Here is a 57,671-nt window from a genome sequence, read left to right as displayed (position 1 = left end):
TCAATTAATTCTAGTTCCTGAACAACAATATTATTCAATTCGTTCTCGACAGTATCAGATATCAAAGCGATCGCTTTAGATTTTGAATCCAAACTAGTTTTAATTTCCTGGGCAGTATCTTTAAAGTTTTCCATAACCTTAAAATTTTAAAAAGTCACTTTTTAAATATAACAAAAAATCCCTGGATATTTTCCGGGGATTTATAAAACTGTAAGTTAAGTGGATTATCAGTAGATGCATTTTTATAATATCATAATTACACAGGTTTTTGATTCTTCTTAATCTGATAACCAATACCAGCAGCCACTAAACTTCCTAAAATTGTTACTGGTTCAGGAACGTCTTGAGGTTGTTTTTGCACTTGCTGAACTTGTTGTTTTTGTACTTGATTTGGTTGGTTGTCGCTAGGACAAGCTAAACCTAATGTGAAAATACAGAGAATGATATCCATATATAGATGATAAGTTTACATCTATATTATATCGTTTATGTATATGAAAAATATAAAGCTATTATAAATGTTCTGTAAAATAAAAATTCTTCGGATAGTTTCAATTTATCCGAAGAATTTAAAAAGTGACTTTTTGATTTAGATTAAATCTTTGAATTCATCCAGGGTAATTTGCTTGATGTATCTACGGTTTGCTTGTGCCGCTAAACGCTTCATTTGTCTTTTGGTTGTTCCCGTAACACAAGCGTTTTTAAATCGTGTAATATCCCAATAAAAACGAACGTGTATGGAACCTAAGTTAGCAAATTTATTGAAAGATTTGTTCATGTTTTAGCTCTTTGGTAACTGAGCTAATGAAAAGAACCTCTAGTTTTGATTAACATATTAAGATTTCCTTAAACTACTTGACAAAATTAACTGTTTGTGTTAATGAGCGTAAATTCCATAAACTTCTAGAGTATCTTGCCGATAACGATGGTTTTCTGGAAGCTTTTCTACAATTTCAATGTGATGTGAAATTATACAAGATTTCCAATCATAAACATCATCATCATCAAGCCATTCTAGCTGAAGTTGTAAAGCTTCCTCTGGTGTTTGAGCTTCGATGTAATTAATCTGGATTTCACCACCTTTATCTAGGTCTAGAGTGCTTTTGTAAATCATGATTGTTTTTTAGGTTGTCTTACATCACAAGGTTCAAAATCGGATTGTGTGTCTCGTAAGACTGCACATTTAGCATAATCTCTGGGGTTGTCATAGTGATAATCACATGTTTGGCATTGTTTAGGGATGTTGTCTTTTTCTGATTGTTTCGACATTGTTTTGAATCCTTTAGAGTTAGTGGTTGTCTAGATAGAAATTGATTGACCAAGGAACTGATTATGATTCCCACCATTGCCCATTATCTTCTTCATTTGATTCTTCAGCCATTACTTCAAGAATTTGTTCGTTTTCCCAAGCTTTATAAACAGCTTGGCTAATATTTTCAGAAAGTTCTACTTCAATAGAACCTTCAACTTTTTCAAATGAAACGATGCCATTAAATAGATAAGCCTTGTAAATCTTCATGATTTTGAATCCTTTAGAGTTAGTGGTTGTCTAGATAGAACCGGATTGCGTCAAGAATGACCTGAGTTAAGGTTTTTTCTTTGTTTTTACAGAATTCCTCAAGCTCTTGTCTGAGTTTTGGTGGAATTCGTAAACCAAACTGGGGTATTAAGTTCTTAGCCATATTTATAATATAACTGCTAGTTAGATACTTGTCATGAGTATTTATTACTAATTTAGATAAACGATCGCTATAATATTGTACGTACTCAGGTAAGTTACAACAGACACGATTATTTCAGACCAGGGAACGGTTATTACCCTGGACATAAATTACAGATATAGTCAGATTACTGAAAGCCTTACACAAAGCCGATCGCTTCTATAATCGCAGGGTAGCGATTGAGACTACACACTGGCTGGAACGCTTACACGGCTTATGTTACGGGTACATAATGATGATGCATATGTAAGGAAGCGATTTTTCAAGATACTAGGGAAATATGGGCACTTTTCGAGGGTTAAAAAAATTAGCGATTTTCAAAGTTCAGTAAGCGATTATCCTTACACAGCAAGGCTTTAAACCACTTATTTTTTAAAAGTGTTCAGTGACCATAAAGAGTGTTAGTTCAGATTAAATTATCTTGTAACACTGAACTATTTTTAGAAAGCTTTATATAGCAACAATTACAGCCAGCGATTCAACATAATCGCTGAATCGCTCTTAACAATTCTTAACTAAAAAATAAGTAAAAGTACTCTTGTAATCAGTTAAAAAATGTGTTAGTGTTCAGACTGAATTCAACGATTTTCAGAACTGAATCAATTAGCGATTAAAAAAGATGCTACGATAGTGAAAACGTTAAAAAGTTCTTTGAACTCTACTGAACTATGCTAAAAGGTGGTTTACATGCCTATAACCTTCCGTAAAAAGACCAATACAGGTGTAAAAAAGAATACACCATTAAAACTTAAATTAGAATCGCTATTCGGTAAAAAGCTAAATAGCACCCAAGTTAACCGGATACAATCCGAGATTCTGAAAAGTGGTTTTGTAACTTCTGAAAACAACATTACAGACAAAGCATTGCAGGATTATGCTAAGTTCAAAACCTGTTTTCCTAAATACATTTACAAAAAAGATGAACTAGAAAAAGCAAAGGAAATCACAAAGACTATTGAGCATGATGATTACATTTACAGTGCAGAAAATATTTTCTACAAAATTAAAGAACTTTTACCAGGGTTAGCAGATAGCACTATCTATTACTGGTTTGAAAAAGCTGGTAGTAAATTTAGCACCGTTAAAAGTTATGGATTAGATATAACCGTTTTGGTTATGTATCAGGCTGTAAGACGTAAAGAAACTTTATTCACAGGAAAATAAATCAAATGGCTTATCCAAAAACACACAAATCTCTAGAATAATTTCAAAACAAATTAAGCATTAAAAAACCTCTAGATTATTCAAAATTCTAGAGGTTTTTTAATGTTTCAAAAGCTAATTAGTACATCGTGTTAATAGCAAAATTATATAGATAACCCGCTAACCTTTCCCGTAATATTTGCCAGACAACATTATCACCAGTCTCGACAGTATTGTATAAGGTCACAAAAATTTTCTTGATGTTCTGGTCAGTGATGCTATCGATGATTTCTTTGGTTATTTCTAAATCAGTAATTTTGTTCAGATACCAGTTAAAATCTTTCATGCTGTTTAAAGTTTCCGTAGTTTCAACTAAAATCGTTCTTTCACCACCGCAATGATCACAAACATTATCATAACCAGTACCTTTACCATCAAATCCTGAACCACCACAAAAACAACAATCAATTTCCATAATTTTGCATTTTGTTGATGAATTCATCAACGAAGAGATCTAACTCTCGCTTTGCTAAATCCCGATCTCGGAAAGTCTTGCTATTACTTCCTGATCCAATAGTAGTTAGTGCAGCCATAAATTTTTTGCCATGTGGGAAAGTTAATACATGATGTATATAGGCTTTTGGTTTAAGGTGATGGTATCTTTGCATCTGTTCATATTCGATTTCCTCAGAATGGCGAATATCAACAGTACCAACGGTTGAGGTATCAGGTCTTTTTGGTGTGTCGTCTATCCACATAATTTTAAATCCTTTCAATTTTCTAAGTTGATTGTGTTACTTGACTAACACCCTGGATTATCTAAATTATTTTGATAAAATTTTCAATTAATTTAGATAATCCAAAATGTTGTCCAAATACTACTAATCAACTAATCGACACATTCTTCAACTTCAATTTTATTTAAAACACCATAAAAAACATTACCTTTAACAATTTGTCCATGATATTGAATTTTATCAGCATCATTAACATCTATATCACTTTCAAGAGCATTTCTAATAGCATCTTGTTCATTGTCAGCTTCGATTTTTACAGAAACATAACCAGTAAAAGGAACTCTAACAATATATGTAGCCATGATTTTAAATCCTCTAAATTTTCTAAGTTAATTGTGTTACTTGACTAACACCCTAGAACATCTAAATAATTTAGATGTTCTAAAGTAATATTCAAATTTTAAACTTTAAACAATTCTAGGATATCATCGGCTGCTTGTTGCCATTGCCGTTGATTGTGTTGAACAGCTTCAGAAATTTCTTGAAGTTTTTGAACAGCCAAGCTATCAGTACGATTTTGAATTTCTATAATCTCTGAAGCTGTTTCAGCGATCGCTTGAGCTTCCAAATTGGCTTGGTATTCAACATACTTTTTAATAGCACCGATAACTTGACTAGCTAATGACTGTCTGGACTTAAAGTTGTTGCTGATATTCTGAGACACTTCAGTGACTTCTTGACTAGTCAAAGTTATTTGCAACTTTTCTGAATGTTTTTGAATAAGCTGATGTTTTTCAGATTCAGAAATTTGTATTTGGTTTTTACCAGGGATAGACAAAGCTGATTGCTCTTTGTCCTTGACTGTTCCCTGGTCTGTAACGATTGCTTGGCTGATCATTTGTTTTTGTTCTGTTGTTGCTGTTTCTAAGTTGATATTTAACAAAAATGCTTTATCTCTGATCTGTTGACTGGTTGCATTAAACCCAGAATCTTTTACCTGATTTCTAATCGTGTCGATAACATTTTTAGTCATGTTTTCCTGTCATGTTTTCGATTTTTACAATGAACTCTAGAGCAATAAACCCGTGAAATTCTTTAGGCTTGTTTTGATATAAAGTTGCTTGTTTAACATCTTTAGTTAGTTGTCTGGAACCAACAAAAAGTTGATTCTCTGGATGATAAAGCATGTAAATTTTCAAGTTATCTAAATTGTTAAGCATAATTACCAAGCACTAAAAAGTAAGGAAGGTTTTTTGCTGGTTTCGTAATGACCTTTTAAAATCAAAGCTGCTTGCAAAGCGTTATTACACGGTTTAGATTGTCCCAAGCTTATAAAGCTATATGACCAACGTTTCCAAATATCGTTAAATCTGATAACACCAACAAAATCCTTGTTGCAATAAATCAAAAACTTTGTGTCTGTAACATCAGATTTAAGGTTGTAGTGTAAACCTTGATTTTTACAAGCATCGGAAACATCATCAACTATGGTACGTTCTCGGTCATTTAGAATTTGGTTAAGTTTGTCGGCTAAGTTAAACCAGTGAACTTTTTGATTAGCCTTAAATGCTGGATATAATTGCTTAATCCGATAAACTGTAACAATTCCTGAAAGATTGTGAACTTTAGCAACCAAAAATTTAATTCGATTTTTTAAAGATTGTGTAAGTTTAGAATCAATTAAGCTATTCATAACGTTTAAGGTAATCTGAAAAGTGACTTTTTGTTTTGTCCGACAAATCTATAATATGTCGGACAAAATTTTATAACATCCGTAAATATACTGAAATTATAATAAAACTTACAAGTATCCTATTAAACAAAAAATCTCTAGTGTTAGACTAGAGATAAAATTTTAAAAAGTGACTTTTTGATTTTTATCGATTTTTAGCTTTTAACACTTTTGGATAATATAAAAGGTTGTGGTAAATCTATCAACACTCGTAATATTTCGGATATAGTTGATTCTGTGGCACTAGAGATAGTTTCTAGCTTAGTAAATTGCTCATCAGTAACCCTTACCGATATTTTAACCAATTTATTATTTTTCACGATTTCACCTTATATAATAATGTCCTACATTAAATTTAGCATAAAAAATTCCCTGGACAATAGTAATTTTATCCAGGGAATAAACGCTTAACCGATTTGAAAATTAAGCAGCTTCTTGTTGTTCAGACAATTCAGAGGGTTTTTGTTTGCTTTGAATTTTTAAAACCTGTTCCTGAATTTTCTTAACTTTGTCAGCAATTTTAACAATTTGTTCAGGCATCAAATCAGGGTATTCTTGTACAGCCAGATTACTTAAGAACAAAGCAAAATCAGCTAAGTTATCTTTGGCTTGTCCTAACGCTTCAAAGGTAATAGCTTGTCTTTGAATGGTTTCAGAATCTTGTTCAGAATCTTGTTCAGAATCTTGTTCAGAATCTTGTTCAGAATCATCATCGTTATCATTAATCAAATTCTCAACACTAGCGGTTAAGAATTCTTTGGCATGTTCTAACGCTTCAACAGTTAAAGCATTATTAGAACCATCTTGTAAACCAACAAAATCTAAAGCTTCATTAATGACTTTTTCAAAATCAGCTTCAGTTTCTTTGGTAATTTTTTCAACTTCATCGACTAAAGCGAAAGGTAGAACACCAGATTCAACAAGTTCTAGGACTTGTTCACCTTTTTCTAAAATTTCCTCAACACGATCAACGTCTTTAATTGTGACTTTGTTTTTACCCCTTTCATTAGCTGATTTAACAGCCAAGTCTAAATAGTTTTTGGATTCAATACCAGCTTTGCTAGATTTAGCTAACACTGTATCAGCTATTGCTAAATCTATGGTTCCATCATTTAAAGCGGACTTTATAAATTCATCCTCTGTTGTGGATACTCTTAAAATCTGCTGTATCCAAGTTTCTGATTTACCCTGAATTGCTGCTATAAAAGTTGTAACCTTTTTACGTAATTTTTTAACAGCTTTTTCATCCGGTTCCGTACCATTTTCTTTGATATATTCATCTAAAACTTGTTGATATTTAATATCAAAGATTTCCTGAATGCCTTTAGAATATTCAAACGGTTTTAGTTGATTATTGGTTGTTCCTAAAGAAAGCATCCAACTTTTGCGCTTGATAGGATCTTCAGCATCCTCAACGGGCATGATAATATACGGAAAATCTAAAGATCCTTTGTATTCGGGATCTGTTGCAAGATTTTGTAGAGCTGCTAATCTGGAATTACCATCCCAGACAACCCTTTTACCATCAACATTATATACAGATGGTAAAACAACACCAGGAATTTTAACACCACCATCAGCCTTGATAGCGGCTGTTAACTCTGGTCTATCGATTATTTCACGATAATTTTCGTCAGTTACAACAAATTCGGAATAATTTGCAGTATAATAGGTCTTTTTAGTTGCTGCCATATCAGTTACGTTATCCTCTAAAATGTCCGACATATTTTTTATAGCACCTATCGGCTTAAACTGTCTAGTGTTTACTAAATAATTTTACCACGATTCAAAAAGTCACTTTTTAAACTTTTATCTATAATAATAAGTCAAAAAGCATAAAAAATCTAGTTTATATAAGTAATTTTTATATAATCTGTAAAATAAATATTATAAAAAGAAAAATAATTAAGTAATTTTAGCAATTGAAATTGCTTGTTTAAACTGTAATCATTTAAATAGTGTTGATACTTCGCTTGAACTCTAGGATTATGTTAAAGAAACCAAAGAAAATTTCCGACAAATTAATGGGGTTTTTTGTTACTCCAGAGGAAAAAATATTAATCATCCAAGCTAAACCTGATGATGTAAGTATGTCAGAATTTTTAAAATCAATAGTGATGCCAATTGTTACGAAAATGGTGATTTTAAAAAGAGCAAAATCACCTTAAAGTTTTACAAAAGGTTTAAAGCCTTTTGTAAAACGCTTTAACAATTTGTCAAAGTTTTAACAATCCATTAACCTGATCAAACTCTGCTAAACCATGTTTAGCAACGTCTAGAAAAAGCTCAAGTATTTCTGGTTTTCTCAAATATTTCTTGTCTTTATTCCCATATTCTCTCAATACCTGAGCTTTTCTACAAAATGCATCTTTATAAAAATCTGATGCTTCGATAAATTGTTTTTGTTTATTTTCAAGAATTTTTTTACATTTTTTGATAAATTCTTGAAAAAGAAAGAGTTTTGATTGATCTATGTTTTCTAACTTATCCGTTAGGCTATGTTTGTAAACTAAACTAGCTTTTTCAATCAACCACATCCCAATTGCACAAGCTCTTAACATTGTTTCGTCACTCATGTGTTGTAAATCTTTATCAACACCTTCAGCAATTCTTAAGCAATGTAATGTTAATGCAATTCTGGCAACTTGTTCTGGTATACGGTTAAGCCATTGCCCAAAAGCTTCATTAGTGTCAATGACATTTCTAGATTTCTCTAAAGTCTGATTTCTGAATGCTGCCCAGATAGCGTGGCTTGTCTTGGTGTTTTTGACCAGGGTATTAACTGGTTCACCCTTAACAGGATCTACAACGTGTGAAGCGTTTTGTATCTTTTTGTAAAGATTCAGACAGATTTCAGGAAAATCGAAATTAGTCTGAATATCTTCTAGAAACTTGTTGGGAACCACAATCGGTTCGGCAATCGGGACATAAAGGAATCTTCCACAGATACCTGACCCAACATTATTATCGATATCAAAAGTATTATAGAAGCGTTTGGTTTGAATCGTACTGAGCATTGAGCATCTAAAAAAGTCGGCTTCTTCTTCAGATGTGCTGACACGATTTCTTAAGGTTGTGTCACCATTCCAAATACGGATGAACTGATCTAGCGCATTCCCTTTCTTGTTGTTGTTAATGGTATCAATGCCACTTAAAAAGTCTGTTACTTCATCAGGACTAATTAGCAAGCCATAATTTTTATGTTCCCCAGACATTGTGCTAATAGCTTGTAAGCTCGAATCAGTCACGATGTATGGGTGGGCTTTTGTAGGTGTTGGACACATAACTTCCCGAATCTTTACCATATCCATATCATCGGGAATGCTAGATTGATATGTTTGTTGTAAGTACTGGGCTTCTTTTTCATCTTTCTTTAAGGTTTTCCAATACTCTGAAAAAGCGTTATAAGCTTTGTTATCTTGAATATATGTGTTATTGGCTTCGACAGCCAAACGCTTAAAAGACTTTTTGAAAGGATCAACGGCTAAAGATTTACCATCCGTAGAACCACCTAGAAAAATAGTAAATATATTACTCGAACAAATACCAGTACTATTAAAATTAAAATTTGTGAACTTGCTTATTACACTACTAGAACAAGTCAGTAGTGACATAATTAAGTATTCTTCAGGTATATTATTTTCTACACCATATCTTTTTAAATCTTTTAAAATTGATGTACCGGATAATACATAGTCAGCACTTAATTTAGATGTCTGTGCTTTCTGTATATCAGACAATCCAGATTGGAAAGTGACTTTTTGATCCTCTGAATAATCTACCTCAGACAACATATTTTCAATTGTCTGGATCATTTCCTGATCTCTATACCCTGGTTCACGATCAAAAGTCTGTCTAAAAGCTAAACCAGCGATTATAGGTAGTTCGGCTGAAGTGAAATTTTTGACTTTTAAGCGGTTAACGTTTTCCTGTAACTCTTGGAATTTATCTAGATTTTTCCTTTCTTGGTGTTTTTGTAAATTCTGATCAAGATTAAAAGCTGAATTCCATTCTTGAGCTAGTTCTTTAAGTTCTTGATCATCCAGGGTAGGCTCAGGCTTACTGTTAAAAGCACTATTCCATATTGTTTCTGATTCGCTTCTATCTATAGAAGGATTACAAGCTTGGCAATACTGCTCAAAAAGTTCATCAGCAGCACCCTGGTATTTAATACCTAGCTGATTTAATCTGTTTTCAGTACCAACTAAATTCACAGCTAATTTGTAGCCTGAGTTGTTTCTAGAACCTTGTTCAGCACCATTAATAATCAATTGTCTATCGGAACCAGTCAGAAAAAATTCGAGTATTGGAATATCTTGTCTAAAATCTGGTAAAGCTGATGATACTTGCTTTTCCGGTTTAGCTTCAGATTTACCGTTAGATTCTAGATAACTATATATAGGGTGATTTTTAGATATCGTTGCCACTGGTAAATGATTTGAATAATAAGGTTGATTAGTTTTCGGATGGATGCCAGCAATAACTTGATAATGTTTACCCGTTCTAAATTCCAGTTGTTCTTGATCACCTGTAGCGATCGTGAAATGTTCAAAAGGTTTTTCGATTTTGTAAATTAAAGCTTCTCTTTGTCCAGGGTTAGAACTAATCGTTAGTGTCTCTGGTAGTTCAAAACCTAGCAAATCAAAGAATTCTATAGCTGTAATACCATCCTTATCGATCGCTATGTATTCATTACCCAGAACTATAGAAAGCATAGTCATATCAGGGTAATCCGAAAGCTTATCTAGAGTTATAGTTCCGTTTTGCCAACCTTTAGCACCTTTACAAGGAATTTTCTTATCGTTTAAACCTTTCTTGCAAGGCACAAAAGCTGTAAAAACTAAGCTGGCTATTTGATTTAGGTCAATTACTGTAGCAGTAAACTTTGTAGCGGTTGTTGTTTTCATATATTTATTACTTCAGACCTGAATCTATTATACTATGTTTGTAAAAATCATATAATACTGATGTAAAAGCTTTACTTATACCACAATCTCTATAATATCATTAAAATTTATAATGCTTCTGAACAGTATTATCTGTGTTATAGTTAAATCAACATAAAATATTACTTCAAACCTAATTTTCAGCCAGCCCTAAAAGTTGGCTGATTTTTTTATCTAAAATTTGTCGGACAAATCAAAAAGTGACTTTTTGATTTTTAAATTTAAAGTTTGTAAATACCTATATGAAAATTGTGTAAATACCTATAGACGTTAGTAACAGCACTAAGTATTATATATAGTTACACAAATCTCACAGGTTAGATATATGGCTGTCAAGTCTTTAGTCAGACCAACCAATCACCAGCTATCACAATCACAAATAGAGTTTTACCAAAATCTGAGACTCCAGAAAGCTTACAAAGAAGCCGAAATGTATAAGAGAAACTGCTTGAGAATAAAATCAGAACATTGTATATTTTGCAACTCTCAGAAGTTAGTTTTAACACCTCTATCAAAGGAAAGGACTTTTAAATGTTCAAGTTGCAACAGAAGTTTCTAGTATATTTTGTATATTTTGAATAAAATCAGATATATTACATCATTAATCATCAGCTTGGGCATCTATAAGTATCAACACTAATAACCCTGTCAGAATTCTGGCAGGTTTTTTAGTAAATTTTGTTCTATAACACATTCTTGTAAAATTGTCAATTAAATATTGAATAACAGTGTGTTTGACCAGGGTAAACGCTGATTATAGTATTTTTGTAGTTTTCATTGATTTTCATTGATAAGTTTAGCTTATACACATGTTATTTTAAGCATTTATACTTACTTGTACTACTGTAATAGTACAGATATTCTCAATAAGCTCAATATTCTCAATAAGACTACAAAAAATTTTGTAGTTTTTTGTAATAGTTTTTGTAGAAATTACAAACTACAAAAACCTTATGTAGCAAGGATTTTGTAATAGTTTTTGTAGATTTTGTAGTTTTGAGCCGGATATAAATCTCTAGAGCTTTGTAGTATGTCTGTAATATAAAAACAGGTAGTTTTGTAGTACAAGAAAATCTTATATATCAAGGCTTATATGAATATCTAGTTTTCTATGGTCAGAGAAAAATAATCAAAAAATTATGTAGCCCAGGGTAGTTGTACTAACAAAAACCTAAATAGTTATAAATACTTAAACTAGTACAAATAATCTATTTAATTTGTATTACATATATAAAACATAAAGAAGTATAAGAAAAACTTATATTAATTTATCCTTTATATAACTAGTACAAATTTATAAGTAAAAATACTTATTTAGATTTTTTATGATTTACTCAGGTTTTTGTTAGTACAACTACCCTGGACTACAAAAATTTATGATTATTTTTCTCTAGCCAGATTAAATCATAGATTTCTATAAGCCTTTGATAGTACTAGTTTGTATAAATTTTACTAGTACACTTTGATAGTACACCTGTACTAGTACACCTGTAGAGATTTATATCCGGCTCAAAACTACAAAATCTACAAAAACTATTACAAAATCCTTGCTGTGTAAGGTTTTTGTAGTTTGTAATTTCTACAAAAACCATTACAAAAAACTACAAAATTTTTTGTAGTCTTATTGAGAATATCGAGCTTATTGAGAATATCTGTACTATTACAGTAGTACTTAATAAGTAAAAATACTCTAGTACAGTTATTGTCATTAACATGTTTTATTGACAATAGATAGTTAAAAGGTTTTAGATTATCTAAGTACCCTAGAATCCATATATGCTTTTACCCTGGTCTAGAATGCCCTAGGACTTACCAAAGTTATTTGAACGGCTTCTGATAGCTTTTATATAGATATAAGGTTTTTGTGTCCAGATTGAAAAACTACAAAAATTTTTTGTAACTCTGCGATAAATTACAAAATCCAAAAATTGTTAAAGAATTATTATAAAATACTCTTGACAAATTTAAACTTTTGTGCTATAGCAAATAAATTCTATATTTTTAAAATTGAAAAGTGACTTTTTGAATTGCCGGACAAAACACTATAATATTAGTAGTGTTTTCAAAATTATTATGCTTTTACAAGAATCCAAAACAGTTATTATTCCTGATAGCTTTATTCCTGATTTAGTTATCTATCATAATGTTGTAGAAGATTTTGCTTGTCCTGATGGTTTTGCAGCTTCTTGGGTGTGTTATAGAAAGTACTCAGAGATTAACCCTGATTTAGAATATGTTGGCTGGACTTACGATAAAGCGAACCAGGGAATAATACCAGACTTGACAAATTACAAAAATATTTTGGTGGTTGATTTTAGTTTCAAACCAGCTTTTTTAAATTATTGGAAAGAAAGAGGAAAAGCTATTTACGTTATTGATCATCATGAAGGCTTTTTAGAAACTGTTAAAAAATCTAGTTATACCCTAGACAACTTGATTTTTGATGATCAAGAGTGTGGTGCTACGTTAACTTGGAAAACTCTTTACCCTGGACAACCAATACCTAAGCTTCTGCAATATGTACGTGATCGCGATTTATTCATCAAACAATTACAATATTGTGATGAAGTATTTTCAGGACTTTCAAAGTTACGTAGAAGTTTCAATTTGTTTGATCAATTGCTGGAACTAGAAAATATAGATTTTCAATTAGTTTTAGATTTTCTAGTTCCTTATGGTGAGCCATCGGTACTCAAGAAACGTGAAAAGATTCAAATATATTTAAATCGCGTAGAATTTTATGGTGATATTCCGGTTGTTAAGCTTAATAAATCTGATATAGCACTTAAAAGCGATCTTGGTGAAGTACTCAGTAGCTACTATCCATTTAGTAAATTTGTGGTAATCATAAACAAAGGACAACCCGAACATATAAGAATTAGAAGTAGTATTTATACTTATAACACTAATTTGATTGAATTGTTTTCGGATATAGAGTCTATAAGTGGTTTGAAAAATGCTGCCAACTTTAAATGGTATGGATCAGACCAGGGATTAAAAGACTTAATAGTTCAAAAGAGTGTATAACTGTTATAATTAATATAGTCAGCCAATCTACAATACTTATATAACCCGTTTATCTTTTATTGATACACGGGTTTTTATTTTAAAAAGTGACTTTTTGAATAGTTTTTATTTTATATTATAAAAACTTATATATTATACCATGATATTATAAATTATATTTATCTAAATTATATTCAAAATTGGTTGACACTCTTTAAAAGTTTGCTATTATAGATTTGTCGGACAAAATAAAAAGTCACTTTTCAAATTGTCTGACATAAAGTGAAGACATCGGGAAAGACTGAAGATGTGAAGACTTTTAGGAAAGACTAAAAATGTTCTTATTTAGGTAGGTATTTAGAAATGGAAAACAAATCTATTCAATCTCAGTTATTTGACTATAAAGATTGGGATCAGGCTGATACAATGTGTTTTCAATTTTACGATGTAATTTTGAAAATTGATATAGCTGAATTTAAAGTTGGCACAAAATTTCATTGTGTTTACATAGATTTTTCAAAATCTAAGTTAGTTTTAATGTTACCTGATGGTAATTACAAACAATTTCAGTTAAATGTTTCGGTAGGTTCTGAACTAATTAAATAGTTCTTTAACTATTTAAAATTGTCCCGAGCATGACATAAAAGGCTTACAAATTAACTCAAGTAATCTCAATTAACCCAAATTAACTCTAAAGGATTCAAACAATGGCAATTATCAAATTAAGTCTAGAAAATTTCGAGTCTTTACGCAATTTAACTTTTGGAGCAGATGGATATTATCCTGTAACATTTGAACAAATTGAGGAACATTCGTTTTATCCAGAACTAACTAAAATTCTGAAAGCTGTTAAGCCTGATTTTAATGAGAATAACGTTTTTAGTATTCGAGTAAATAATGGATACGCAGATGCTGTTTATGGTTTTTCATTAGTTAAGAAAAACGGGAAAGCGGTTTTACAATTTGGAACAGGTGATGATTTAAATGAAGTTGAAATTGCTTACAAAATTGATCAGGATGATGATTCTGGTGAAGATGTTGTTAAGTTTAAAGCTGGTTTGGCAACTTTAGAATTTAAAGAAAACCAAGGTAATATTATCACATTCTTGAGATTTGGTAAAAATCAGATCTCTATATTTGCCAAATGGCTTTCTAATGTTAAATATGAGGATCTAGAAAATTTAGAAAATGTTAATGATTTAACTTCTGTTTTAGATTCTTTTGGTGTGTTTGGTGTTAAATTGACGGATTTAGTTAGACCTTATGTACGTGCTAATAAACCGTTGAAACCAGCTTTAGTTGCAGATGTTAAGTATTGGGAAATTCAAGAAACACACCCGGAATATGGAGCATCTGTTAAATTTTATATTTCCGGGATTGATCAGGCATTAACTAAAGATGGTGTTTTAATTAAAAATCCTGAAGCTGTTTATGTACCTGCTAATCAAATGTCAGCAATATTAATTAAACAGGAAGGAACCCCCGATAAACCCAGTCTTGCTCAAAGAGCATTAGAGGCAATGGCTAATGGTGGTAAGTTACAGCTTATTATCACCAGTATTGCTAAAAAAGATCCTGAGAAATATAATCCAGGGAATTTGTTAAAAATTGTTCCCGGAAATCAACAACCAGCTAAACCAGCCTTAGCACCAGCAACAACTAAAGTTGTTGAAGCTGTTCAAATTGATGAAAAAGAACTAGCTGTTCTAGAAAAATTCTAGTTCTTTGATTAACCTAAGTATCCCTATTAATTTAGGGATACTTTTTAAAAATCCCGTAATGTTAAGAATTATAACAATATGTTGACACTAATTTATTTCTATGATTTTTGCTTGTTAACTAACATTTTTCTTTACACAACCATATTTCTTTATAGTTATCTGAAAGATTTTGATTGTTTGAAAAATGTTCGGATTCATCTAGTAATTTTATATCTGTTTTTGGTTGTTCCATCATTGCCGATAAACATAATCACTTTTGTTTCTCTGGTTATCCAAGAAATTGAAAGCGATCGCTAATTAACCCGATTAACCTAAAAATGAAAAATACACCAGAATACTTGAAAAATCTTGAACAACAACTCGCTTCAAAATTACGTTGTTACCAAGCTGAAGGAATCCAAGAAATCGACACATTAATAGACCAGGGTGTAAAGTCTATATTACGTCAGAATTTTACAGGAACGGGCAAGAGTGTTGAGCAAAATTATCTAGCTATCAGACACTTAACACAGTCTGAAGATAATATAGTTTTGATGCTTGTTCACAGGGAAGAATTACTCGATAATTTGGCTGATTATTTTCATCAGAATAAAGTCTATATCAGCTTTATTAAATCCGGTTTAAAAACTCTTAGTTCCAGGGTTTATATTGCCAGTGTTGACACTCTTAAAAACAAACTGGATAAATTAGATTTGAAACCTACAATGATAATTGCTGATGAATGTTTTCCGGCAGGAACTTTAGTGGATGGAAAACCAATCGAACAGTATAAGGTTGGTGATTATGTATGGTCTGTTGATGAAAATAATCCTTTTGGTAGCCGTTTAATTAAGAAAAAAGTTACTAAAATTTTTAAAAGTGTTTCTAATGAATTTAGTACTATTAGATTATCAAATGGCAGGATGATAACTTCTACACTCAATCACCCTTATTATGTTTGTGGTAAAGGATGGGTAAAATCAGAAAAGTTAAAAACTGGTGATGAAGTTTTTAAACTTTATAAAGGACGTTGGGAAATTTTAGAAGTTAAAGACACTTATTTACATTTTGAAGATGACACTATTGTTTACAATTTAGAAGTCGAAGATTATCACACGTATTTTGTAGATGATATTTTGGTTCACAATTGTCATCATAGCCCGGCTAAATCCTGGAAAAAGATTTTAGATTATTACCCTGATGCAGTTAAACTAGGATTTTCGGCAACACCAGAACGTTTAGATGGTAAAAGCTTTACAGATATCTACCAAGCTTTAGTAGTTGGTAAATCATATCAATGGTACATTGACAATAATTTTTTAGCACCGTTCCGCTTTGTTAACCCTGGTCACTTTGTATCTTTTGACTTTAAAAAAACTCGTGGTGAATTTGATTTACAACAACAATCAGAAATACTTAATAATGATGTGATTAATGCTGATGCTGTTGAAACTTGGCACAAATTTACACCAGGGTTAAAGACTGTTGTATTTTGTTCAAGCGTTGAGCATTCCAAACAAGTCGTTAACGCTTACAATGAATTTGGACTACAACAGTATGGAAAAGAGATTGCTGTACATTTGGATGGAACAACGGATAAAACCTACCGTAGAGAGTCTCTAAAACGTTTCAAATTGCCTGTAGAACATCCAGACAGTTTGTTAATAATTTCTAATTTTAATATCTTGAGCGAAGGTTTTAATTGTCCAGATGCTTCTGTTACACAATGGCTACGCAAAACAGCATCAGAAATTGTGTACGACCAGGGAAACGGTAGATCTAACCGTTATCAACAAGGAAAGATTCAACACATCATTGACCATGTTGGTAACAAATTAATTCACGGTTATCCAAACAGAATCCGTAGCTTTGATTTAAAAGGTAAAAAGCAACGAGAACTAGAAGCTAAATATAATCTAATTTGTCCTAATTGTTCAGAAATTCTACACAATGATTACAGGATACTTGCAAAAGCGGTAGAAACCATAGAGTGTGATAACTGTGGTGTAACCGTTCTAGTACCTCAACCAAAAATTAGAAAACCTAGACAAGAAAAAGAAATCGATTTGAACGCAGAGATGATTTTAGACACTTGTGACGATTCATACAGTGTCAATATGTCTGCATTATTCAGAAAGTATGAAAACCTAAACAACAAAAAATTTTTTGACGCTTTGATAAATAAGCATCAACATTTAACCCTTGATGATTTTAAATCAGCTTGTGTTTATCGAAACGTGCATGAAAGTTATGCTTACTCGGCTTGGTCTAGAAAGCTACAAAGTGTGCTAAATGTTAAATAGCTTACTAAGTATATTACATGTTTGACAAATCTATAAAGACTAAACTATTATAGATTTGTCGGACAAAATAAAAAGTCACTTTTTGAAATTACAAATATGATACCTAGACTTAAGCTTTTTGACTATTACATCCAGAGAAAACCGTTATTATACAAAAATTGTCTAGTGTATATAACAGAACTCAGTAATTTAACGGATTCTGAACAATGGGCAAAGATTGATAGACCTTTTTCAACAGCCAGACATGAATTTGTATTAATTAATGAATTGAAGGAAATCTAGAATTATGAAAAACACCGAGTTGTCATCAGAATCTAAAAGAATTATTAATAATTATCCAATAATTTTAATAGGGTATGGAATTTCAGGAAAAGTTCCTAAGCAAATTAATTTGTATAGAATTTTAAATTTAGTCACTGAACACAAAAACGATTTACCGGATTATTACCCAGATTTAGCAGATCAAGTTTGTTTTTATAAAGGTGATGATTACAGTTTATTGGAAGATGTTTTAAATGAATATAGCAGCTTAGATTTTTTAAAAGTTTGGGAAAACGGACAAGAAATTAAGGTTAGATAACATGACTATATCCCTGGATAAACCAAAACAATTTAGCGCTAGAAAGGTTGTAGAAATTATCGGTAATCGTATTCATATAGATGAGTCTAGATTAGATTTGTTTCATTATCCTGAATACGATTTACCAGAATGGAAACCAACGATAAATTTAAAACCTTACGCAGAATTAAGTCAATTTTATGTTGATATTGAAACCTCTGGATTGAACCCTGATGTTGATAAGGTTGAATTAATTGGACTTTATAACGAAAAAAATGTAGCGGTTATTATCAATTGTTTGGCTAAACCTATTAACAAACAATTGTTGATAGATAAATTGAATCAAGCTGACACAGAAAATGTTAAATATTCTGGTAATAATTTAGTTGTCATTAATTCAGGTTCAGAAAAACTAGGGCTACAAAAATTTGTTGAAATATTAACTAAAAAGAATCCCGATTTATTTGTAACTTTTAATGGTTTTAAATTTGATTTACCGTTCATTATTAAACGTTGTCTAGTTAATAATGTTAAACATTATTTTTATGTAAATGACAAGCGTGAAACTTGTCATAAAACGGCTCAAAAATGGGGTAAACCACAAACTTATAATGGTATCTGGTTAACTACATATCCTAAAGACAAATGTGCCATTATAGACCTCTATAATCAGGTTCTAGCATGGGATTTTGTAGCTAGGAAGTTAACTAGTCATAGCCTAAAACAATCAGTGTTACAGACTGGCTTAAGGTCAGAAGCTAGACTCGAACTGAGTTATGAAGAAATGAGGGTTGTTGTTAATCAGGGAAAAATAGAGGAGTTTGCGCAATACCTTGTTTATGATTTAGAAGATACTAAATTATTAGGTGATTTTTTAATTCCGGCAATTTACTATCAGAAATTATTTTTACCTGATTGGAAATTGCAAAGCATAAGCCATTCTGGTAACGGTTCAAAACACAATGATATTCTGAAAAAACATTACTCTATTAAAGGTCAAAGTTTACCAGGGACAGACCAAAAATTACTTTTTGAAGGTGGTTTAACTGGTGCTAATGCTGGATATTACAAGTATGTTTCAAAGATTGACGTAGCATCACTTTATCCCAGTATCATGCTAACTTATTGTATTTGTAGTATTAAAGATGTTGATAAGTTTCAGCTTATATTATTGAAATATTTATTAAACTTTAGGCTTGAATTAAAGGCTAAAAAGAAAGCTAAAACAGCCACTAATGAAGAAATACAAACCGAAGGATCATTCAAAATAATGATCAATTCTATGTATGGTTCTCTTGGTACAACAGGAATTGAATTTAATGATTATGTAGCAGCAGCTTTAGTCACAGCTTATGGCAGAGCTATTCTAAAACTGATGGTTAAATTAATACAAGAAAATGGTGGAACCGTTGCGAGCATTGATACTGACGGTGTTTATTATAGTACTAATGATTCTACGTATGAATTGAATAAACAGATTCATAAAATTGTACAGTCACAGATGCCCAAGGGTATCAATTTAGATTATGAACTAGAGGCACAAGCATTTTTTGTACCACCAAATGATATTTACAACGGTATTAAAAGTTCTGTTGTTACAGGAACCGATGAAGATGAAGACGGTATCCGAAACGATGGACTAAAGAAAAACTATATCATCGTTGATTTAAAAGGAAAGCTTAAATCTAAAGGTAAATATGTTAAGCGCGATCGCTGCAAACTAGAGAAAGAGTTTCAGCCTACCCTGGTGCTTAAGCTATTAGAAAGTGTTGAGGCTGCAACAAACTATTATCAAGACATAATTAATCAGATGAAACTTGGTATTTATCCGGTTGAAAACTTAAAAATTACCCGAACTATTAGAAAGGGTGAAATCAAAATGTTATCTCTAGGTTCTGAAGGTGAACAAGTCAGTTACTATTTTGCAGAACCGCAAATAGTTATCGGTAAACGTGGTAAACCTTTAAAAAACAAACAAGAGATCCGTATTACTGAAGGTGTACCAGGTTGGAACTTTTACCAAGACTTGGTAACTAAGATGTTCGATGAAGTTATGCAATTTGTAAAGTAAAAGGTTAAAAAATATGGAATTAACATTTAAAATCCCTGGTTCAATCCCTGGTAAAGCCAGACCAAGAGTAACTCGTAACGGTACTTATATGCCTCCAAAATATGTTGAATTTAAGGTAAGTTCAAGAAAATTTTTACCTAAAGTTTCACAACCGTTAACACCACCTATATCAATTAAAATAGCTTTGATAGGTAGTCATAAATCAGATTTAGATAACATAGCGGGAACTATCCTAGATATTTTAGTTGACCAAGGAATACTTGATAATGATTCTAGTAAACAAGTGCCTGATATTCACATTACTAGGTTTGAAAGTTCTAAAGAAAAATTTGCTCAAGTAACATTAAGTGAAATTTCTAAATTCACTTATAAAGATTATTTAAAAGCTGTTTAAATTAAAAAGTCACTTTTTGACCATGCCAATTTATGACAACACTTGCCAAGCTTTGCTATAATATGTCAAGTGTTGTCAATTTTATTATGTATGCCTAAAACCAAAATGCTACAGTGCATCTATGATAAATCTATTAAGGATATTGCAACTATCCAGGGTAAAGGATTTAGCGATCGCACTTTAAGACGCTTGATAGCTAACAACGAGTTAAGGCAAGGCTATCACTATATTAGAACGGGAACGGGTATCTTAAAATTTAACCTTGACCGATTTAACGAATACTTATCAGGAATTCAGTAACATGTTTGATTTTAATAAGGGTTTTACGTATCCGGTAGACAGATGTTATTATTTCATAATCAATGAAGATGAAGAAAAACCGGGAAATTATATTTGCCAAACATCTGTAAAGTTTTACAACCCTAAAGTTTTAGGAATGTATGAACAAAAATCTTTTAAACGTTCATTTTATTGGAAAGAAATACAAACTTATCAAAATTTGTAGATTCAAACCAATTTCAACAAAATGTTTGATTTAACGAATACTTATCAGGAATTTAGTAACATGTTTTCAAGAATGATAAAAACTAAACTTTTTCATTTTGGCAACGGAACCGTTTTAGATGTCTCTAAAATAGTTTATGTAACTGGTGTGTGTTCAAATGAATTTTTTTCTTTAAAAAGTGGTGAAGTTTCAACTAGTTATGATTTTACCGTAAGTTTAATAAACGGTAAGGAAATTAAATATTCAAACGAAAATTTTGAACACGTTGAAAATTTAAAAATACAATTATTACATGCTTGGTCAAAGTATTCAGAAAGATTTTCTGAGTAATTACTAATGTTTTGGAAAATAATAAACCCTGGTCAGTTTTGATATTGACCAGGGTTTATTTTATTGGCTATCTATTACAAGTCTAGTAACTTTCTAAATTGTCGCTTCATGTTTTCTGTACCTACTTTTAAACCATTGTGATATTCGTTATACATGGCGTTTACAATCTGTTTAATCAAGCTTAAATCAGTTGTTTGAAAAATGATACAAGTATCGTAATCTTCATCATATATTTCGCAGTAATCATCGTGAATTAAAATGTGATGGTCATCAATAAACAATTCTTGTTTTTGTGAATTAAATTTCATTTTACTGTTACCAATACCCATGATTCTTTTCCTTTTGTGTTAGCGAGTGAATTGATTTTTTAACGTTTAGTAACCGTTGTTATCTAGCCAATTGACAATGATAAACTTGAGCAACTCAGAACGATTTTTAGAGTTTGTTGACTTTACTGTGTTGTCTATTCTAGAGAGAATTTCTTCAGGGATATAAAAGCCGATGTTTTTTCCTAAAGGTTTACCACCCATTATTTTTTACTCACTTTTTATTTACTTGTTGTTTAGCTTTTTTGATGTTTGCAGCCGTAACTGCTTCAATAGGTTTGATGTTATCTTCATCAATGAACTCAGCAACTCTAGCTTCAGCGCGTTCTAAAGTTCTCAGACTATTAGCATCGATATGATCACGGCTTTCATTTCTAGAACATCCTAAGAACTGTTCTAAATTCTTAGCGTCAACATTCCATAATGCTTGGTAAATTGCGTTAGTTGTCACAGCATACATTGCATGAATAGGTCTAGATGTTGCACCAGGGTTACGCTGATACCAATCTCTGATCGCGTCTGTTAAAGGTAATCTACCGTTATCAATTCCTGAACGTCTGACTTTATCCCAGATTAAAAGTAATTGTTTTTGAGCTTCTTCCGCTTCATTTGTTAGAGCTTGAAAATTACCATTAATTACGTGCCATAGAGTTTTATTAGCCCAAAATTTGAAATCAACAGATGACCAAGCTGCTAAATCTAAAGCTATTAAATGGTGTATCCAAGTTCCTCTTAGATTAATATCTCCGTGTAGTATCTGTATAATTAAGTCCGTCCCTGAGAAGGACTCACTTAGTTTAACTAAGTATTCCTGTGTTTTACTATACTCTAAATACTTAGCCCATCTTTTTCCACTCGCTTTACACATTTCTGTGGCGTTAACATATCCTTTAGGAATTAACACACCACTAATTAATGTTTCTTCAGATGTTTGGCTAATCACTTGATTAGCGTATTGATGAGATGCTAAATTAATCTCAGCCATTACTTATCACTGTAAGTTATTGGTTAGTGGCAGGTTTGAATTAACGGTTCTTGCCTGCCATGTCTTTATACTACATCAGCTTTGAAAGCAAGTCAATGAGTATTTATTACTTATTGAAATAACTTTTAGCAAATTCACCAGAAATTTTTACACAAAAAGCATTCTCATTTGTAAATGCTTTTTGTTCTTTTGTTGGAAAATATTTAACTAAATTTTCAGACACTTTAAGAATTATTTGGCTAGTGTTTGTTGCAAAATATTCTCCAACTTTTATATTTTGAAAAGTTGTTTTTTCGTTTTTAGAAACTAAATCATTTAATTCTTTAAAAAACAAAGCTTGTTTTTCTGACTCTGCAAAAATACTGAAATGTTTCAAAGGGTAGGAATCCTGTGTAATTACTGTAACGTTTTTTTCGTTGTCAACTTGGTAATAATTCATGTTTTCTCTCGGTTGGTTGTGTTTGTTTCTATGTCTCTATATTAGACAAGCTTTCAAAGCAAGTCAATAAGTATTTATTACTAATTTAAATAAAACAATAATTCTATAATTCGATGATATCGAACAATCAAATTACAACCGATATCTATAATTCAGGAACCTTAAGATCCTTGTTAAACCCTGCATAGTGCTTGTAAATTATCTCTGGGCTATTGCCTACCCAGTTTGCAACGTCTTTGGCATCTATACCAGAGTCTAGACATAGCGTGATAAATGTGTGTCGAGTCTGGTATGGATTCTTGTAACTTGATAGCTTACCCTGGTCAATCAAGTCTTTAATTATCCCGTTTTTCCATACATTGTATTGCCAGTACTTGAAATCTATCAGTTGCTTGTTGTACTTGTTAGTAAAAATAAATTGTTCAGGCTTATGGCTAGACAATTTAAAATCTAGAATGATCTGGTGTAACTGGTCATTAATTGGAAATTTTCTTTTACGCTGAGTCTTTAAACTGTTCTGAATATGCTTTTGACTTTGAACTAAAATCTGTTCAAAAATTATAAATTTTTCATTCAGATTTATATGTTTCCATTGCAAGGCTAGTGCTTCACTCGGTCTAGCACCAGTAAAAAATAAAAACTGGACAAGGAACGAATAGCAACCATATTTTTTACTGTGTTCAAAAGCATCAATAATTAAGTCTCGCTCAGTTCTCGTAAACGGATTTATGTCTAGTTCTTGCTTTTTGGGTTTTGGTAACGCTTTAATCACATCAATGAACGGATTGCTTTCTATAATTTTTTCATTGACTGCCCAGCTACAACAGCGTGAAATTTCTGATAAATATTTACGGACAGAGTAAAGCGTTTTAGTTTCAAGTAAAATATTTTTGATTTTTAGAGCGTCTGTGACCAGGGTGAACTGTTGTGATTGTATCCAATTGTTAACCTGTTCTAGCCTAGATTTAATTGTATTCAGGCTGTAAACGTTTCTCTTTACATCAATATATCTAGGGAACAGAATTTTCAAGTCACTAGAGTTAATGACACGAGTCTCGTTAACTATCCAATCATCCCAGTTAAATTTACCAGCTTCTAGCTGACCATTAACTATCTTGATTTTTTGCAAAACATACTTTAACCCGTTTTCAGTTAAAGTACCGTGTTTACCCATGCTTATGAATTGCTGGTAAGGTTTTGCAGAGTCTTTTTTCAACCAGGGTTTAACGGGTAGTGTGCCACGTAACCATAATTTATTATTCTTAATGACAATTGATACATAACTTTTGGTTATCTTTAATTTCTCGTTTTCTTGTGCAACCCTGGACTGAATATCCATAAATTAGTACCAGATCTAAAAACGTATCTAAAATTATGGCATTTCTTGGCTATTTTTGGCATAATTTGGCATAAGCTAAAATATTTTTAAAACGGTTGAAAGCCTTGTAATAACGTTGTTTCAAGCTATTAAATAGAAATTCTACCCAGCATTCTACAGCTTGCTTGTGTTTAGCTTCCGCGATCGCTCTTTTATTAACTAGCTGTTCTACCGAGGCAAATGCTGCACTAAACTTCTCATATAATACCCACGTAAAGGCATTGAGTAAACTGGTTTTTCCTGAGCCATTATTACCATGAATTATCGTGGTGTTAAGAACATCTCCTCCGGAAAGCACTATCTCTGGTGTTGTACCATAAAAGGAGCGAAAGTTGCACAGCTTAATTGAAGTCAGCTTCATCGCACCTCTTCCTTAATTATCACCAAAATTTCATCGTTAATGTGGCTGTTAATTCGCTTATCTAGTCTGCCTTTTTCCAGCTTCCATACCCGTTCAATAATCTGCCTTACTGCCGGTGGGGCGCTGGTAATTGGCTCCTGCACATCATCAATATTTTGATCTGGTGACATTGCGGATGGTAGATACTTTTTTCTTTATTTTACTGCGCTTTGCGTGTCATTGGTCATTGGTCATTGGTCATTTGTTTTATAGGTTGTAAATTGGCGAATTTTTTGAGAGGAAAGGCTTTATTTACAACTAATATGCTGGTATACTATATAATATAATGGGATATAAGCTTTCATAAAAATTTTGCTTACATCCCATTATATTAGAATCCATAAAATTATTATTTCACACTTCTGCCCCCATCATCCACTATTACGAAAATTTTTACAAAAATCAATACAAATTGTTGGCAAGCTATCAAAAATCTATGTTTCATATATCTAATAGACCATAGCGCTTTTGTAAAGCAAGTAACTTCATCCTTGCCTCACCGGCGTTATCAGCTAAATCGGCAAACTCCACAAAGCGCCGCAATTCTTTCTTTAACAAATTGCGCTCAACTTCTATAGTTTCCCTGTCTAAATCTGGCGGTAAAACAATCATGTCGTAAATAATGGCGCGTTCTTTTCCAGGATGAGGACGTAAAACGCGCCCGCGTCTTTGGATAAACTGACGGGGATTCCCAGAACTTGATAAAATCACCGCAGTTTGAATTGCTGGGATATCAACTCCTTCATCTAAACAGCGAATGGCAACCAAACCTTGCAATTCTCCGCTTTCAAATTGACACCGTAAAAGTTCTCTTTCTTGTAAAGAAGTTTGAGCAGTGTAGGTACTAACTTTATACCCCAATTCTACACCAAGAATTTTGGCAACGGCTTTGAGTTGACGCAACGATGAACGTTGTCCCGCCTCCTGTGAACCATCACTGCAATAAAATAAGGTGTGGGTAGTATCTTTGCGAGTCGCCATTAATTCCCGCAAAGCAGTTAACTTGTTTTCTGCTGCACCAATTAACCTAGCGCGTTGCATTAACAATGGTTTCAAATCTTCGTTCGCTTCAAAATCCCCCGCTTCTCCATTTTCTCTTTCCCGATACAGAAGCGATCGCCCAATTCTGCGGGTTAATTTTAAATAGGCAATACTTTCTGCCTCTGTTAACTCCACCAAAATCGGATAATACAGATAATGTACCAAAGCACCTTGAGCGATCGCATCCCTTAAGGTAAATTCTGGCTGAAGCACAGCACCGAAATAATCAAACAAAGATTGAGTACCATCATCATCAAAGTACCTTTCCGGTGTGGCAGACAAAGCCAGCCGCAACCCAACGCGGCGTGGTAAACTTTCTTCTAACTTCGGTGCGCCTAAGTTATGGGCTTCATCACCAATAATCAAAGTTCTGTCGGGAAAATATTTCACCTGTGACTGAAAACCATCGCCAATTAAAGTGGAGTTGGTAGTAATCACCGTGACAAACCTTTGGGAACCAGAACGCAGATTATAGATTTGGGTAGAGAGTTGACTTTGCCAATTGCGGACATCAAGGAATGCTAAAATCGGCTGCAAGTTAAATTTTTCGCATTCTCGCGCCCATTGAGTGACAAGATGACGATAGGGACAAACGACAACCAAGACTTGTAAATTAATCTGCTGATATAATTCACAAGCGATCGCCAATGCTGTGATAGTCTTACCACTACCAGTAGCCATTTTTAGCGTACCTCTGCCATTGTTAGCAAACCAGCTAGTCATAGCTTGTTGCTGATATTGCCGCAATTTCAGAGATTGCGGCATTTTCGGGCATCCTGGTAATAGTCTTTGAGTTTGATAACTGCCCGAATTTTCCCTTAACAATGGTAATCGTAAGGGAAAAACGGGCAGTTGCTGCACTCGATTTAGCGTCAGGTACATAACAAGTCAGTTGTCAGTTGTCAGTTGTCTCCCTTGTCTCCCCTTGTTTCCCTCATCCCTCCCTAACCCCTAGCCCCTAGTCTTTAACTCCTAGTTATAATCACGCCAAACGGCGATTAAAGAACCTTGCACCTGTACATGAACAGCAGGAACTTCAATGGGATTATATTTAGGATTAGCGGGTTTGAGGGTAACGCGATCGCCGCTGCGATAAAAGCGCTTTAATGTAGTACCATGTCCATCAACTCTGGCGGCGACGATAGTACCATTTTTGAGTTGATTTGGTTCTGCTACTGGACGCAAAAATACTAAATCGCCATCCGCAATTAAATCTTCAATCATGCTGTCGCCAGCTACCCGCAAAGCATAACTTTGGGGAGGTAAGGCAAAATTAGTAATATCTAAATGTTCCACAGCATCGGTGAAAGGTTCAATTAAACCTCCAGCAGCAATAGTACCTAAAATTGGTACACCCGTTGCCACAGGACGCAAAATCCTGATTGTTCGCGCCTTACCTTCAGTCCATTCGATATAGCCTTTAGTCCGTAAATGTTCTAAACGACTTTGAATTGGTGCTGGTGACTTTAAATTCATCGCTTGCATCATTTGCCGAATTGAAGGCGAATGCTGATGCGTTCGGATGTATTCTCCCAGCCATTCATACAATTCTTGTTGAGCTTCGGTTAAACGTTCCATAATTTTGTTGGGAAGTAATTACAAATGTCCCTAGAACATTAGTACTACATAAAATCCCATATAAGCAAGATGAAAGTGAAAATAAATATCTGGCAATGCTATTTAATTTGAGAATTCATTGATGAAGAGAGGGAGGAGGAAAGAAAGCAGATAATGGATGAGTCCGTTTTTAACGAGTGATTTAAGATTACTTTAGCAGTTCTCTTGGAGATAGGGGACATCCAATTTTTTAAATACCCAATAAATTTGTAGTGCGAGAGTCTCGCTCGATGAATGAACATCAGCGAGCAAGATGCTCACACTACGGAATATGGGTAATTTATTGCTTTTAAGTCCCTAGAAGATATATTGAGCTAATTTTTTGAGACTTTGATAAATACGGGATAATTTTACAGAATTTTGCCAACTTCAGCTTTGTGTTTGCCCACAGGTTTTAGGGGGCGGGTTAAGCTAGATAATCGTGAATGATTGAATCATATCTGTGAACCCGCCCCTACTGCTTGTGAGACATCAGGGTTTAATTTGCACGGAATACGCCAATCTAGCCCCTAGCCCCTAGCCCCTAGCCCCTAGTCCCTAGTCCCTACTCTGCGCCTAAAATACTAGCCAACAAAGCTTTTTGGGCGTGCATCCGATTTTCCGCCTGATCCCAAACCCGTGATTGGGAACCTTCGATGACAGCTTCAGTAATTTCTTCACCACGATGAGCTGGTAGGCAGTGTAAAACAATAGCTTCACGGTCAGCAAGACTTAATAACTGCTCAGAAATTTGGTAAGGTTGGAAGATGGGAAAGCGATCGTCTGCTTCTGATTCTTGTCCCATACTTGCCCAGACATCAGTGTAAAGTACAGCAGCCCCCTTAGCGGCAATTTCTGGGTCATGGGTGAGGAGAACTTCAGTTTGATTATTGGCGATCGCTCTTGCCTGTTCTACAATTCCATTATCAGGTTCATAGCCTTGAGGCGTAGCGATTCTCACATTCATTCCCGCCAAGGCACAGCCCAACATTAAAGAATTGGCGACATTATTCCCATCACCCACATAGGTCAAAGTTAACCCTTTGATGCTACCAAAGCACTCTTGAATCGTCATTAAATCTGCCAATACCTGACAAGGATGTTCCGCATCAGTCAGGGCATTAATTACCGGAATTTTGGCATAGTTGGCAAAAGTTTCCAACTCTTGTTGAGCAAAAGTGCGAATTGCCAATACATCCAGATATCGATCCAACACCCTAGCTGTATCTTGCACTGGTTCCCCACGACTGACTTGGGTAACATTAGGGTTGAGATCAATTACCTGTCCACCTAGTTGGTACATCGCCACTGTAAAACTCACGCGCGTGCGAGTAGAAGCTTTAGAGAACAACAACCCCAAAACTTTATTACAGTGTAACTTGAGCTTTTGTGATTTGAGTTGAGTTGCTAGTTGCAGAAGTTCCTGAAGTTCTGTAGAACTCAGATCAGCCAGACTTAATAAATCTCGTCCGTTCAACGCTACCATGCTTTGTGAATCTGTAAAGAACCAGTGATGTTTTTCTATGCCTTGAGCCAGCCCTATGAAAAATTATCGCCTTAAAACTTTACCAGATATTTTGCTGTCGAGGGGAGATGGTCAACAGTCAACAGTCAACGGTCAACAGTCAACAAAAAATTTTCTCGCCTCCTGCTAGACAATAAACTTGTTTATGCTATAATTCAAAATCGGTGAGTGCGTAAAGCGATTCGCAAAATTTGCCAGCATAGCACAGTGGTAGTGCATCCGACTTGTAATCGGAAGGTCGTCGGTTCAAATCCGACTGCTGGCTTTATCCTTATTGTCGATTAACTAATTATTTGTCGCTGTTCAGAAATTTGTATATTTTTACACATAATTTACACATAATTAGAACCTGTCTATTATAACTTCCATTAGTTTTAAACATATAAACTTCCCATCTTTCAAGCCACTTCAATCTCAAACTGTTATTAAAACCCTTGTATTAAAAGATTCTTCTGGAAAAGTTTAGGTAATTTTAGAGAAAAAAAGCGATCGCATCTTTAAAATTATTTCCATTTGAGGTAGAGAACCTGCTTTCTGAACAACATGAAATATATCTATACTAATAACCGCATAAATGCTGAGGTTTTTGTATAGAACATATTTTATTTTATAAGTATTATCTTTTGATACTGATTCTTCAAAACAATTACTTAATAGTAGTTGGGGTTATATATATTGGATTTAATTGTTAAATATTGGGAGTATGCAGCAATGAAAGAGTTTGGATTAACTGTAGAACAAACCATAATCATGTTTAGCTATCAGTATCATTTAGTATTAGCAGATATTGAATATGAACCAAATTATGCAATTAAAATTAAGTCACTAAAGAAAGAATGGTTAACTAAATGGAAAGAATCAACAGAGATTTTTCTAAAAGGTCAAGTCAATGAAGATGATACTGGAAACTCTTATTTTCATTTAATTACAGATTTTGAATTACTAAAGAAGCTTGTTACACCAATAAAAAATGATAAAGGTAATAAATTAACATTATATCTAATACTTTTAGAAGTTATTCTTTTTAAACCATATTATTTGCTCGGTAATACTAGTGATGAACAGTTTAAGAATCTCAAAATAACAGATGAGGAAAAACTGACGATTAAAATGAAAGTCTTTGCTAGAACGCTAGATATAGACTCAGAAATTGTTACACGTTTTAAGTCTAATTATAACGAGGCGGTTAATGGGATTAAAGGTGGTTTCAATCCTTGGTTAGTAGGTGTATTGGGGGCAATTGTACTAGCAGTAGCAGCTGCATTTTTCACTCCTGCTATAGCAGCTTTATTAGCACCAATACTAGCACCTGGCCTTTCTGGCGCAGCAGCAGTATCAGCTGTTTTAGCTGCTCTTGGTGGTGGTGCGATCGCAGCAGGTGGATTAGGAATGGCTGGTGGTTTTGCAGTAATTGTTGCCGGTGGTGCGATTTTGGGTGCTGGTGCTGGTGCTGGCGTTGGCGCTTTATTTGCTCAATCTCCGGATACGGCTCTAACCCAAGCCGCCAAACTGGAAGTAGTAATGAAAGAGATTGTACATATTCAAAAAGATATTCGTTTAGCCCAAGAAATTATTAAAGAGCAAAGACAAGCTATTCGCTCTCTTGAGGACGAAAGAGATGATTTAATTCTTAATAAAGAAAAGGAAAACAATAAGCAAAAAATTGAGAATCTTGAAAAGGCTCTTGAATATTTGAAGAACGCATTAAAGAGAAACCAAGACTTACTATAACTAATTTATCCATTGACTTATGTCCGGTTTAATAAGTTGGGATGATGAATTTTCAGAAGCCAATCAAAAAATAAAAGATATACATACAAGTTTTGATAGGCTTCGTCAAGATCAACAACAAGAGTCAGACGAACTTCTAAAATTGCAAGAAGAGGTAATTAGTTTAGCTAAAGCCATAGGAGTTTCTGAAGAATCTATAGAAAAAATATTAGATTCCAATATAGAACCATATTCTCGACCAAATAGATTAGAATGGGACGATGAATTTTTATGCAAATATAATTCTTCAATTCTTGAAACTGACGTTCGAGAAGAGGTATTTAGAAATCCATGCACTATACCTTCTTTATCTAACTTAGATTATACAATTGTTGGTATAGCTGGCTTAGTTGCTAATATTTTGGATTTTTTAGTTGTCAAAATTCCTAAAGACATTAATTATTTAGGAAAATTCAAACAAGAAGGAAGTAACTTTACACATTGGTTAAAAACATTGGGAATTGATGAAGAAGGAGAATTATCTCCTTTCTTAAAGTGGTGTGAAGATACATGTAAAGTTTCTTACGATCAAAGTATTAATTCAAATATTAAAGGATTTAACCCTAGAAGTCATAGGCTATTAAGCCTTGGACACGATCCACTATTTGGGTTGATATTTGGTACTTTGGATATTCTTAATGGCACAATGACCGCTTTTGACAGCAATGGTAAACTTCATATTGTGAAAACATTTGATATGCCGTTGGCAGATAAGGCTTTTGCTCCTCTAATTTGGCTAGGACATATCGTTTCCGATATGTGTACTAAAATGGGAGTTCCTATACCTGGCTGGGCATTTCTTCAGCTAATACAGTTTGGCTCTTTTGGTTCGGATAAAAAAACTATTGCGGATATATCTAGATGGATGTATCTAAATGGTTATGATTTAAGGCACTTTGTTACAATGTCTCTTCCTGTAGCCGTCATCGAATTGATTGTGAGAGCTTATCATTATCTATCATCATTAGACAATCCAGAACAGCTTCAAACTTCTCCTTATACTTCTATTACAATAAAAGAATTGCATCAAATTAAATCTAAGCTAAAACTTCGGAAAATGTTGCTTTTAGCTCATGCTGTGGCAGCAACTGGAAATGCTGTAAAACTATTTACATATTCAGGTAATCCTTTAGCAATTAATCTTCCTCAATGGATTTTTTTAATCAAAGAAAGTGTAAAAATGATCCAGGCAGTAAACAGAGATACCACCCCTGAAAAGATTATTCGTAATCGTGAAAAAATCAATAATGTTTGGCAGGAAATTAAAAATATTCATCTTGAGTAAATTAATATTTCCTCAAACTTCCAATTAGTAATTCCCAATTACAATCGCTGTCGCTGAATCAATTGACTGAATAATCCTGGTTGCTGGGCGAGTTGCTCAAAATTACCTTGTTGGACTAACCGCCCATTTTGCAAAACATAAATGCGATCGGCGTTGCGAATGGTACTCAGGCGATGAGCAACAACAATTCGGGTTACATTGAGCTTTTCTAAACTTTCGCTGACAATCGCCTGGGTGCGGTTATCTAAGGCGCTGGTGGCTTCATCAAAAACCAAAATCCGGGGACGTAACGCCAAAGCCCTGGCAATGAGTAACCGTTGTCGCTGTCCACCGGAAAGGTTTGTTCCACCTTCGCTAACTACGGTATGCATCCCCATTGGCATGGCGGCGATATCATCGGCTAAACCTGCCATCCTCGCTGCTTCCCAAGCTTCTTCCATTGAGATGGCGGCGTTACTGGAAATGTTTTCAAAGATGGATGCAGACATTAAGCGGCTGTTTTGCAACACCACCCCTAACTGACGGCGAACGGCATTCACATCTAATCCGGACAGTTCTTGCCCATCATAATTAATACTACCCGATTCTGGTGTGTCAAATCCTAATAACAATCTAAATAAAGTAGACTTGCCACTCCCAGAAGGCCCCACTAAGGCGATAAATTCTCCTGGTTCTGCCCGTAAGCTGACATCATCTAAAGTGAGTGCGCCATCAGGGCGATAGCGAAAGATTACATGGCTAATCTCAACTCTGCCTGATAATCTCCCTGGGTCACTTTTGCTACTATCAACTTCTGGGGTAGCTTGGAGAATTGGTTGGGCGCGTTCCCATAAGGGTAAGGCTTCTAAGATATCTACAGCGGTACTGCTTAAACTCGTCGCCCCACTAATAAATGTACCAAATGCAGCATTAAAGGCTAAGAAAGTTCCCGTAGAAAAACTTCCACCATTCGCCTGGGATTGTTGGAGTAAATTGGTGGCGAAGGCAAAAATTATCACGGGAGTTAAGGCGGAGAGAAGATTATTAACTACTACCAAATTATCTTCAATACTTTGAGCATCGAGCATATAGCGTAATTGTTGCCGATATTGCCCACCCCAGTAAGCAAATGCTCTCGCTTCTGCGCCATTGGTGCGGAATTTTGCCACACCGTTGATAATTTGTACCATCATCCCAAAAAGTTTACCTTGCATTTCCAGTAAGGGGCGGACTTTGCGGATGGTGAGCATACCGGAAATAATGGTGACAGCAATATTAATTAAGGCGACGAATAAGGCAATCAGGGCTAAGGAAGGACTGTAGTAAAACAGCAATCCTAAATTTAACAGGGAAAAGAAGCTAGAAAATAAACTTTTGAGGATAGTATTGCTGAGTTTTTGGCGAATTTGGCTGATAACAGAAACACGGGCGCTTAAATCACCGATGGAATATTGGCGGAAAAATGACGCTTTGAGATTTAATAATCTATCCCAAATTGCCGCTTGGGTGGAAGTATCGGCAAAGGTTTCCAAGCGCATAATCGCTATCCCTTGGGTGAGTTGAAATAGGGTTGCGCCTAGGGTTGTGGCTACTAAACCGAAGGCAATTTGGTATAACAGCGATTTGTTTGCATCGGGAATCGCTTGATCAATCAAGATGGCGGTGGCTTGGGGTGTAATCATCCCCAATAATGCGATCGCAATTCCCGCAAATAAAATTGTTGTCAGTTCCTTTGAACGCCCTTTAAACGCAAACTGCACCAAGTTCAACACCTTGAGGTTACCTGGTAAAGGACGATAAAAGGTGTAAGCTGTAGGAGATATCGTTGCAGCCGTTTGGCGATCGCACTTTATCCGCTTTTGCTGCAATGGATCGATAATTTCGTACCGCGTCTCTGATACTGGTAACAGTGCCACTGGGCGGTTATCGGCGACAGTGTAAGCTAATAAAGGCCCACTATCTTGCTGCCACCAATTATCCCGCAAAGTGATGCGCCGGATGCGGATACGGGACGCACGAGCGATCGCATCTAAGGGATCGCGTACTCGGCGCAAGTCTTCTGAGTTAGCCGGGGGTTGAATGGAAATACCCAATACTTTTGCTACTGCACCAGCGGCAAATAACAGTGCTTCTTCGGAGGTGAGCGATCGCTTGCTGGGCGATGTTTGCGTTGTTTCGGCATCAAAGATATTAGCAAAGTTATCGAGAGTAGATGCGATCGCCTGATTATTCAACCTTTCTCTGGCTTGAAACCGGGCTAATTCGGCGGTATTGGCTTGTTGTTCGAGTTGGGAAATTGCTTGTAAAACAAATATTTGTAAATGATGTAATCCGGTTAATAATATTTGCGTATCGTCTAAATCTGAACTAGATATGGCATCAATTTCAATCACATCTCTTGCTTCTACCCAGAGATATCCTTGTAAAGGAATGCGTCCGATATCTGATGTGATTTCTAAATTATCTAAGCCTAATAAATTTCCCTTTCCTTGAAGAATTTGTGTCCAAGCAACCATGTCATGTGGGGCTTGAAATATTTCCTGACTACCTAATATAGTACATCCGGGAACTTTAGCGGGTGTGGGGATTCTGGGGGAGATAATTTCGGCAACGGATGAACTAAGAAGGTTTACCCAATCTTCAATTAATTCAGGGGTATAAGTTGGAGAAAATTCGGCTTTTGTAATTGGGAATAGTTCGGTTTCTTCTAAAGCAACTGCGAGGATTTGATAATGTCCATCAGGTGAGGTTAGTTTAGCACAGAACATGGCTGCGCCTGCTTTGACGCTAAATAAATAACGTCGTCTACCTTTGGGAATGCCATGTTGGACGTTGATGGAGAAGATGGCGAGGGAACCGGATTTGACTAGCCAAATTGTTTCTGGGTTGTCGAGTAATAAGGGGTCGTTATTTTTGAATATATATGATTCACTGAGTGGGTTGGTTTGGTTTTCTTCAGCTAGCATAGTTAAATATTTGATATAAGGATTTATTTATTCTTTGCGTCTTTGCGCCTACCCTGCGGGAACGACTCCGTCGAATGCGTGAGAGAAAAAGAAATGAATCGAACCGCGAAGGACACGAAGGACACGAAGGAAGAGGAGTTGTAGAGAGTTTGTTGGTTTAGCTTTCGCTTTTAATTAGGTCTAAATAATGCCCTTCTATTTGGGTTAATTCGTCGTGAGTACCGCGTTGCACGACTTTACCGCGATTGAGAACAATAATTTCATCGCAATCACGAATTGTACTCAAACGATGGGCGACAATTACGCAGGTACAGCCGCGTAAACGTAGGTTTTGATCGATGATTTTTTCGGTTTCTGCATCTAAAGCGCTGGTGGCTTCATCCATTAATAAAATTGAGGGATTGTTGACTAAGGCGCGGGCGATTTCTAATCTTTGTCGCTGTCCCCCACTCAAATTAGTTGCACCTTCCAATAAATCTGCATTGTAACCGCCGGGGAGCGATCGCACAATCTCATGGACTGCGGCATCACGGCAGGCTTGGATTAAGTTACTATCGGGAATGGTAGTATCCCACAAGGTGAGGTTATCGCGGACGCTACCAGCAAATAACATAATCTCTTGTTCAATGGTGGCGATGGAGTTTACCAATATCTGAGGCGGAATTTGCTGTCTGGGTTGTCCATCTAAGTAAATTTCCCCCGCCCAAGGTTGGTATAATCCGGCTACCAGCTTGGCGATGGTGGATTTACCGGAACCACTCCCACCAACTAAGGCTACACGTTGTCCTGGTTTGAGGGAAAGACTAAAATTTTCAATGAGCGGTGGTGCAGTTCGGTTATAGCCAAAGGTGATATCGCGCAGTTCGAGATATCCTTCCAGTTTAGGGGAAGCGACAGACCAATCCCCCCTGCTCCCCTGCTCCCCTGCTCCCCTGCTGTCTTCTACGGGGTTGCGCAACACATCATCTAGCCGATTTAAGTTTCCTTCTAGTTCTTGTAAATCCCCACCTAAACTGATGAGTTGACTGACTGGTTGCATAAATTGCTGCATCAAAGATTGAAATGCAATTAACATCCCAATACTCAACGCACCATCGATGACGCGGAATCCGCCGACAACTAGCAATAACATGGAAGTAATCCCCGATAAAAAGCTGGGTAATATTCCCAAGCTTTGATTGAGGTTGTCCATATCTTGACGCACATTAACAGCTTTGGCGTAATATCCAGCCCAACGGGTGAAAAAATCGGATTCTAAACCGGAAGCTTTCAGGGTTTCCATACTTTGCAAACCTGCGATCGCCACGCCGCTCACTTTACCTTGTTCCTGCATGAGGCGTATATTAGTATCAACCCGCAATCTGCCTACCCACTGCAAAGCTAGGAGATTGACAACGACAAAGGCAATGCCAATCAGAGTTAATAGGCGATCGTATTGCCACATGACAATGGCGTAAAATATTACCATCACGGCAGAAATTACCGTTGTTGCCAGTTTACCAGAAAGGAGATTAGCGAGGCGATCGTTAAGTTGAATTCTGCTGCTAATTTCTCCAGCAAAACGTTGATCGTAAAAGCTTACAGGAAGATGGAGAAGATGCCAAATAAATTTACTCGACATTCCCATTGCTAATTTAATTTTTAGCCGCCGCAATAACTGTAATTGCAAGCGTGTTAATAATCCGCTTAATAAAGCAGTAAACAACATCGCAAATATCAGCGGACGCAACCAATCATCTCGCCCTTGAATCAATACTTGGTCTACAAATACCTGTGAAAAAGTGGGGATTGCTAACCCAGGTATTACTAGTAAAAATCCAGCAAATACACAATAAATTAAAGACCAAACAGAGCCGCGTAATCTTGAAGTTAAAGCCAAAAATAAACTAGGTTTATGTCCTCCCGGTTTAAATTCCGCACCCTTTTCAAATACTAAAACAACCCCCGTAAAAGCTTCACTAAATTCCCCTACAGAAATTGTCCGCCTTCCCGTTGCTGGATCATTTAAATAAACCCGCTGTTTACTAAACCCTTCAACAACTAAAAAATGATTAAAATTCCAAAATACTATATAAGGGCATTGAATTGGTTCTAATGCTGGTAAATCTGCCTTAAAACCTTTAGCTTGTAATCCGTAACTACGAGCAGCATTTAATATATTTGTTGCCTTACTTCCATCCCGCGAAATCCCGCAAGCTTGGCGTAATTCTGCCAAAGGTACAATTCGCCCATAGTATCCTAAAATCATTCCCAAAGCTGCCGCACCACATTCTACTGCTTCCATTTGTAGTAATGTCGGTGTGCGGCGAATCGAAGGCATTTTATTAAATAAACTTTTCATATTTAACTAAGTGATGCAAACTCTCTTTCTATCTATTCTTCCTTGGCGCACTTGGCGTTCTTGGCGGTTCAATTTCTATATTTTTTCTCACGTATAGGCGCAGAGACGCAGAGAAAAAGGCGCAATTTAGGAATTATGCAAGAGGTCTAATTATTACGAATAAAAGAATATTAAACCTCTTGGAAATTACGAATTACGTTAGCGAAGCGGTAGCGAGGAACGAGCGTCATTACGAATTACGAATTATCCCAATCCTGTCCAAGATTTCAAAATAGGTAAAACAAAGGTAATCGGTGCGCGTTCTTCAACAGTAATCCGCACAGAAGTTGTAGTTCCCGGTGTAATTTTCAATTCCGGCCCTTTTGATGAAGACCAACGATAGCCGCTGACAGTGGAAGTATCAGGCTGAAGTTCGGTAAAAACTGCCAATTGTGCCCCTTGGCTCAAAATACCAGGTAAAATATCAGGATTACCGATTAAGCTGGCAACACCTTGCTGTGTCACCGGAAATGCAGAGATATTTGTTACCTTCGCTTCTATCCCACCAAATTCTTCCCGTTTCACTGTAGAAGGTGTAATTTGTAAAGACATCCCCGGTTTAATTTTCTTACCTTCACTCACAGGTAAAAAAGCCACATTAACTAACTTCGCTGATGATTCATAAGCAGCAATTGTCCCAATTCCCCCACCTGGTTCTAACTGTTGTCCTGGTTTGGCAGTAATTTCCAGGACTCTTCCTGTGTAATCGCTGACAATTTGACTACTCTTTTGTAACTGTAATTCTAATTGAGCAATTACACGTTGAGTTTCCTGAATTTCTTTTTTCCGATTAGTAACAGTAGTGAAATCTTGTTCTTTTTGCGTTGCTTGACGACTTTCTAAAGCCTTTAATTGGGTTTGAATCTCATTAATTTGATTAAGATTATTCATATACTGACGTTCCGTATCAGTTTCCCTTAATTCCAGTTGATTTAACTGGGATTTGGCTTCATTAATTTGTGCTTGAGCATTTTTATACTCTTGCTCTGCTTGTAAAGCTGTATCTTGGTTAACAGCCCCTTGCTTAAAGAGATTTTTCCGCTTTTGCCATCTTTCATAGTAAGTGGGTAATAATTCTTGTAAGGTTTGTATACGTTGTTGGAGATTTAAGCGTTCGCGTTTCATGACAGTCTGTGTCTGTTCCCGCAACGCCGGAGTGAGAGATTGAACAATTTCTAAACTTCTCTCTAAAGTTTGACGCTGTTGCTGAATCGCCATCTCTTCTAAATTAGAACGCTGTGTTTGTACTTGACTGGCGGTTTCATCTTGAAAACGCAACTGTCCCAATTTTTCCCGTGCTAGTTGCAATTGCTTACGTAATTCAGCTTGGTCGATAGTTGCAATCACTTGACCTTTTTTAACGCGATCGCCTGCTTGCACATTTAACGCTAAAATTCGTCCAGGGTTAGCAGCTTGCACTGTCACTACTTTACTAGGATAAATTAATACACCCCGACCGGAGACAACTATGGGGATACGTCCCAACACACTCCATGCAGTTCCTACCGCTACCAAGGAACCCAGCGCCAGCAGAGAAAACCAGCGTTTCGGATTTGTTACCTTAATTAATTGGTCGAGTTGTTCGGGAGAAGCAACCCTTTCCAACGCTTCTTTGCGAAAGAGATTATTTTTCTGTGTATCTTGCTGTGTTACCATTTTTTCACCTTTATATATAGGGACTAGGGAAGAGGGGACAAGGGAGACAAGGAGGACAAGGAGGACAAGGGAGAAAAATAATCCATGCCCAATGCCCAATGCCCAATTCATTCAATTCCAATCCGTTTGAGCATCCAGTCAAACCTGGCTCCAGCTATGGCTACCTGTGCGAGAGAATTAGTATTGAGTTCGTTGGAGTAGGATTGGTCTAAAGATTGTCCACTGCTGTAACTCAGTCGCCCATATCCTAAACGTTGTGCGATCGCTTGTTGTTTATCCGCTAAGAGAATACCCAACACGCGATAAAATCGAGATGCAAAGCCGACATCATGCAACAGTTTTGCAGCTAATCGCCATTTAGGAATCGATAACACCCGTGAATTCCGTAATGTCCTCACTGTGACCGCTGGTGGTTGTACCTCAATAAACGGTGTTTCACCCACAATATCGCCCCGCCATAACCGTGCGAATTCCCTTTCTAATACTTGATTTTGGCTATCTTCTAAATTAGAAAAAGCTCGCGCTAACGGGTTACTTTCTCCTGTGTCTGCATTTAATGTCACCGCACCATCAAGTAAAATATGTAACGCCTCGATTGGCCTACCGCTGCGAATTAATACAGAGCCAGCGGTAAACTGTTCGACTCGTCCCGCAGCAATTAACCAATCAATATCGCCATCTTGTAACTCTGCAAAGACAATCAACGCTTCCCTCAGTTGCGATTGACTCAAAACAACTGTACTGTTTCCCAGTTGATTCATCATTTGCTCTAGGCGATGGGCTAACAACACCGCACTAGCGCGGTAGAGATGCGCCGCAAAACTTAGGTCTTGTTGTAGTTTCTGAATCAGCTGGAATTTGGGAATTGTCAAAATCAAAGATTTGGTTTTCGCACTAACTGTAGTTGCAGGTAAGTAAGTTTCGATAAACGGAATTTCCCCTACCATCTCCCCACTAGATAACCGTGCAATTTCCCGTCCAGGTAAACTCCCACCTTCCAGCACCGCAAAAGCACGTCCCAACGGATTATTATCCGACTGATTTAGTGAAACTGTCAACGCACCATCAAGGAGAATATGCAATGCATCCAGGGGTTGACCTTGCTGAATCAAAACCTTTCCTGGCGCAATTTCTGCTTGATTTCCCACCGCCAACATCCAATCTATATCTTCATTACTAAGTTCTTTTAGTAGAACCTCTGTCATTACTCAACTCCCTATAAATCAACGAATGGGAGAAAAATTCTGCAACCTTCACCCCTAATTTGTCATTACTCAACAGTCAACAGTCAACAGTCAACCGTCAACACTCCCCTCATCTCCTACCAAAAAGTTTGGCAAAACCGCTCACAAAACTGAGCGCATCGCTAACGGAATTAAAGCCCAAACCGATAAATTGAAATGCTGAGGAAGATATATAAGAAGATTGAAAAATAGAATTTCTACTGTTTCTTCTATAACTTCTGCGGTTGGCGGAAAATATATCTCTTTGTTCAAAAGTCGAGCCAGATAGATAAATATCGATTCCACCTGCGACTGCGTCTAGTTCTTCTGGTGATAACTCAACGGGAGTGTTATTTATATTGGTTTCATTAGACATTCTTTTATCCTTTGAATGGCTGCCGAAACTTAGATATTTCTGGGGGGGTGGAACTTATGCAGAATCCGTAAACGCAAAGCCGTGTTCGCGTAGCGTCTCCGTCAGGAGAGGCAGTGCGTTGGGCGGGTGAAGAGACTTGTAGACGCGCAGCGGTTTCCCTCAGGGTAGTAACTGCCGAACCCTTACTGCAAAGCAGAACTCGAAGAGTAGCACTTGTCCTAGACATCGCATTTTTCCGGCTGAATAGCACCGCACTCAGCGTCAGCGAACTATTCATGCACTGCGAATATCAATAGTGATTGAGCTAAGTTTCTCAAAAACCTGTTGAGTGCGATGAATCGGCCACCAATCGTAAAGAAAAATTTCTAACGGTCGCCACATTGCTACCCAACCCACAATCAAAAGCCCTTCTGTGACGATGTTAGCAAAGGTATCATCGCTGAACAAAGTAATTAGCTTGCTAATAGTCACACACAAGCCTAAAAACATCAGACCAATAATCAATGATACACGACCTTGGCGGAAAGTCTGACGCAGTTCTCTAGCGGCGTTATGCTTTCTGTAAGCAAAATAGTTATGGATAGCTTCAGGTAAAATTTGTATTTCTTCCTCTCGAACGTGTTCCGGTACGTAAAAAACCAGCTTCAGAGGGGTTTTGAGTGAAAATTCACTTACAGACTGGAAAATGTAAGATTCGGCATCGTCATCAAGGTCTTTTTCTAAAAATGGCGATGGGTCAAATGAGTTAAATATTTGACTTAGATTACTAAGCCGAATTTCAACTAAATATGTACCATCTTCATTTTTATAGTAGGAGTCTAATTCTTTCACTTACATAGCTCTTAGGTATTTATTATGGAGATAAAACTAGTAAATTTACATACAAAAATAGCGATCGCAATCATTTGACTGAGAGTTTTTGGTCAAGTGTTTTCTAGGAAATTGTCATAACCCACAAAATTACTCACCTTAATCTTGAGGTTAGACAAAAAATTTGAGGAAGTTGTGAGAGTTGTCAAAAAAAGAGCGATCGCACTCACCTAAGTTCATGCGATCGCTCTTTTTTGCACCCTAATTCTTAGTAACCCGCTAGCAATGCATCACGCAGGAAAACGTATTGTAGTTCAAAGCCAATCGGCTCAAGTCTAGACAACAACTCTTTTGCTTGCTCTGAAAGTTGATAATCAGATGGTACTGGAATAATCGTGGAATTTTCCATACCTTGAGCCAGCCGATACCAAAAAGCCAGCTTGGTATTATTGCTCAAAGAGTCGTATTCCCGCCTGATATCTGTGCTAGAAGGTGTCAACAAATCTCGCATGATTTGTAGTTGCTCTTCCTGGGACTTTCCTTTAACTTTATTAAACAGTCCCTCGGAAGTATCAGGTGCGGTTCCTTCCGGATCTCCGGGTCTGGTGGAACCACCCATTTTGACGTAGAGATGCCACAATAGGGCAAGTTGGTTATCGATGGACAGGTTTCTAAACAGCTCCGCATATTCTGCTGGTGCTGATTGAGTGTATTGTGCCATGATTACTTTTCCAATTCAAAACTTCTAGTCTTTAAGGCGATCAACACTGAAGTAAAAACTCCTTAACGACTTGTTACCTAAGTTAACAATCACCTGATGTGTATTCCTCTGACTGAGGTTGTAGATGTAGAATTTTCCAAGTTAGTATAATTCACAACTTCAGCAGGGTGAAGACCAAGGATTTACTCACCCTGAGAGAGATTTTTTAGACAACGATAAGTAGATCAACGGAAATAAACATAACTATATTAGGAAGGGTAAAGGGAAAGGGGGAAAGGGGTAAAGGTTTTTCCCTTTACCCTTTCACCTTTCCCCCTAATCCTCAGAGGGAACCCGGAGTTTACCCGAAAAAACTTTACATAGTTTTTCATCGCGCCTACTTACTTAGGAGTCCGATATGAATTCAATTATGGTGATCCATCCATATAAATATGATGAAATATGGGTGTTCGACGATGAAAAAGTTGGTTTGGTACGGGAACCGTTTGTAGCAGGTGCAGACAAGATTATTGATCGATTAGTAGCAAACATCCCAAATGCAGCAGCAGGATTTAGTTTACTGTTTTCTGCTCGCCCATTTCCCGGTTATCAAGTTAAATTTGATTGGCGACGGGAGGAATATGGCGGAAATTGGTACTACAATGCAGAGTTAGATATGGAAGGATGGCTGTGTCCGGCTTTGCTGAAGTATTTTCCTGAGGCTCCGAAAGAATTTTACGCTCAATGCAAAGCGATCGCTACATAACAACTCGTAAATCTATTTTTACAACCCATAAACCTGCTACTATCAACAGATTTAAGCCACCCCCTAAATTTACCTCATCGGCTAACTTGAGACATCGCAAGAAACGGGTGGTTTTTGATGAACAGCGTCTGTAAAGTAAAAAAATGCGCCAGTTCCCTAGATGCAGTCGAGATGATACCAATAAATAGTGTAAATATCTTTGACAGCAAAGACTACAGCCGAATTGCTCAGGCGATCGCATTCATCCAGAAAAATCACCTAAATCAACCAGATTTGGCAACGGTAGCCCAGCAAATAGGGCTGAGTGAGTCTCATTTCCAAAGGTTATTCACTCAATGGGCGGGTATTAGCCCCAAGAGATTTGTGCAATATCTGACTGTAGAATATGCTAAGTCAAAAATTACCGAAACTAAAAGCCTTTTAGACCTAACCCTAGATGTGGGGCTATCAAGTCCAGGACGATTACACGATTTGTTTGTGAATTTAGAAGCGATGTCTCCTGGTGAATTCAAAACAGGGGGAGCAGGTTTACAAATTCGCTATGGTATTCATGACACATTATTTGGTAAATCCCTACTCGCTACAACATCTCGTGGTATTTGTAACTTGTATTTCTTAGACTCTTCAAATGAGCAGAATGCAGAGCAAATACTGCAAGCTTCATGGAAAAGTGCAGAAATTATCCACGATCAACAAACCACCCAACCGTTGCATGACCAGATTTTCCATCCCGAAGCTTTGAATGTTAATAAACCATTAACGCTCTTAGTTAAGGGTACAAATTTTCAGATTCAAGTTTGGAAAGCACTATTGCAAATACCTTTTGGGGGTATGACAACTTATCAAAATATTGCTGAATCAATTAATCGCCCAACTGCTGCTAGAGCCGTGGGTAATGCTGTCGGTAATAATCCCATAGCCTATATCATTCCATGCCATCGTGTCATTCGGGAATCTGGGGAACTAGGCGGTTATCACTGGGGTTTGGTGCGTAAATTAGCGATTTTGGGCTGGGAAGCCAGCCGGAAAATTTGAGATTTAATCAACGATTTGGGAACTATAAAGCTACCCTCGGTTGCGAAATTATACCGAATAATTGCTGAAACCTTGTATTCCTTGTCCTTTAATGCCATCATCCCAAAATAAAATCCCTCAGCTAGCTGAGGGATTTACCAGGAACGCGTATTGAGAACAATATACAATACAATTGTACTATATACAGACAATTGTGTACTAAAAAAATTAAACGCAACCAATATCTTGAAGCATGGCTAAATGCTGCTGTACAGGAGCCAAGGTATTTGCGGCTATCATGCCACTAGCGGCGACGGCTGGTAAACCGATACCTGGAAATGTGGAATCGCCACAACACATAAATCCTGGTAAAGGTGTTGTAGGGCCGGGAAACATTGCAACTCCTGCTTTGATCGCTGGCCCATAAGAACCGCGATCGCGGCGCAAAAAGCGTTCATGTGTAAGCGGTGTACCGATAAGAGTGACTTCACAACGAGAGCGAATATCGGGAATAATGCGCTCTAAAGCTTGCCACATCACCTCTGCACGTAAGCGCTTTTGTTCCCCATACTCTGGGCTTTTCCTGTCCATTCCCAGCCAAAGTGCATAAGGCTCATTACCAGGAGTGTAGACATGAATTGTATGTTTACCCGATGGTGCTAGGGATGGCTCAATAATCGAAGGAATTGATATGAGGACAACATTCTGAGGTGCTGTTACCCCGACTTCCCAGTCGTTAACAACTATGTGGTGACAAGCCAAATTTGACGGTAAACCTTGGGCATCAATACCTAAATGGAGATGCATAAAACTATCACACTCAGGTGTTGCTTGTCTTTGATTACGGTACTTTTGGGGAACTGCCTTTTCTGGTAATAGCTTCAGTGTATCCCAAACCGATGTACCGGAAACTACCGCTTTTTGCGCTCGGATTTCTGAGCGATCGCGCAGACGCACACCTACAGCCCTACCCCCTTCTACCATCACTTGTTCCACATGCGCGCCAAGTATTAATTTACCGCCTTGTCTCTCCAGCCCCTGAACTAGCGCGTCAACTAAAGCACCACTTCCACCAATCGGATAATCAAGTTTTACTCCTGTCCGATACCAGTCAGCAAACATAAAAGCTACCTCTGCCGCACTCGTACCATCTGCGGGTAAACCGGAGAGGAGAAAACAAAGCAAATTCAGCCAATTTTGAATAAACGGATCTTTGACCACACCATCCATAATTTTGCTGAAAGCACCAGTTAGCTTCGGCACATTAAGGCTATGCTTTGCCAACGCTGGCGCAAATCTACCCACAGTTTTCACTGCACCCCAATCAAAGCGCAATGCTGCTGGAGACATAGCAGTTGCCGCGCTAGCCAAGGGTTCCATAATGCGCTGGAGTTGTCGCCATTCCCTCACAGCATCTTCGCCCCGCAGTCGCATCAGCACTTCACAAAATTGTTCTGCGCCAACCGTTGTATCAAAATCACCTTCTGGTAAACAGCATCCCCAAGTATCGTAGGTAACGCAAGGTAACTCAGAGCCAATTGCATCTAGTACTTGTCGCAGCGGATTAGGAGAGGGACTGTAAGATAGTCCAGAGTACAGGGATGGGCCGGAATCAAATTTAAAGCCATTGCGCTCAAAAGCGTGCGCTGCACCACCAGGAATCGAGTGGCTTTCGCAGACTATGACATCAAAACCATACCGCGCTAATAGTGCAGCACAACTTAAACCGCCAACACCGCTACCAATGACGACTACATCTGTCTTCAACAAATTTGCTCTCCCTAAACGGCTGCTTTCAATTTGAATTGTATAGTTTTACGAATAGCCGTAGATGGAAGGGGGACAAGGGGGATAATTAATGCCCAATGCCCAATGCCCCATGCCCAAATTCATTGTGTTCTGGGGCAATAAGCAAGGTATCTCGACTGTGCATAGCCCATCACAGGAGTTGAAATTGGTAACCAACCATTTTTTCCCGGTGCAATGACAACATTTTGCCCCTTAGGAACTACTCCCACCCTGGCGGAATTATTAGAAGGTGCTGTTCGCACTACCAACCCACCATCAGCGGTAACTTTGCGACAAAAGTTTAAATCGGGGGGTGTTGCAGCTTGTGAGGCTTGGCATGAGCTAAGAAAATTAGTATGTAAAATGTAGCCATTGACCGGAGATGAAATTGGTACCCAGCCATTTTTGCCGCGATCGCGAATTGTGACGTTTGTGCCATAGTCTAAAAGACCAACTACAGCACTATCAACTGTTGCTTTTTGCAAAACGTAAAGGCCATTCCTTGCCATTATCCGACGACAACTGCTTGAATACTTTGCTATTAGATATTCACCTTGGTTATTTTCTAATGCTCTTTCTGGGGTAGAAGATTGCATAAACTGATGGTTAATTGTCTCCACTGCTAAAGAAGGAGTTGTCAAAACCGTTGCAGTTAATATTAGTGAAGTTATACCAATTCCTAATTCTCTTTGGTCAGCCACACTGCTTGCGCCTACGTATTTCATGATTCTTAATTAAAAAAATCGAATTTTATGAGAGTTTGTGCGTTGTAATTTGTTGCTAAATTAAAAATGCTCATTCAGAAAATACTTGCTAGAAATTTAAATAAAATCGTTGGCTCAAACATCTTTTTTAGGACAGAATTAGCTTTCATCCCAATGACATAGATCAAGATAAATAAGAATTTTTACTCTTATTTTGTCAGAGACTGCTAATTAAGTAAAATTTATGACATAGCAAATAAAGATTATTTCCGTAAAAGCTCAATAAAAGTAGAGAAAAGCTTTTTGATGATTTGAGTAAGTGCATTCGTCAAAGACTTTGCCGTCAAACCTTTCAGGCATAGCTTCTCCTGTCGGAGAGGCTGCGCCCTAAGCGTTCGCGTTGGCGAAGCCTCTCGCAGAGAAGCGTCTCGTAGAGAAGCTATGCCGTAGGCTTTACGCTGACCGCGCAGTTCCTATCTGTCAAGTAAATTAATGTTACAGAGACTTTAGTAAGTGTTACAGGGCGATCGCCTCCTGTAGGATGAGGCTAAATAACTTTTAAAATTAGCATTATGAGTATTATTGTTTTTGGCAGCATCAATATCGATTTAGTAGCCACAGTCCCCCGATTGCCAATGGCGGGAGAAACATTATTAGGGCACAATTTTGTTCAAGTTCCGGGAGGCAAAGGTGCAAATCAAGCTGTCGCATTGGCACGTTTGGGAATTCCTACTCACATGGTAGGGCGCGTAGGTACAGACAGTTTTGCATCAGAATTACTCTACAATTTGCAAAACTCTGGTGTAGAAACTGACAATGTTTCTATTGATGAAACTGTCAGTTCTGGAGTGGCGCTGATTGCTGTCGATGACAGAGGTGAAAATCAAATTATTATCGTTCCTGGTGCGAATGGGCGTGTCAATCAAGAAGATGTAGAGCGATTGTCTGATTTATTACCGAATAGCACCGCATTGCTTTTACAATTTGAAATTCCGATCGCAGCTGTTGTAGCTGCGGCGAAAGCAGCGCATCAAGCAGGAGTAAAAGTTATTCTCGATCCTGCACCCGCACAATCTCATGTGCCCGATGAACTTTATCCATTAGTAGATATCATTACACCAAATGAAGTGGAAGCAGGGCAATTGGTTGGATTTCCAGTAAATGATCAAGAGTCAGCAAAAGCAGCAGCGGCAATTTTATTGCAACGGGGTGTGAAATGTGCGATCGCCAAACTCGGTGCAAAGGGGGTTTTTTGCGCCACTGCTGAAGAAAGTTTTTTTGTACCTGTGTTTCCCATTCAGGTTGTAGATACGGTTGCGGCTGGTGATGCTTTTAATGGGGGTTTAGCAGCAGCACTTTATACTGGACTTTCTTTACATCAGGCGGTTGTGTGGGGTGCAGCTGCGGGTGCTTTGGCTGCAACAAAACCAGGGGCGCAAACTTCTTTACCTGATAGGTTGACGTTTGATGCGTTTCTGAAAGAAAGAGGTGTTTAATGAACCGCAGAGGACGCAGAGAGTTGATGAGGAACAGCGCCTCCGCGACCCTCGGCGATCGCAACAGGGGGCAAGGGTGAGAAAATGTAACTGAATACAATCGCATTGCATCCCCATACATTAACATTGCAACCTGATGCGATCGCATTGCAACTCGATGCATTCACAATGTCACCCAAGACAATCGCATTGCAACTCGATGCATTCACAATGCAAGCCGATGCGATCGCAATGCATCCCGATACATTAACAATGTCACTCGATACAATCGCATTGCATCTCAATGCATTCACATAACACGCTCATGTTTCCATCCAAAGCAGATGAGACAAACAAATGACAAATGACAAATGACCAATGACAAATGACTACTTCCCAATATCCTCATTCCACAGTTCGGGACTAGTTTCGATAAATTCACTCATCATTTGTTCGCATTCATCCAGTCCGAGATCAATTACTTCTACGCCGTGAGATATCATAAATTCTTTAGCACCAGGAAAAGTCCTCGACTCTCCGGCGATGACTTTTTTAATGCCAAATTGCACGACTGCGCCAGCGCATAAGTAGCACGGCATTAAGGTTGAATAGAGTGTTGTACCTCTGTAGTTACCTACTCTCCCAGCGTTGCGGAGACAATCAATTTCGGCGTGAGTCACAGGATCGCCATCTTGTACGCGCTTGTTGTGTCCTCTGCCGAGAATTTTCCCATCTTTGACAAGTACTGAACCAATGGGAATTCCACCTTCTTGTCTACCTTGTTGTGCTTCTTGAATTGCAGCTTGCATAAATTCATCCATGATTAACTGCTCCTTCTATGTCTAAACAACTTGTATTAATGGATCACGATGGCGGTGTAGATGATTATCTAGCAACTATGCTGTTGTTGACTATGGATCATGTAGAATTACTTGGTATTGTTGTTACTCCGGCTGATTGCTATGTCCAACCTGCTGTGAGTGCTACACGTAAAATTTTAGACTTGATGGGATTTTCTCATATCCCTGTGGCAGAAAGCACTGTGCGGGGTATTAATCCGTTTCCCTATCTCTATCGCCGTGATTCTTTTATTGTTGACCATCTGCCAATTCTCAATCAAAGTGAAACTATTAATACGCCGTTGGTTGCTGAACCAGGTCAAGATTTTATGGTTAAGGTTTTGCGTGAGGCGATCGCACCAGTAACGCTGATGGTAACCGGGCCATTAACGAATATAGCAGTGGCTTTAGATCAAGCACCAGACATTGAGGCGAAAATTCAAAAAATTGTCTGGATGGGGGGTGCGTTAAATGTCCCTGGAAATATAGAAAAAAATTGGGAACCAGGACAAGATGGTTCTGCGGAATGGAATGTGTATTGGGACGCGGTTTCCGCAGCGCGGGTGTGGAAAAGCCAAATTGAAATTATTATGTGTACTTTAGATTTAACTAATAATGTGCCACTAACATCAGAGTTAGTGCAAAAAATGGGAAGACAACGCAACTATCCTATCTCTGATTTGGCTGGACAATGTTATGCCTTAGTTATTCCTCAAGATTATTATTGTTGGGATGTTTTGGCGACGGCCTATCTTGGACATCCAGAATTTTATCAATTGCGTGAGTGGGAAACAGAAATTATTACTAACGGCATGAGTCAAGGACGTACTAAAGTTGTTGCTGGTGGTAGAAAGATTTATGCAATGGATCGGGTAGATAAAGAAGCTTTTTATAATTATATTTTGCAACAATGGGCGAGATAAATTGCTGATTTTTAAGCTCATCCCACCCATTGAAGGGGTAGGATGAGCGTCAATTTTCTTTAGGGTTATTAAATGGTAGCCTAACTTCTGCCCCTGGTTAATACATAGATGTGTTATTGGTTACAACGCTGCCATCTAAAGTGGAGAATAGTCTTAACTTTCTTACTAATCGAGTCAACCGTTAGGGCATTATAGCCTGTAGGGTTACCACTGAGACGAATCCGTGTAGTGACCGTCATCGGCACATCTGCACTACATTGTGTTTGCGCTGTAGAAATTGCATCATTGACGATTGTATAGTCTCGCACCATTTTGCTTGGAAAGTCGTAAACACGCAATTCATCAAAACCGCCAGCCCCTGGGATGTAGTACCGTGCGCGTAGTTGCCCATTTGCATTACCAGAGGTATCAGCAAAACCACGGTGTTCTACTCGATGCCAACTAGCAGACCAACCTGCTGGAACATGAAGTTTGAGCGAGATAGAACAGTTCGATTGGGGTGGAAAAGCCGCTTCCCCCATCTTCGTCGGTTGTAGGTTGGCTTGGAATTGATCAAATAGAAGTTCTAAGGTTTGCCGATCATCCGAAAACAAGGAAGCAACGGAATTTGCTGGACAACCACTACCAGCATAGGTAAAGTCTTTAATATATACTTCTTTTGCCGGCGGTCCTAATTGCTTGGGTTCGCTAGTTCCCAATGTTTCAGCCGAAGCCGCTTGAGTTAAACTCAAGGTAGCAGCAACTATAGCTAGCGATGCACCTAAAGAGTAGACTAATTTTTTACCGTTCATAACCTCTACCTCCTTATGTCTCTTTAGGAGGCATTTGTATTTATACTTATGCTTACTTTGATTGTGAGTCTACTTGCGAAATATGTATATGATGTTGCATTTAAACTTGATAATTTATATAGTAAAAATTAAATGTGAAGAACTTGTGAGGACATCTTTGCTATTAACAAAAAAACACAATTCAACACTGCTCTTAACAACAGCAGCCACCTTGCTCCCACAGCACTTGCTCTTACATGAAAATCAACAATATCGCAGTTCTGCTACCAGCAAAGTATTAACCTATATTAAAAACCTTGAGCAACACTCAACCCCTAAAAGGTATTTTTGACTGCGCAGCGAGTAAATTAAGTAGACAGAATGGTAAGTATCATAGTTTAATAAAAATTGTAATAGCTCAAACTTGTTTTGAGTTATTACAGGAAAGGTTGAGCTTTAACCAAAAGTGAAGATGTTATGTCTTTACGAAGAAAAATTTCGTTCAAGACTTTAGCATTAATTTCTCAGAAATAACGGCTCAGTTGTTCAATAACTAAGAAAAAATGCCATAGAAATGATGTCAAAATGTTCCGCCAAACAAGTAGAGGATAGTAAACAGATCCTTGAAAAACTAATGTTGAAATAGCCTAAAATCTTCGGGGAGGGGTATAAACCTGAGATGTTCGTTGGAGTCGTAAACTTCTCATATTTCCCAAAAGAAATATCAGAGAGGGAAGAAGGCTTTCAACCGTTGCCCAATCATATATAATGTACTGCGATACATTATCCGATACAGGCACGGAAAAATTCTCTCAAGAACTCTTAAATCCTGCGGGATTCCCTAGTCAATGACTATTTTCAATTCACATTATTTTGGCGTGGCGGCGTCATACTATGTCATATATAACGGGGAGCGACTACCATAAAAGGTCGTAAGTGCGGAGAATCAATCTGTCAGTCATTCTCTATGGTGACATAGAAATGATGGGTGAGTTTAGCTAAAGTCTTCATTGAAGATTTCAGGGAAATTTTAGTAACTCAGAGAGTCACTTTCAGGGAGATATTCGTTGGATGTTGGTTATTTTTACTCGTTCTCGCGCAATTTGGAGAGAAGAAAGTAGGCGCTGGTATCAAGAGAAGTCCTCTGGATCTTCAAGTTTAAAAGCGATGGGTAAAAATGACTGGCGAATATCTTAGTGACAAAGTCTCCTCGATTGCGATCGTTAAGCCTTTGGGTACTGTAGTAGTAATACTATAGAAATATCTTGTATCCAGATATAAAGCAACGCCTTTCCTTTTAACTGAAATTCTTAACATAAATTAAATTATGGTACAAACGACATTTACCAAACAAAAACGGGAACTGACTAAAGCAATCTCATGGATTGAAAAAATTAGAGCGCAAGAAGTGCGCCATCGTACTTACAATGCGCAAGATGAAATTCAAGACGAAATTCGAGAAACTTATGTAGATTATTCTCCTGAAGAAATTAGTCTACACGTCCTAGAAATTGTCAAGGATGTAGTTAGTCAGCACGGCGCAAGACAAAAAGCAAATTCTCAAAATACAGGCAATTTTGCCTGGTATGGAATATCTGTAGAACTCACCGTACCACAATTACGCGCCCTCCAAAGTGCCCATGCTGTTCTCTCAGAATTAGTCCGCAAACTTCCGCGCCGAAATCCTAAATTAATTTACAATACTACGATTGATCATCGTCCGGCTTTTGCCCATGTAAAACAAAAACATGAAGAAATAGAAACTCGCTACGTTCCCTATGAAGAAGACTCCAGTACCAGAGTACGAACCTATGAGGAACGCTATAAAGTTATTACCCACTATACTCAAAAAGTAGAAATTGATTATGGTTTGGAGATTAAACTGCTCAATGAATTGGGTGAAATGGTAGAGGATTTAGGAACAGCGATTCAAGTAGCTATTGATGAAGCAAATACTAAAGGTAGAGAAAATGATCCGGTAATTGATGATTTAATTAACCGCATTAGTCAAGTAATTTTGGCTAAATTACCATCACAAGCAAATCAAGATTAAAGCCTCGAATGCGCTCACTTCGACTTCGCTCACTTCGACTTCGCTCACTTCGACTTCGCTCAGTGAGCAAGGCTTTTACTTCTCGGATAAGCTTAGGGTTAACGATTTTATAGCAGCAAATTTGGCATTGCTTATGGTGTCAATTCAATTATCATTAGCTGGTGATGGGCGTTTGCTTATTCTCACACCCGAAACTGTTCGGAGTGCATTTTTTCAATTTACTGAAGTTAATCGAGAATATACAAGTCGCCAGAAATTTCCGCTTAACCGTCCTCTTGATCAACCATTTAAATTATGGAAATATAAAAACAAAAGGGATGGAATTGTATATAGAAGTATATCTAAACCATCTTGGGCAACAAATATTACTGCTAAAGAAACTGAAGCCACTTTACTTGATGGTTTATATCGAGCTTATCTAGACAGAGAAAAACTATCCTATTTACATCAGAAAGATATTCAATATATTGAAAGGGAAATCAATAAACAAATAATTAGGAATAATCTAGCTTTAGTTCACAATGAAGGGGTGTTGTTAGAAGGTTATGGAATTTGTCAACAACCGGGGAAAAATCGGGAGAAAGTTAAATATATTCGCCGCTATGGGATGATTTTTATTCTCGAGCCTGTGATGCGTCAAACAGTCCTGAAAGCAGAGAATTTAGATTTATTTATTCAGGATGAGAATTTTGATTTTCATCTAGTTCGCTATCAGGGGGTACTGTTATCGACGGCGCGATCGCGTCTTGAGTTATTATTTCGTCATCGCTTAGATTTTTCCCTAACTTGGACTTGTACCCTCGATCGCTTTCAACCCCGCCAAATTTTCCGAATTAACAGAATTTATCCTTGTGATGGCTTTAGCATTTTTTGCTGAGGTTAGATAAATTTGGATTTACGATAATTTATCTACCCAGTTCTGACCAAATTTGACCCCGATGTTCAAATCAGCGTTGACAATCGTTTTTGTAAAAAGCGAACTTTTTCTTGTGCGGTAATCACTTCAACGCTATTTATTTGATATCTTGCTTTTAACTGGATAATTTCCTGCTGTAATTGGGAAATTTTGTTTTTTATGGCTTGAGAGACAGCCGAATTTAGCGTACTTTTGTGATTGCGGAGGTTGAGTTTTGACAAGCGATCGCGTAAACCTGTTACATCTGATTCAGCAGTGATAATTTGTGGGGAATGTTGCGGATAACGTGCATACAGCAATGCAGTTTCCACTTCTAAGCTCGCAATTTTATTAACTAAAGCATTAGCAATTGTCTGATTAAGTAGTGCATTATTTCCCCGGGCTTGCATATAGCGGTTACGTGTATCTTGAATTTTATTATTTGTCGCTACAACTTGAGGCGAGTTAAGAGTATAGCGTGATAAAAGCAATACACGCTCAATTTCTAGGTTAGCAATTTCTGCTGCCAATGGGTTGACAGTAGTGTCAGATTGGACAATCAATTTTGATAAATAAATTTGCGGAGAATGATGATTTGCATTGGTGATAGATGCTTTAGCGTTGTTGCTCATTGCCATAATTCCCAATACTACAACACTAGACATGACCACTTTCGGAAAAATCATAACAAATTCCTCTTGGCAATTCTGCGCGATTTAACTTTATCCTAATTTAGCAATTTTTCTCACGAAATCATGGGGAACTTTCAGGACTATTCAGGAGTCTGCATCTATTAAAATATATTATTTCTATCTAATCAGGTAAAATTAGCAGAGTATATGAACAGCAAATTAATTGCCCTTAGTCTGGGTGGATTAATCGGAATTGGCACTTTTGTTTCTACAATAACCCAGAGTTTAACTGCACCTAACCCGCCTCAGACAATACCTAAAATTTATGCTGACCAGATATTAAATAATATGGCTTCGGCATTGTCAGACAATCCAAACAAATTTAAAATCACGCAAACAGATGTCACAATTTGGGCAGATTGTCGTCCTGATAAATCTGGTAAAATTGTGGAACCATGTACAAAATTTGCCCAGAAAGGTTGGCGAGTAAAAGTTAGGGGTAAAGGCGAAAATTGGGTCTATTTCGTGACAGACAAAGGCTTTGTTACCCTGGATGCACCTGCTAGTATTAGTTATAAAGCTAAATTAGCTGTAGCCAAAAAATTAAATATTCAACCGCAAAATCTCGGCATTCAAGCTGCTCAACTTACTTTTCCGCCAGAGGTTTGTTTAGTTGCTAAACCTTGTCCTGTTCAGCATAAATTGAGTTGGCGTATTTTACTTAATAGCGATCCAAGCAAAATTTTTCATGTAGATTTGCAAGGTAATAATCCATATATTAGTAATTCTTTATTTGCCAATAATTCAGGAATCATCCCCCAAGAAATTGGTGAAGCAGTGATGCGAGATGTGGTGAATCGTGAACAACGTCCTATATCTAACCTAAATGTGGAAAGTCTCAAAGCTACTACATGGAATTGGTGTCGCGGTAAAGGCCCTGGCCCGACTGCACCAGATATGGGAGCTTGTCCAGATGTCGATCAATCTGGTTGGCAAATGATTGTTCCTTCAGCTTCGGCTCGATTTATTTATTACATTCAAAAAACTTTGAGTGGCGATTATATGTTTGCTGCTGATGGTGTTCAAAGTTTACCCCAACTAGCGGCAACAAAAGTGAAAAAAGATGCTGCTAAAAGAGCTAAAGTGTCTATTAATGATATCAATGTCAGGTTTGTAGAACCCAGATTTTTTGATGGTTGTTTAAATACTGATAATCAAAAACTCTACTGTCGTCAGTCAGTTATTGGTGGTTGGCAAGTCACAGCTTTGGGTGGACAATCTTCTGATAATTCTCCTCCTTTTAGTACTATACCTACAATAGCTGCCTGGGTATATAACGTGACAACTTCTGGAGATGATTTGCGGTTTGTGCAGGCTTCAACGTGGATGCCTAAACCTTAATTAGGGAACTTCAAAAAATAAATTATGCCGTTAAAGTCGTTGAATTTTTTAGGGGCGGGTTTAACCAACATATCTGTTTTCTGTGTAAATAAGCTGCGATGCATCTAATTTGTATATAAGACGCGGGCTTTCCGGCCCGCACTACAATTATTTTGCGTTTTTGACTTATATAATTTAGCTGCACATCAGCTTATAGACTGTTAACTGTGAACCATCAACGGTAAGATAGTGCGTTCCTGAGCCACCCCTAGCCCCTAGTCTCTAATCCCTATTTTCAATATAGGTAGTACCTTGTGCTTTAACAATTTAATTAAAGCTGGTTCCATATATTCATATTCATCGGGAATATTCAAACAGATAACTCTTTTATCTTTAAGAAAAGGCTGAAAATTTTTGGCTAGTTTCTGTTTATGGGACTTTTCCATCACAAAAATGATATCAGCCCAGACAATTGCTTCTGTGGAGACTGGTACTTCTGCATAACGATCCAAACCTGCCGAGTCTGTCTCTAGTCCTGCATATTCCGAAAACACAACTTCAGCGGTAGGACTGCGCAGTCTATTCTGGCTACATAAAAATAAAAGTTTTGTCATTACTAAATATTTTAAACCACCAAGGTGTGGTTAGGATAGTGAGCGATCGCACTCTCGTTTATCTGCTGCGTTGGGCTGCTGTTTTCGAGTAACTGATAGTATCCATTTGCGTTCCTCAGTCTGAAGTTTATACGGTGATCTGAGCTAGCCCTGGTTTGACAACCAATTGACATGGGGTAGCAATACACGATACATCATGAGTCAATCGTTAAATTGTTTAAGATGCCAAATTTCCTTCATTGTCAGTTTTATCAGCATCAGGAGGGATGAAAATGGATAGCAGCTTAATCATATCCAACTTTCTGAATCCGCCCGTCCTGTTTTTCTTTTTAGGGATGATTGCTGTTTTTGTCAAGTCCGATTTAGAAATTCCTGCGCCTATCCCCAAACTGTTCTCGCTTTACCTGCTATTTGCGATTGGCTTTAAAGGCGGAGTAGAATTGATTAAAAGTGGCATCACTCAGGAAGTCGTTTTGACGCTCTTGGCAGCGATGTTGATGGCTTGTTTTGTGCCGATTTACACCTTTTTTATCCTCAAACTCAAGCTTGATACTTACGATGCTGCTGCGATCGCCGCAACTTACGGTTCTATCAGTGCTGTCACCTTCATTACTGCTAGTGCCTTTTTAACAGAGCTTGGTATTAGTTTTGATGGCTACATGGTAGCAGCTCTGGCTCTCATGGAATCTCCAGCCATCATTGTTGGTCTGATCCTGGTGAATATATTTACGGTAGATGAGAAGCGGGAATTTTCTTGGTCGGAAGTGTTAAAAGAAGCATTCCTCAATAGTTCGGTGTTTCTTTTGGTCGGTAGTCTCCTGATTGGCTTTTTAACAGGAGAACACGGTTGGCACGTTTTAGAACCCTTTACTCAAGGGTTATTTTATGGCGTTCTCACCTTCTTTTTATTAGATATGGGACTAGTCGCCGCCAGAAGAATTAAAGACTTGCAAAAAACCGGAGTTTTCCTGATCTTATTTGCCATACTAATTCCAATAGTCAATGCAGGCATTGCCATACCGCTCGCCAAATTCATCGGTATGTCTCAGGGAGATGCGCTACTGTTTGCTGTACTGTGTGCCAGCGCTTCTTACATCGCTGTCCCCGCAGCTATGCGGATGACTGTTCCCGAAGCAAATCCTAGTCTGTACGTTTCTACCGCCCTAGCAGTCACATTCCCATTCAACATTATTGTAGGGATTCCGTTATATCTATACGGAATTAACCTATTTTGGAGGTAATAATATGCACTTAGTTAAAAAGATAGAAATTATCGCCAACTCCTTTGAACTTGCCAAAATATTAGATAGTTTAGACAAGTCAGGTGTACATGGTCATGCTGTGATCCGCGGCGTTGCTGGTAAAGGATTACGCGGTATGGCAGAAGATTTGGACATGACAATGCTCGATAATGTCTACATCATCGCTTTTTGTATGCCAGAGCAACTCAAGCCTGTGGTCGAAAACATTAGACCACTGCTCAACAAATTTGGCGGAACCTGTTACATTTCTGATGTGATGGAGATTCGCTCTATGAAATGTGTAGCGTCATTATAAGAGGCGGATAAAACATTTTATGGAACGTCGTGACTTTTTGAAATTGGGAGCCACGGGGGTATTTGGGTTAACGCTAACAACCAGCGATTTAATTTGGCCCGTTAAACAAGCTCAAGCCGCCGAATTACCCGCAGACACCCCCGAATCCCTCACTCCTGATGCTGCACTGCAAAAGCTCATCGAGGGAAATCAGCGGTTTGTTCAGCATCAACCCCAATACCCAGATCAATCGGCGGCGAGGTTGCAGGAAGTTGCGCAAGCACAACATCCATTTGCAAC

Annotated in this window: 59 protein-coding genes, 1 tRNA gene and 1 pseudogene (2 of these 61 cut by a window edge); 25 read left to right on the top strand and 36 right to left on the bottom strand. The window is 37.1% G+C overall.

What is annotated here, in order from left to right:
• From AACU32_RS02570 to AACU32_RS02550, 5 genes are all read right to left on the bottom strand, one after another.
• On the bottom strand, positions 1–134 hold the 5' end (the start) of the coding sequence (locus AACU32_RS02570) for a hypothetical protein (protein WP_096597568.1). It extends 286 nt beyond the left edge of the window; only the first 134 of its 420 coding nucleotides appear in the window; its start codon is at positions 132–134; its stop codon lies beyond the left edge, outside the window.
• Between the two features lie 122 nt (positions 135–256).
• The gene (locus AACU32_RS02565) at positions 257–451 is read right to left on the bottom strand and encodes a PEP-CTERM sorting domain-containing protein (protein WP_096597566.1); all 195 of its coding nucleotides are present in this window, start codon (positions 449–451) and stop codon (positions 257–259) included.
• Positions 452–589: 138 nt separating this feature from the next.
• A complete protein-coding gene (locus AACU32_RS02560) occupies positions 590–778 on the bottom strand; it encodes a hypothetical protein (protein ID WP_096597564.1) in 189 nt (62 codons plus the stop codon).
• Between the two features lie 99 nt (positions 779–877).
• The gene (locus AACU32_RS02555; protein WP_096597562.1) at positions 878–1,114 is read right to left on the bottom strand and encodes a hypothetical protein; all 237 of its coding nucleotides are present in this window, start codon (positions 1,112–1,114) and stop codon (positions 878–880) included.
• Positions 1,115–1,330: 216 nt separating this feature from the next.
• The gene (locus AACU32_RS02550) at positions 1,331–1,519 is read right to left on the bottom strand and encodes a hypothetical protein (RefSeq protein ID WP_096597560.1); all 189 of its coding nucleotides are present in this window, start codon (positions 1,517–1,519) and stop codon (positions 1,331–1,333) included.
• An 889-nt stretch (positions 1,520–2,408) separates the two neighbouring features.
• On the opposite strand from AACU32_RS02550, the gene AACU32_RS02545 reads away from it, so the two are divergent.
• The gene (locus AACU32_RS02545) at positions 2,409–2,885 is read left to right on the top strand and encodes a hypothetical protein (RefSeq protein WP_096597558.1); all 477 of its coding nucleotides are present in this window, start codon (positions 2,409–2,411) and stop codon (positions 2,883–2,885) included.
• A 118-nt stretch (positions 2,886–3,003) separates the two neighbouring features.
• Here the strand turns inward: AACU32_RS02545 and AACU32_RS02540 are convergent, their stop codons facing one another.
• The 7 genes from AACU32_RS02540 to AACU32_RS02510 all read right to left on the bottom strand — a co-directional run bounded on the left by AACU32_RS02540 (position 3,004) and on the right by AACU32_RS02510 (position 7,058).
• Positions 3,004–3,339 (bottom strand): hypothetical protein, encoded by a 336-nt coding sequence (locus AACU32_RS02540; protein WP_096597556.1) that lies wholly within the window; start codon positions 3,337–3,339, stop codon positions 3,004–3,006.
• On the bottom strand, positions 3,329–3,622 hold the full coding sequence (locus AACU32_RS02535) for a hypothetical protein (protein WP_096597554.1): 294 nt from the start codon (positions 3,620–3,622) through the stop codon (positions 3,329–3,331). Before AACU32_RS02535 ends, AACU32_RS02540 begins: the two co-directional genes overlap by 11 nt.
• 131 nt (positions 3,623–3,753) lie before the next feature.
• Positions 3,754–3,963 (bottom strand): hypothetical protein, encoded by a 210-nt coding sequence (locus AACU32_RS02530; protein WP_096597552.1) that lies wholly within the window; start codon positions 3,961–3,963, stop codon positions 3,754–3,756.
• A gap of 98 nt (positions 3,964–4,061) precedes the next feature.
• On the bottom strand, positions 4,062–4,634 hold the full coding sequence (locus tag AACU32_RS02525) for a hypothetical protein (protein ID WP_096597550.1): 573 nt from the start codon (positions 4,632–4,634) through the stop codon (positions 4,062–4,064).
• Entirely contained in the window at positions 4,627–4,821 is a 195-nt protein-coding gene (locus AACU32_RS02520) for a hypothetical protein (RefSeq protein WP_096597548.1), read from the bottom strand. Before AACU32_RS02520 ends, AACU32_RS02525 begins: the two co-directional genes overlap by 8 nt.
• A 2-nt stretch (positions 4,822–4,823) precedes the next feature.
• The gene (locus AACU32_RS02515; RefSeq protein WP_339377438.1) at positions 4,824–5,237 is read right to left on the bottom strand and encodes a hypothetical protein; all 414 of its coding nucleotides are present in this window, start codon (positions 5,235–5,237) and stop codon (positions 4,824–4,826) included.
• 519 nt (positions 5,238–5,756) lie between these two features.
• Complete coding sequence (locus tag AACU32_RS02510) at positions 5,757–7,058, bottom strand: hypothetical protein (protein WP_339377437.1); 1,302 nt, start codon at positions 7,056–7,058, stop codon at positions 5,757–5,759.
• 263 nt (positions 7,059–7,321) lie between these two features.
• On the opposite strand from AACU32_RS02510, the gene AACU32_RS02505 reads away from it, so the two are divergent.
• The gene (locus AACU32_RS02505; protein ID WP_096597542.1) at positions 7,322–7,501 is read left to right on the top strand and encodes a hypothetical protein; all 180 of its coding nucleotides are present in this window, start codon (positions 7,322–7,324) and stop codon (positions 7,499–7,501) included.
• Between the two features lie 48 nt (positions 7,502–7,549).
• Here AACU32_RS02505 and AACU32_RS02500 read toward each other — a convergent pair whose 3' ends face one another.
• Positions 7,550–10,240: a DUF3987 domain-containing protein gene (locus AACU32_RS02500; protein ID WP_096597540.1), complete on the bottom strand. Its 2,691-nt coding sequence runs from the start codon at positions 10,238–10,240 to the stop codon at positions 7,550–7,552.
• Between the two features lie 2,112 nt (positions 10,241–12,352).
• Here AACU32_RS02500 and AACU32_RS02495 point away from each other — a divergent pair.
• The 9 genes from AACU32_RS02495 to AACU32_RS02455 all read left to right on the top strand — a co-directional run bounded on the left by AACU32_RS02495 (position 12,353) and on the right by AACU32_RS02455 (position 21,147).
• Positions 12,353–13,306 carry a hypothetical protein gene (locus tag AACU32_RS02495; protein WP_096597538.1) on the top strand — a complete coding sequence of 318 codons (954 nt, stop codon included), beginning with the start codon at positions 12,353–12,355 and terminating at the stop codon, positions 13,304–13,306.
• Between the two features lie 342 nt (positions 13,307–13,648).
• Positions 13,649–13,891, top strand: a complete 243-nt coding sequence (locus AACU32_RS02490; RefSeq protein ID WP_096597536.1) for a hypothetical protein — start codon at positions 13,649–13,651, stop codon at positions 13,889–13,891.
• A gap of 101 nt (positions 13,892–13,992) precedes the next feature.
• Positions 13,993–15,006 carry a hypothetical protein gene (locus AACU32_RS02485; RefSeq protein ID WP_096597534.1) on the top strand — a complete coding sequence of 338 codons (1,014 nt, stop codon included), beginning with the start codon at positions 13,993–13,995 and terminating at the stop codon, positions 15,004–15,006.
• Between the two features lie 317 nt (positions 15,007–15,323).
• Complete coding sequence (locus tag AACU32_RS02480; RefSeq protein WP_096597532.1) at positions 15,324–17,288, top strand: DEAD/DEAH box helicase family protein; 1,965 nt, start codon at positions 15,324–15,326, stop codon at positions 17,286–17,288.
• Positions 17,289–17,574: 286 nt separating this feature from the next.
• A complete protein-coding gene (locus tag AACU32_RS02475) occupies positions 17,575–17,868 on the top strand; it encodes a hypothetical protein (protein WP_096597528.1) in 294 nt (97 codons plus the stop codon).
• A 1-nt stretch (position 17,869) separates the two neighbouring features.
• Positions 17,870–19,918, top strand: coding sequence for a DNA polymerase domain-containing protein (locus AACU32_RS02470; protein WP_096597526.1), 2,049 nt, complete (start codon positions 17,870–17,872; stop codon positions 19,916–19,918).
• Between the two features lie 13 nt (positions 19,919–19,931).
• A complete protein-coding gene (locus tag AACU32_RS02465; RefSeq protein ID WP_096597524.1) occupies positions 19,932–20,312 on the top strand; it encodes a RusA family crossover junction endodeoxyribonuclease in 381 nt (126 codons plus the stop codon).
• A gap of 90 nt (positions 20,313–20,402) precedes the next feature.
• Positions 20,403–20,612 (top strand): hypothetical protein, encoded by a 210-nt coding sequence (locus AACU32_RS02460; protein ID WP_096597522.1) that lies wholly within the window; start codon positions 20,403–20,405, stop codon positions 20,610–20,612.
• Positions 20,613–20,838: 226 nt separating this feature from the next.
• Positions 20,839–21,147 (top strand): hypothetical protein, encoded by a 309-nt coding sequence (locus tag AACU32_RS02455; protein WP_096597518.1) that lies wholly within the window; start codon positions 20,839–20,841, stop codon positions 21,145–21,147.
• Positions 21,148–21,221: 74 nt separating this feature from the next.
• On the opposite strand, the gene AACU32_RS02450 is transcribed toward AACU32_RS02455, so the two are convergent.
• The 10 genes and pseudogenes from AACU32_RS02450 to argF all read right to left on the bottom strand — a co-directional run bounded on the left by AACU32_RS02450 (position 21,222) and on the right by argF (position 28,798).
• Entirely contained in the window at positions 21,222–21,476 is a 255-nt protein-coding gene (locus AACU32_RS02450; RefSeq protein WP_096597516.1) for a hypothetical protein, read from the bottom strand.
• A gap of 45 nt (positions 21,477–21,521) precedes the next feature.
• Positions 21,522–21,677, bottom strand: a complete 156-nt coding sequence (locus AACU32_RS02445) for a ribbon-helix-helix domain-containing protein (protein WP_339377436.1) — start codon at positions 21,675–21,677, stop codon at positions 21,522–21,524.
• Between the two features lie 10 nt (positions 21,678–21,687).
• The gene (locus AACU32_RS02440) at positions 21,688–22,458 is read right to left on the bottom strand and encodes a KilA-N domain-containing protein (protein WP_096597514.1); all 771 of its coding nucleotides are present in this window, start codon (positions 22,456–22,458) and stop codon (positions 21,688–21,690) included.
• Between the two features lie 106 nt (positions 22,459–22,564).
• Positions 22,565–22,897 carry a hypothetical protein gene (locus AACU32_RS02435; RefSeq protein ID WP_096597512.1) on the bottom strand — a complete coding sequence of 111 codons (333 nt, stop codon included), beginning with the start codon at positions 22,895–22,897 and terminating at the stop codon, positions 22,565–22,567.
• Positions 22,898–23,042: 145 nt separating this feature from the next.
• Positions 23,043–24,236: a tyrosine-type recombinase/integrase gene (locus AACU32_RS02430; RefSeq protein ID WP_096597510.1), complete on the bottom strand. Its 1,194-nt coding sequence runs from the start codon at positions 24,234–24,236 to the stop codon at positions 23,043–23,045.
• Positions 24,237–24,345: 109 nt separating this feature from the next.
• Positions 24,346–24,636 (bottom strand): annotated as a pseudogene (locus tag AACU32_RS02425) (AAA family ATPase); the annotation flags it as partial.
• Positions 24,633–24,806 (bottom strand): hypothetical protein, encoded by a 174-nt coding sequence (locus AACU32_RS02420; RefSeq protein WP_339377434.1) that lies wholly within the window; start codon positions 24,804–24,806, stop codon positions 24,633–24,635. The pseudogene AACU32_RS02425 and the gene AACU32_RS02420, both read right to left, overlap by 4 nt.
• Positions 24,807–25,116: 310 nt before the next feature.
• Entirely contained in the window at positions 25,117–26,598 is a 1,482-nt protein-coding gene (locus AACU32_RS02415; protein ID WP_096597508.1) for a DNA phosphorothioation system restriction enzyme, read from the bottom strand.
• A gap of 90 nt (positions 26,599–26,688) precedes the next feature.
• Complete coding sequence (gene lexA, locus AACU32_RS02410; protein ID WP_096597506.1) at positions 26,689–27,294, bottom strand: transcriptional repressor LexA; 606 nt, start codon at positions 27,292–27,294, stop codon at positions 26,689–26,691.
• A gap of 583 nt (positions 27,295–27,877) precedes the next feature.
• Positions 27,878–28,798, bottom strand: a complete 921-nt coding sequence (argF, locus tag AACU32_RS02405; RefSeq protein ID WP_096597504.1) for an ornithine carbamoyltransferase — start codon at positions 28,796–28,798, stop codon at positions 27,878–27,880.
• A 232-nt stretch (positions 28,799–29,030) separates the two neighbouring features.
• Here argF and AACU32_RS02400 point away from each other — a divergent pair.
• From AACU32_RS02400 to AACU32_RS02390, 3 genes are all read left to right on the top strand, one after another.
• Positions 29,031–29,102: transfer RNA gene (locus AACU32_RS02400), tRNA-Thr, on the top strand.
• Positions 29,103–29,548: 446 nt separating this feature from the next.
• A complete protein-coding gene (locus AACU32_RS02395) occupies positions 29,549–30,568 on the top strand; it encodes a hypothetical protein (RefSeq protein WP_096597502.1) in 1,020 nt (339 codons plus the stop codon).
• 19 nt (positions 30,569–30,587) lie between these two features.
• On the top strand, positions 30,588–31,892 hold the full coding sequence (locus AACU32_RS02390; RefSeq protein WP_096597500.1) for a hypothetical protein: 1,305 nt from the start codon (positions 30,588–30,590) through the stop codon (positions 31,890–31,892).
• Positions 31,893–31,930: 38 nt separating this feature from the next.
• Here the strand turns inward: AACU32_RS02390 and AACU32_RS02385 are convergent, their stop codons facing one another.
• The 7 genes from AACU32_RS02385 to AACU32_RS02355 all read right to left on the bottom strand — a co-directional run bounded on the left by AACU32_RS02385 (position 31,931) and on the right by AACU32_RS02355 (position 42,003).
• On the bottom strand, positions 31,931–34,837 hold the full coding sequence (locus AACU32_RS02385) for an NHLP bacteriocin export ABC transporter permease/ATPase subunit (protein WP_096597497.1): 2,907 nt from the start codon (positions 34,835–34,837) through the stop codon (positions 31,931–31,933).
• Between the two features lie 157 nt (positions 34,838–34,994).
• Complete coding sequence (locus tag AACU32_RS02380) at positions 34,995–37,178, bottom strand: NHLP family bacteriocin export ABC transporter peptidase/permease/ATPase subunit (protein WP_096597495.1); 2,184 nt, start codon at positions 37,176–37,178, stop codon at positions 34,995–34,997.
• Between the two features lie 243 nt (positions 37,179–37,421).
• Positions 37,422–38,873 carry an NHLP bacteriocin system secretion protein gene (locus tag AACU32_RS02375; protein WP_096597493.1) on the bottom strand — a complete coding sequence of 484 codons (1,452 nt, stop codon included), beginning with the start codon at positions 38,871–38,873 and terminating at the stop codon, positions 37,422–37,424.
• 107 nt (positions 38,874–38,980) lie between these two features.
• On the bottom strand, positions 38,981–40,078 hold the full coding sequence (locus AACU32_RS02370; RefSeq protein WP_096597491.1) for a cyclic nucleotide-binding domain-containing protein: 1,098 nt from the start codon (positions 40,076–40,078) through the stop codon (positions 38,981–38,983).
• 109 nt (positions 40,079–40,187) lie between these two features.
• Positions 40,188–40,472: a CTB family bacteriocin gene (locus tag AACU32_RS02365; RefSeq protein WP_096597489.1), complete on the bottom strand. Its 285-nt coding sequence runs from the start codon at positions 40,470–40,472 to the stop codon at positions 40,188–40,190.
• Positions 40,473–40,745: 273 nt separating this feature from the next.
• Positions 40,746–41,303, bottom strand: coding sequence for a hypothetical protein (locus AACU32_RS02360; protein WP_096597487.1), 558 nt, complete (start codon positions 41,301–41,303; stop codon positions 40,746–40,748).
• A 247-nt stretch (positions 41,304–41,550) separates the two neighbouring features.
• A complete protein-coding gene (locus AACU32_RS02355) occupies positions 41,551–42,003 on the bottom strand; it encodes an orange carotenoid protein N-terminal domain-containing protein (protein ID WP_096597485.1) in 453 nt (150 codons plus the stop codon).
• Between the two features lie 397 nt (positions 42,004–42,400).
• On the opposite strand from AACU32_RS02355, the gene AACU32_RS02350 reads away from it, so the two are divergent.
• Together AACU32_RS02350 and AACU32_RS02345 are read left to right on the top strand one after the other, a co-directional pair.
• Positions 42,401–42,748, top strand: coding sequence for a DUF6717 family protein (locus AACU32_RS02350; protein WP_096597483.1), 348 nt, complete (start codon positions 42,401–42,403; stop codon positions 42,746–42,748).
• Positions 42,749–42,919: 171 nt separating this feature from the next.
• Positions 42,920–43,783, top strand: a complete 864-nt coding sequence (locus AACU32_RS02345) for a methylated-DNA--[protein]-cysteine S-methyltransferase (RefSeq protein ID WP_096607827.1) — start codon at positions 42,920–42,922, stop codon at positions 43,781–43,783.
• Positions 43,784–43,990: 207 nt separating this feature from the next.
• On the opposite strand, the gene AACU32_RS02340 is transcribed toward AACU32_RS02345, so the two are convergent.
• Positions 43,991–45,532, bottom strand: coding sequence for a phytoene desaturase family protein (locus tag AACU32_RS02340; protein ID WP_096597481.1), 1,542 nt, complete (start codon positions 45,530–45,532; stop codon positions 43,991–43,993).
• A 119-nt stretch (positions 45,533–45,651) separates the two neighbouring features.
• Positions 45,652–46,275 (bottom strand): SH3 domain-containing protein, encoded by a 624-nt coding sequence (locus AACU32_RS02335; protein WP_096597479.1) that lies wholly within the window; start codon positions 46,273–46,275, stop codon positions 45,652–45,654.
• A 551-nt stretch (positions 46,276–46,826) separates the two neighbouring features.
• Between AACU32_RS02335 and rbsK the strand changes: the two genes are divergently transcribed.
• Positions 46,827–47,750: a ribokinase gene (rbsK, locus tag AACU32_RS02330; protein WP_096597477.1), complete on the top strand. Its 924-nt coding sequence runs from the start codon at positions 46,827–46,829 to the stop codon at positions 47,748–47,750.
• A 105-nt stretch (positions 47,751–47,855) separates the two neighbouring features.
• Entirely contained in the window at positions 47,856–48,047 is a 192-nt protein-coding gene (locus AACU32_RS02325) for a hypothetical protein (RefSeq protein ID WP_096597475.1), read from the top strand.
• A 71-nt stretch (positions 48,048–48,118) separates the two neighbouring features.
• Here the strand turns inward: AACU32_RS02325 and AACU32_RS02320 are convergent, their stop codons facing one another.
• On the bottom strand, positions 48,119–48,550 hold the full coding sequence (locus AACU32_RS02320; protein ID WP_096597473.1) for a nucleoside deaminase: 432 nt from the start codon (positions 48,548–48,550) through the stop codon (positions 48,119–48,121).
• A 17-nt stretch (positions 48,551–48,567) separates the two neighbouring features.
• Between AACU32_RS02320 and AACU32_RS02315 the strand changes: the two genes are divergently transcribed.
• Positions 48,568–49,491, top strand: coding sequence for a nucleoside hydrolase (locus tag AACU32_RS02315; protein WP_096597471.1), 924 nt, complete (start codon positions 48,568–48,570; stop codon positions 49,489–49,491).
• A 113-nt stretch (positions 49,492–49,604) separates the two neighbouring features.
• On the opposite strand, the gene AACU32_RS02310 is transcribed toward AACU32_RS02315, so the two are convergent.
• Entirely contained in the window at positions 49,605–50,282 is a 678-nt protein-coding gene (locus AACU32_RS02310; protein WP_096597469.1) for a DUF4360 domain-containing protein, read from the bottom strand.
• Positions 50,283–51,588: 1,306 nt separating this feature from the next.
• Here AACU32_RS02310 and AACU32_RS02305 point away from each other — a divergent pair.
• Positions 51,589–52,314, top strand: coding sequence for a hypothetical protein (locus AACU32_RS02305; RefSeq protein ID WP_096597465.1), 726 nt, complete (start codon positions 51,589–51,591; stop codon positions 52,312–52,314).
• 133 nt (positions 52,315–52,447) lie between these two features.
• Positions 52,448–53,191, top strand: a complete 744-nt coding sequence (locus AACU32_RS02300) for a hypothetical protein (protein ID WP_096597463.1) — start codon at positions 52,448–52,450, stop codon at positions 53,189–53,191.
• A 65-nt stretch (positions 53,192–53,256) separates the two neighbouring features.
• On the opposite strand, the gene AACU32_RS02295 is transcribed toward AACU32_RS02300, so the two are convergent.
• The gene (locus AACU32_RS02295) at positions 53,257–53,895 is read right to left on the bottom strand and encodes a hypothetical protein (RefSeq protein WP_096597461.1); all 639 of its coding nucleotides are present in this window, start codon (positions 53,893–53,895) and stop codon (positions 53,257–53,259) included.
• Positions 53,896–54,048: 153 nt separating this feature from the next.
• On the opposite strand from AACU32_RS02295, the gene AACU32_RS02290 reads away from it, so the two are divergent.
• Positions 54,049–55,242, top strand: coding sequence for a hypothetical protein (locus tag AACU32_RS02290; RefSeq protein ID WP_096597459.1), 1,194 nt, complete (start codon positions 54,049–54,051; stop codon positions 55,240–55,242).
• Between the two features lie 254 nt (positions 55,243–55,496).
• On the opposite strand, the gene AACU32_RS02285 is transcribed toward AACU32_RS02290, so the two are convergent.
• Complete coding sequence (locus AACU32_RS02285; RefSeq protein WP_096597457.1) at positions 55,497–55,835, bottom strand: low molecular weight protein tyrosine phosphatase family protein; 339 nt, start codon at positions 55,833–55,835, stop codon at positions 55,497–55,499.
• 272 nt (positions 55,836–56,107) lie between these two features.
• Between AACU32_RS02285 and AACU32_RS02280 the strand changes: the two genes are divergently transcribed.
• The 3 genes in view from AACU32_RS02280 to AACU32_RS02270 are tightly spaced (at most 19 nt apart) and all read left to right on the top strand, a layout consistent with a single transcriptional unit that may run on beyond the window.
• On the top strand, positions 56,108–57,076 hold the full coding sequence (locus tag AACU32_RS02280; protein WP_096607826.1) for a sodium-dependent bicarbonate transport family permease: 969 nt from the start codon (positions 56,108–56,110) through the stop codon (positions 57,074–57,076).
• Between the two features lie 4 nt (positions 57,077–57,080).
• The gene (locus AACU32_RS02275) at positions 57,081–57,392 is read left to right on the top strand and encodes a P-II family nitrogen regulator (protein WP_086758255.1); all 312 of its coding nucleotides are present in this window, start codon (positions 57,081–57,083) and stop codon (positions 57,390–57,392) included.
• A gap of 19 nt (positions 57,393–57,411) precedes the next feature.
• Positions 57,412–57,671 carry the 5' portion of a carbonic anhydrase gene (locus tag AACU32_RS02270; protein ID WP_096597455.1) on the top strand. The gene runs 442 nt beyond the window's last position, so only the first 260 of its 702 coding nucleotides appear in the window; it begins with the start codon at positions 57,412–57,414; its stop codon lies beyond the right edge, outside the window.

The organism is Calothrix sp. NIES-2100 (genome assembly GCF_963875285.1).
Lineage (GTDB): Bacteria > Cyanobacteriota > Cyanobacteriia > Cyanobacteriales > Nostocaceae > Aulosira.
The sequence above is the reverse complement of the archived record's forward strand: the minus strand, read 5'-3'. Positions and strand labels throughout refer to the sequence as shown.

Bases quoted from the DNA above. Each gene is read 5' to 3' on its own strand.
- AACU32_RS02460 (WP_096597522.1), top strand. From the start codon at position 20,403: ATGCCTAAAACCAAAATGCTACAGTGCATCTATGATAAATCTATTAAG.
- AACU32_RS02475 (WP_096597528.1), top strand. From the start codon at position 17,575: ATGAAAAACACCGAGTTGTCATCAGAATCTAAAAGAATTATTAATAAT.
- AACU32_RS02315 (WP_096597471.1), top strand. From the start codon at position 48,568: ATGTCTAAACAACTTGTATTAATGGATCACGATGGCGGTGTAGATGAT.
- AACU32_RS02445 (WP_339377436.1), bottom strand. From the start codon at position 21,677: ATGGGTGGTAAACCTTTAGGAAAAAACATCGGCTTTTATATCCCTGAA.
- AACU32_RS02550 (WP_096597560.1), bottom strand. From the start codon at position 1,519: ATGAAGATTTACAAGGCTTATCTATTTAATGGCATCGTTTCATTTGAA.
- AACU32_RS02370 (WP_096597491.1), bottom strand. From the start codon at position 40,078: ATGACAGAGGTTCTACTAAAAGAACTTAGTAATGAAGATATAGATTGG.
- AACU32_RS02390 (WP_096597500.1), top strand. From the start codon at position 30,588: ATGTCCGGTTTAATAAGTTGGGATGATGAATTTTCAGAAGCCAATCAA.
- AACU32_RS02455 (WP_096597518.1), top strand. From the start codon at position 20,839: ATGTTTGATTTAACGAATACTTATCAGGAATTTAGTAACATGTTTTCA.
- AACU32_RS02435 (WP_096597512.1), bottom strand. From the start codon at position 22,897: ATGAATTATTACCAAGTTGACAACGAAAAAAACGTTACAGTAATTACA.
- AACU32_RS02495 (WP_096597538.1), top strand. From the start codon at position 12,353: ATGCTTTTACAAGAATCCAAAACAGTTATTATTCCTGATAGCTTTATT.
- AACU32_RS02430 (WP_096597510.1), bottom strand. From the start codon at position 24,236: ATGGATATTCAGTCCAGGGTTGCACAAGAAAACGAGAAATTAAAGATA.
- AACU32_RS02295 (WP_096597461.1), bottom strand. From the start codon at position 53,895: ATGATTTTTCCGAAAGTGGTCATGTCTAGTGTTGTAGTATTGGGAATT.
- AACU32_RS02480 (WP_096597532.1), top strand. From the start codon at position 15,324: ATGAAAAATACACCAGAATACTTGAAAAATCTTGAACAACAACTCGCT.
- AACU32_RS02545 (WP_096597558.1), top strand. From the start codon at position 2,409: ATGCCTATAACCTTCCGTAAAAAGACCAATACAGGTGTAAAAAAGAAT.
- AACU32_RS02345 (WP_096607827.1), top strand. From the start codon at position 42,920: ATGATACCAATAAATAGTGTAAATATCTTTGACAGCAAAGACTACAGC.
- AACU32_RS02275 (WP_086758255.1), top strand. From the start codon at position 57,081: ATGCACTTAGTTAAAAAGATAGAAATTATCGCCAACTCCTTTGAACTT.
- AACU32_RS02530 (WP_096597552.1), bottom strand. From the start codon at position 3,963: ATGGCTACATATATTGTTAGAGTTCCTTTTACTGGTTATGTTTCTGTA.
- AACU32_RS02440 (WP_096597514.1), bottom strand. From the start codon at position 22,458: ATGGCTGAGATTAATTTAGCATCTCATCAATACGCTAATCAAGTGATT.
- AACU32_RS02385 (WP_096597497.1), bottom strand. From the start codon at position 34,837: ATGCTAGCTGAAGAAAACCAAACCAACCCACTCAGTGAATCATATATA.
- AACU32_RS02420 (WP_339377434.1), bottom strand. From the start codon at position 24,806: ATGTCACCAGATCAAAATATTGATGATGTGCAGGAGCCAATTACCAGC.
- AACU32_RS02280 (WP_096607826.1), top strand. From the start codon at position 56,108: ATGGATAGCAGCTTAATCATATCCAACTTTCTGAATCCGCCCGTCCTG.
- AACU32_RS02540 (WP_096597556.1), bottom strand. From the start codon at position 3,339: ATGGAAATTGATTGTTGTTTTTGTGGTGGTTCAGGATTTGATGGTAAA.
- AACU32_RS02485 (WP_096597534.1), top strand. From the start codon at position 13,993: ATGGCAATTATCAAATTAAGTCTAGAAAATTTCGAGTCTTTACGCAAT.
- AACU32_RS02560 (WP_096597564.1), bottom strand. From the start codon at position 778: ATGAACAAATCTTTCAATAAATTTGCTAACTTAGGTTCCATACACGTT.
- AACU32_RS02320 (WP_096597473.1), bottom strand. From the start codon at position 48,550: ATGGATGAATTTATGCAAGCTGCAATTCAAGAAGCACAACAAGGTAGA.
- AACU32_RS02335 (WP_096597479.1), bottom strand. From the start codon at position 46,275: ATGAAATACGTAGGCGCAAGCAGTGTGGCTGACCAAAGAGAATTAGGA.
- AACU32_RS02470 (WP_096597526.1), top strand. From the start codon at position 17,870: ATGACTATATCCCTGGATAAACCAAAACAATTTAGCGCTAGAAAGGTT.
- AACU32_RS02380 (WP_096597495.1), bottom strand. From the start codon at position 37,178: ATGAAAAGTTTATTTAATAAAATGCCTTCGATTCGCCGCACACCGACA.
- AACU32_RS02310 (WP_096597469.1), bottom strand. From the start codon at position 50,282: ATGAACGGTAAAAAATTAGTCTACTCTTTAGGTGCATCGCTAGCTATA.
- AACU32_RS02415 (WP_096597508.1), bottom strand. From the start codon at position 26,598: ATGTACCTGACGCTAAATCGAGTGCAGCAACTGCCCGTTTTTCCCTTA.
- AACU32_RS02285 (WP_096597457.1), bottom strand. From the start codon at position 55,835: ATGACAAAACTTTTATTTTTATGTAGCCAGAATAGACTGCGCAGTCCT.
- AACU32_RS02290 (WP_096597459.1), top strand. From the start codon at position 54,049: ATGAACAGCAAATTAATTGCCCTTAGTCTGGGTGGATTAATCGGAATT.
- AACU32_RS02500 (WP_096597540.1), bottom strand. From the start codon at position 10,240: ATGAAAACAACAACCGCTACAAAGTTTACTGCTACAGTAATTGACCTA.
- AACU32_RS02505 (WP_096597542.1), top strand. From the start codon at position 7,322: ATGTTAAAGAAACCAAAGAAAATTTCCGACAAATTAATGGGGTTTTTT.
- AACU32_RS02535 (WP_096597554.1), bottom strand. From the start codon at position 3,622: ATGTGGATAGACGACACACCAAAAAGACCTGATACCTCAACCGTTGGT.
- AACU32_RS02465 (WP_096597524.1), top strand. From the start codon at position 19,932: ATGGAATTAACATTTAAAATCCCTGGTTCAATCCCTGGTAAAGCCAGA.
- AACU32_RS02300 (WP_096597463.1), top strand. From the start codon at position 52,448: ATGGTGTCAATTCAATTATCATTAGCTGGTGATGGGCGTTTGCTTATT.
- AACU32_RS02555 (WP_096597562.1), bottom strand. From the start codon at position 1,114: ATGATTTACAAAAGCACTCTAGACCTAGATAAAGGTGGTGAAATCCAG.
- argF (WP_096597504.1), bottom strand. From the start codon at position 28,798: ATGGTAGCGTTGAACGGACGAGATTTATTAAGTCTGGCTGATCTGAGT.
- AACU32_RS02450 (WP_096597516.1), bottom strand. From the start codon at position 21,476: ATGGGTATTGGTAACAGTAAAATGAAATTTAATTCACAAAAACAAGAA.
- AACU32_RS02565 (WP_096597566.1), bottom strand. From the start codon at position 451: ATGGATATCATTCTCTGTATTTTCACATTAGGTTTAGCTTGTCCTAGC.
- rbsK (WP_096597477.1), top strand. From the start codon at position 46,827: ATGAGTATTATTGTTTTTGGCAGCATCAATATCGATTTAGTAGCCACA.
- AACU32_RS02365 (WP_096597489.1), bottom strand. From the start codon at position 40,472: ATGTCTAATGAAACCAATATAAATAACACTCCCGTTGAGTTATCACCA.
- AACU32_RS02395 (WP_096597502.1), top strand. From the start codon at position 29,549: ATGAAAGAGTTTGGATTAACTGTAGAACAAACCATAATCATGTTTAGC.
- AACU32_RS02375 (WP_096597493.1), bottom strand. From the start codon at position 38,873: ATGGTAACACAGCAAGATACACAGAAAAATAATCTCTTTCGCAAAGAA.
- AACU32_RS02355 (WP_096597485.1), bottom strand. From the start codon at position 42,003: ATGGCACAATACACTCAATCAGCACCAGCAGAATATGCGGAGCTGTTT.
- AACU32_RS02350 (WP_096597483.1), top strand. From the start codon at position 42,401: ATGAATTCAATTATGGTGATCCATCCATATAAATATGATGAAATATGG.
- lexA (WP_096597506.1), bottom strand. From the start codon at position 27,294: ATGGAACGTTTAACCGAAGCTCAACAAGAATTGTATGAATGGCTGGGA.
- AACU32_RS02510 (WP_339377437.1), bottom strand. From the start codon at position 7,058: ATGTCGGACATTTTAGAGGATAACGTAACTGATATGGCAGCAACTAAA.
- AACU32_RS02490 (WP_096597536.1), top strand. From the start codon at position 13,649: ATGGAAAACAAATCTATTCAATCTCAGTTATTTGACTATAAAGATTGG.
- AACU32_RS02525 (WP_096597550.1), bottom strand. From the start codon at position 4,634: ATGACTAAAAATGTTATCGACACGATTAGAAATCAGGTAAAAGATTCT.
- AACU32_RS02520 (WP_096597548.1), bottom strand. From the start codon at position 4,821: ATGCTTAACAATTTAGATAACTTGAAAATTTACATGCTTTATCATCCA.
- AACU32_RS02305 (WP_096597465.1), top strand. From the start codon at position 51,589: ATGGTACAAACGACATTTACCAAACAAAAACGGGAACTGACTAAAGCA.